Here is a 57,671-nt window from a genome sequence, read left to right on the forward strand (position 1 = left end):
TGGTGATGCTGGCTCGCAAGCTTGCTCGAGTGGTATTCGCCCTGCTTAAAGGACAGAGCGAATACCAATCAAAAGTGAGTTGAGGGTTTCCCTCAACCATAGAATCTCCCACAGGGAGTCATTGAGCCACTGTGGGAGCGAGCCTGCTCGCGAAAGCGGTAGAGCAATCACGACAATTCTTCAGCCTTACATCTGCGACGCCATCCCCTCCACATTCATCGCCGCCTGCCGCAAGGCCTCGGAGCGGGTCGGGTGTGGATGGCAGGTCAGGGCGATGTCTTCGGCGGATGCGCTGAACTCCATGGCCACGCAATACTCGCCGATCATTTCACTGACGCTCGGCCCCACAAGGTGCACACCGAGGATTTCATCGGTGCGCTCATCGGCCAGGACCTTGGCGAAGCCTTCGGTTTCGTGATTGATCTTCGCCCGGCTGTTGGCGGTGAAGGGGAATTTGCCGACCTTGTACGCCCGGCCTTCGGCCTTCAGTTGTTCTTCGGTCCTGCCGACGCTGGCCAGTTCGGGTTTGGTGTAGATCACGTTGGGAATCAGCTCGTAATTGACCTCGCCAGCCTTGCCGACGATCTGCTCGACGCAGGCCATGGCTTCGTCTTCGGCCTTGTGTGCGAGCATCGGTCCGGAGGTCACGTCGCCGATCACCCAAACCCCGGCGGCTTCGGTGCGATGCCCCTTGTTGGCGAGCATGCCGCGTTTGTCCGTGGCGAGGCCGACATTTTCCAATCCCAGACCCTGTGTATAAGGTCGGCGCCCGATGGCCACCAGTACGTAATCGGCTTCAATCGTTTCGGCGGTGCCACCTGCGGCGGGTTCGACGCTGAGCTGGACGCCGCTGTCTGACGTTGTTGCGCGGGTGACTTTGGAACTCAACTTGAAGCTGATGCCTTGCTTGCTCAACGAGCGCTGCAGGGTTTTGCCTGCCTCGCCATCCACACCGGGGCAGATCCGGTCGAGGAATTCGACGACGGTCACCTGCGCGCCCAGACGCCGCCACACCGAGCCCAGCTCCAGGCCGATCACGCCGGCGCCGATCACCACTAGATGCTTGGGCACTTGCGCCAGTGAAAGCGCGCCGGTGGAATCGAGGATGCGCTTGTTGTCGATATCCACGCCGGGCAGGGGAGTGGGCTCGGAACCGGTGGCGATGATGATGTCCTTGGCACTGAGTTCGGTCTTGCCGCCCGCGTTATCCGTCACCGTGACTTTGCCCGGCCCGTCGATGTGGCCCCAGCCCTTGATCCAGTCGACCTTGTTTTTGCGAAAGAGAAACTCGATGCCCTTGGTCAATCCGGTCACGCTTTCATCTTTCTGTTTCATCATCTGGGCGAGATTAAGGGTGGGTTTGACCTCAATGCCCAGGTTGGCAAATTCCGCGCCCATGGCCGCGTCATAAAGTTCGGAGGCGTGCAGCAACGCCTTGGACGGCATGCAGCCGACGTTCAGGCAGGTGCCACCGAGGGTGGCGCGTCCTTCAACGCAAGCCGCTTTCAAACCCAGTTGGCCAGCGCGGATCGCTGCGTTGTAACCGCCGGGGCCACCGCCCAGTATCACGACGTCATAAGTACTCATGGATCGACTCCTGGATTGAAAGGGGATCGGGAGGGTAAAAGTAGCCCTGAATAAAAAATTACGAACGTAATATGTGCGTTATGGCGCCTTTCGGTCAAGGCTTCAGGCAAGGGACAGGTTACGCATCTTTAGATAACGCAATTGAGTACGGAAATTTCACTCTTTTCGTTATATCGTAACGAATTGCGATGTGAGTAAAGTTGAGTACTGGGGTGATATGCAAGTCGATCTCGATGTGGAGGAAGCGCAGGTAGCGGAGCTATCGCGCTTTCAGCAGGCAGTTTTTCAAGGGCGGCGACTGCGGCAACTCGCTATCGGCCTCGGCGTGCTGGCGGCTATGGGGTTGGTGGTGGGGTTCCTTGTCGGGCTATTTGCCTCGCAATCTCTTTGGCCGGCGCTGTTGTTCAATCAAAGCGCTGCGTTGCTGGTGTTGGTTGCCGGTTTGCAATCGGCCTGGTGGGTGACGCAATGGCGGGCGCGGGCGTTGAATCCCGTGGTGCCGGTGGTCGAATCTGAAGAAGTCGAATCCCCGGTGGGCTGGTACGAACGACTGCTGGATCGCATAGGCCAGCGCTGGCTGCACATCCTCAAACAGATCGGTGCGCCAACGCTATGGCTCGGCGGTTGGGCATTGTTGGTGCTGCTTTGCGTCAAACAGGTCTGGAACCTTGGCTTGCCACCTGCCGCGCTGGGGTTGTCGGCCACTGTCGGCGCGGCCCTGGCGTTGTTGCTGGCGTTCGGTTTGCTGGTGCTGGAACGTCAACTGACTCAGGAAACCCCGGCTCAGTGGCCTGAAGCCGGAGCGTTGGCGCAGCTGACTCGGGTGGCAATCATCAGCCTGGTGCTGGGTGCACTGTGCCTGTTGCTCGGCAATGAAACCTCGGTGTGGCCGGTGCGTCTGGCGGTGCTGATCGGACTGCTGCCGGGACTGGTCGCGGTGGAGTTGCTGTTGCGCGCGGTGCTGTCGTTGTTCAGTCCCCGCCGTGAACAACTTGAACCTTCGTTGCTTGCGCGCAGTTTTGTCGCTGACATGCTTCGCTGGCCACCGCAGCCGTTACTGGCGCTGCAGCACGAACTGCACAACCGCTTCGGCATCGACCTGCGGCAAATCTGGGCTTTTACTTACATGCGCCGGGCGTTCTTACCGGTGCTGGCCGTTGTTGTTATCGTCGGTTGGTCACTCACCGGCATTCACGAAATTCCGCTGCAAGGGCGGGGCATTTACGAGCGTTTCGGCAAACCGGTGGCGGTGTTCGGCCCTGGTTTGCATGCCGGCTTGCCCTGGCCGCTGGGCCGGGTGCTGAGTGTCGAAAACGGCGTGGTTCACGAGTTGGCCACCAGCATTGGAGAAACATCGGCACCGATACAGGCCGCCCCCGCTGAGGGTCCGGCGCCGCTCACGGCGAATCGGTTGTGGGATGCGAGCCATGTGAACGACAAATCCCAGGTGATCGCCAGCAGCCGTGCCGACAAGCAGAGCTTTCAGATCGTCAACATGGACGTGCGTTTCGTCTACCGCATCGGCCTGAGCGATCAGGCGGCACTGGCGGCGACCTACAACAGCGCCGATGTGCCGACACTGATCCGCAGTACGGCCAGCAGGATTCTGGTCCACGACTTCGCTTCCCGGACCTTGGACGGATTGCTCGGAGAAGACCGGGTAGGGCTTGCCGAAGAGATCGGTCGCGCGGTGCAGGCGGACCTGGACAAACTCGACAGCGGTGTGGAAATCCTTGCCACGGTAGTCGAAGCGATTCACCCACCGGCCGGGGCCGCCAATGCTTATCACAGCGTGCAAGCGGCGCAGATCGGTGCGCAGGCACTAATCGCCCGAGAACGCGGAGCGGCTGCCGAAGCCACCCACCAGGCGCAACTGCAGGCCAGCATCGCCCGTGATCAAGCGACGGCCAGCGCTCGTGAAATCAACGCGAGTGCGCAAGCAGCCGACCTCAAATTCAGTGCTGAGCAAAAAGCTTACGCCAGCGCCGGCCAGGCCTTTGTGCTGGAGCAGTACCTCAGTCAACTGTCCCAAGGCCTGGCCAATGCCAGGTTGCTGGTACTCGATCATCGTCTGGGTGGCAGCAACAATGCGCCGACCATCGACCTGCGTACATTCACATTACCGGCTGATCCCGCGCCGTCACGTAAAACCGCTCAGCCAGGAGCTGCCAATTGAGCCAGTCTCACACTCACGATCACGATGACCACGCCGGCCACGATCATGGCCATGGCGGGCATCACCACCACGGTCACCATCATCACCATCATGGCGACCCACAGGAAGCCGGTCCGTTTCCATGGCGGCGCATGGGCTGGGCGGCGTTGTTGGTGGCGTTCGCGGTTGCAGCGGCGAGCCTGGTGCAGGTGAGATCGGGGGAGGCCACGGTGATCACGCGCTTCGGCAATCCGTCGCGGGTGTTGCTTGAACCGGGTCTTGGCTGGCGCTGGCCGGCGCCGTTCGAAGCGGCCATCCCGGTTGATCTGCGGCTGCGTACCACCTCCAGCGGTCTGCAGGACGTGGGTACGCGCGATGGCTTGCGAATCATTGTCCAGGCTTACGTAGCCTGGCAGGTGCAGGGCGACCCGGACAATGTGCAGCGCTTCATGCGCGCCGTACAAAATCAGCCGGATGAAGCGGCGCGGCAGATTCGCACCTTTGTCGGCTCGGCGCTGGAAACCACCGCCAGCAGTTTCGATCTGGCCAACCTGGTGAACACGGACGCCAGTCAGGTCCACATCACCGATTTCGAGGCGCAGTTGCGCCAGCAAATTGATCAGCAGTTGCTCGCCACGTATGGCGTGCGGGTGTTGCAGGTCGGTATCGAACGTCTGACCTTGCCATCGGTCACCCTCACCGCGACGGTCGACCGTATGCGTGCCGAGCGTGAAACCATCGCCACCGAACGTACCGCCATCGGCAAGCGTGAAGCGGCGCAAATTCGCTCTGCTGCCGAACGTGATGCGCGGATTGTGCAGGCCGATGCCACGGTGAAGGCCGCAGACATCGAAGCGCAATCGCGCGTTGAAGCCGCACAAATTTACGGTCGTGCCTACGCCGGTTCGCCGCAGTTGTACAACCTGCTGCGCTCACTCGACACCCTGGGTACGGTGGTGACGCCAGGAACAAAACTGATTTTGCGCACCGATGCTGCGCCATTCCGGGTGTTGGTTGACGGTCCGCCAAGCCTCGATAACAAGTCCGGGTCGCAACCATGAGCGTGGTTCCACGTGGAACAAATGAATTGAGCAGTCCCTGGATTCAGGCCGGGCGACTGGCATTTCTCGCGTTGTATGCGGTGACGGTGTTGGCCGCTTTGGCGTGGGCGTTTTCCAATGTGCGGCAGATTGATCCGCAAAATCGCGCGGTGGTTCTGCATTTCGGTGCGCTGGATCGCATCCAGAATGCCGGGTTGCTATTGGCTTGGCCGCGGCCGTTTGAGCAGGTGATTTTGTTGCCCGCAGCCGATCGGGTGATCGAGCGTCGGGTGGAAAATCTGCTGCGCAGTGATGCGGCTTTACAAGCCGATCGCGCCGCCAGTTTCGCCACGCCCATCAGCGATGCACTGGCAGGCTCCGGTTACCTGTTGACCGGAGATGCCGGGGTGGTGCAACTCGATGTGCGGGTCTTCTATAAGGTGACGGATCCCTATGCTTTCGTGCTGCAAGGTGAACATGTGCTGCCGGCACTGGATCGTCTGGTCACTCGCAGCGCGTTGGCGCTGACGGCGGCGCGTGATCTGGACACCATTCTGGTGGCGCGACCGGAGTTGATCGGTGCCGATAACAAGGCTGCCGAGAGACGCGAGCGCTTGCGCGGCGATTTGGTGCAGGCCATCAATCAACGCCTCACCGAACTAACGGCGATTAGTCAGGGACTCGGGATCGAAGTGGCGCGGGTCGATGTGCAATCGAGTTTGCCCGGGCCTGCAGTGAACGCTTTCAATGCGGTGTTGACGGCCGGCCAGCAAGCCGACAAAGCCGTGGCCAATGCGCGCACTGAAGCCGAGAAACTGACTCAGGCCGCCAACGAACAAGCCGACCGCACACTGCAAGTCGCTCACGCACAGGCGAGTGAACGGTTGGCCAAAGCCTCTGCCGACACCGCCACGGTAATGAGCCTGGCAAAGGCGCAACAGCAAGGCACCGACCCGCAGATGTTGCTGCGGATTTACCGCGAACGGATGCCGAAAATTCTCGGGCAGGCGGGTTCGGTGACCACGGTTGATCCGAAAGATGATTCCCGCCTGATCATTCAGGGAGCTGCACAATGACTGCGCAAACCGCCGCTGCACCGAGCATGTTGTCCTCGGCCGAACAACGCAGCGCCGCTCGCCAATTGACCTTGGCGATGCTTGCCCTCGGCTTGCTCATACTCGGTTTGGTCTGGCGCTGGTTGTCGCCCGAGCAGACCGGTGTCAGCCAATTGCTGCTGGGTTTTGCTTCCGTGCTGGTGGCCGTACCGGTCATGCGCTCGGCCTGGTACAGCCTGCGTTATCCGAGCCTGCACGGCATCACCGATCAGCTGATCGCATTGGCCATGCTCGGTGCCTGGGCGACCGGCGATCTGCTGACGGCGGCCTTGCTGCCGATCATCATGATCTTCGGCCATGTCCTGGAAGAGCGCAGCGTGATTGGTTCGCAGGAAGCCATTCATGCTCTCGGCAAACTGACGCGCAGCCATGCGCGAAAAATTCAGGCCGACGGCTCTATCGTTGAAGTCGACAACGGCACGCTCAAGGCTGGTGACCGGGTGGAAGTGCGCGCTGGCGATCGGGTGCCGGCGGATGGCCGGGTGCTCTCCGGTCAAGCGAGTCTCGACACCGCGTCCATTACCGGTGAGTCAGTGCCGGTTGAGGCAGGCGTCGGCATGCCGGTGTTCGGTGGGGCGATCAACCTCGATGGCCTGTTACGGATCGAAGTGACCCGCACCGGCCATGAGTCGACACTCGGCAAAGTCATCGCACTGATGCAAAACGCCGAGCGTTCGAAACCGCCGATCACGCGTCTATTGGAGCGTTACGCCGGCAGCTACATGGTGCTGGTGTTGTTGCTGGCCGCAGTGACCTGGTTCATCACCAACGATGCCCAGGCCATGCTCGCGGTACTGGTGGCGGCCTGTCCGTGTGCTCTGGTGTTGTCGGCGCCTGCTACTGCAATTGCCGGCGTAGCCGTGGCGGCACGGCATGGGATTCTGATTCGCAGCTCGGCGTTTCTTGAAGAGCTGGCAGACCTGACCTCGCTGGTGGTCGACAAGACCGGCACCCTGACCTTCGGCACCTTGCGCCTGCAATCCATCGACAGCCCGCTGGAGGATCGCACCCATGTGCTGAAACTCGCCGCCAGCCTCGGTTCCGCCAGCAGTCACCCGGTCAGCCGGGCGCTGGCCGGGCTGGTGACACAGGAGCATTTTTTGCTGCTCACGGATATTCATGAACGTCAGGGCCTGGGTGTGGTGGCTATGACGGAGCAAGGTGAGGCGGCGCTCGGGCGACCGGAGCTGTTCGCCCAGTTGAAGATTCCCACCTCAACCGTTCCCGACCACGACGGCCCGATTGCCGGACTGGCGCTCAACGGGGAATTCCTCGCCTGGCTGCTACTGGCCGACAGCGTGAAACCCGAAGCCAGGTTTGCCCTGAGCGAGTTGCGTGACCTTGGCTTGGGACGACAGCTGTTGCTCACCGGCGATCGCAAAAGCGTTGCGCATACGCTGGCGCGGGATGTGGGTATCAGTGATGTCGAAGCGCAGGCGTTGCCTGAGGACAAACTCAACCGTGTGTTGAAAGAAATTGGTAACGGTTTTCGGCCTATGGTGGTGGGGGACGGCATCAATGATTCGTTGGCCCTCAAGGCTGGCGTGGTCGGAGTGGCCATGGGGGCTGGCGGCGCGGATATCGCCCTGGCGTCGGCCGATATCGTGTTGATCGGCAGTGACTTGCGTCGTCTGGGGACCTGCGTGCGCTTGAGTCGCCAGTGCCGGCAAACCTTGCAGATCAACGTGATCATCGGTCTGGGTTGGACGCTGGCCATCGTTGCCTTCGCCGCTTTCGGCTGGCTCGGTGCGGCGGGGGCAATGATCGCGGCGTTGCTGCATAACTTCAGCACATTGCTGGTGTTGAGTAATGCCGGGCGTTTGCTGCGGTTTCAGGAGCCGTTGCTCAAGCTCAAGGACGAAGTTTGAGAGCGTCGAGATTCACAGAACTGCGCGCCGAATTTGTAGTCATTTAGGGTAAGAGCGATCATTTCTGTGAATTCACGACGAATTTTCGGGTGCAGCAGCTCCATAGAAGTCCGCTATGAAATCGATAGGCAGCTATTTTTCCAGGATGGTCTAACCTCTCAGCAGACGTCTGAAACAAGGGGGATTTTCCATGCTCGCGCAACTTCCACCGGCCTTACAGAATCTGCAGTTACCGCTACGCCTGCGACTCTGGGATGGCCATGAATTCAATCTGGGGCCGACGCCCAGCGTCACCATTGTGGTCAAGGACCCACAGATGGTTACCCAGTTCACCCATCCAAGCCTCAGCTCGCTCGGAGCAGCGTTTGTCGAGGGCAAGCTGGAGCTCGAAGGCTCAATCAGTGATGTGATTCGCGTGTGTGATGAATTGAGCCAGGCATTACTGACTGAGGATGGAAGCGGGGAAACGATCCGCACCGCCCATGACAAGGAAACCGACGCCAAGGCCATTTCCTACCACTACGATCTTTCCAACGCTTTTTATCAGCTGTGGCTCGACAGCGACATGGCTTATTCCTGTGCTTATTTCGAGACCGGCAGCGAGACGCTGGAGCAGGCCCAGCAGGCCAAGTTCCGTTATTTGTGTCGCAAGCTGCGCCTGCAACCGGGCGAGTATTTGCTGGATGTCGGCTGCGGTTGGGGCGGCCTGGCACGGTATGCGGCCCGTGAATTCGGCGCGAAAGTATTCGGTATTACCCTCAGTAAAGAGCAACTGGCTTTAGCCCGTGAACGCGTGAAGGAAGAAGGTCTGGAGGACATGATCGAGCTGCAGTTGCTCGACTACCGCGACCTGCCGCAGGACGGGCGCTTCGACAAAGTGGTCAGCGTCGGCATGTTCGAACACGTCGGCCACGCGAACTTGGCCGAGTACTGCAACACCCTGTTCGGCGCGGTGAAGGAGGGCGGCCTGGTGATGAACCACGGGATCACCGCCAAACACACCGATGGCCGTCCGGTGGGACGAGGTGCCGGTGAGTTCATCGAGAAGTATGTGTTCCCCAACGGCGAGCTGCCGCACCTGTCGATGATTTCAGCCGAGATCAGCGAAGCAGGGCTTGAGATTGTCGATGTCGAAAGCCTGCGCCTGCACTACGCACGTACCCTGGATCATTGGAGCGAACGCCTGGAAGACAACCTCGAGGCCGCTGCGAAACTGGTGCCGGAACAAGCGTTGCGGATCTGGCGCCTGTACCTGGCGGGCTGCGCCTATGCGTTCGCCAGGGGCTGGATCAATCTGCATCAGATCCTTGCAGTGAAAGCGCACCCCGATGGCAGCCATGAACTGCCATGGACCCGGGACGATATCTACAACCCCTAAAGAATCGGCGAAATAAGCCGGGCGATCCGCATGCCGACCTGTTGCAGGCGTGCGGTCTCCCGGCCTTCTTCTTTGGCAATTTCGTGGGCCTGGGCGAAGTCATCGTTGAGCATCTGCTCCACCTTGGCGGCAAACGCGCTGTCGACCGTCAGTAGCATTACTTCGAAGTTCAAGCGGAACGAACGGTTGTCCATGTTGGCACTGCCAATGGCGCTGATTTCGCTGTCGATCAACACCACTTTCTGATGCAGGAAACCGGGTTCGTAGCGGAACACCCGCACGCCCGCACGCACCGCTTCGAAGGCAAACAGACTCGAGGCCGCGTAGACGATACGGTGATCGGGCCGTGACGGCAGCAGAATCCGTACATCCACCCCGCGCAGCACCGCCAGGCGCAATGCGGAAAACACGGCTTCGTCGGGGATGAAATACGGGCTGGTGATCCACACCCGTTCGGTCGCTGCGTGAATGGCTTCGACGAAGAACAGTGAACAGGTCTCGTAGGGGTCTGCGGGGCCACTGGCGAGCATTTGGCACAGGACGCCGTCGTCCGGGTAGGCCTGTGGCAGGATCAGCGGCGGCAACGAACGGGCCGCCCAGAACCAGTCTTCGGCAAAGGATTCCTGCATGCAGGCCACTACCGGTCCTCGTACCTGCACATGGGTGTCGCGCCAAGGCGCCAAGGGCGGTTTCTCACCCATGTATTCATCGCCGACGTTGTGTCCGCCGACGAAACCGAGGATGCCGTCGACCACCACGATTTTGCGGTGGTTGCGAAAGTTGACCTGGAAGCGGTTCAGCCAGCCGCTGCGGGTCGCGAATGCCTTGACCTCGACGCCACCATCGCGCAACGCCTGCACGTAACGGTGGGGCAGGGAGTGGCTGCCGATTCGGTCATAGAGCAGATAGACCGCCACGCCTTCGGCCGCTTTCTCCAGCAGCAGGTTATGCAGGCGCTGGCCGAGGCGGTCGTCATGAATGATGAAGAACTGGATCAGCACCGCTTCTTTGGCCTGGCGGATGGCGTTGAAAATCGCATCGAAGGTGGCCCGGCCATTGATCAGCAATTTCACTTCGTTGTTTGCCAGGCACGGCATGCGACCCAACTTCGGCATCGCCCTGAGCGACGCATAAGCATCGGACGCGCGAGCGGTGAGCGCTTCTTCTACCCACGGCCGCCAATTGAGTTCGGAGACGGCTTTGCGCATTTCTTCGTTGGCCTGGCGCCGGGCCTTGATGTAACCGTCGAAGGTACTGCGGCCGAACACCAGATAGGGGATGAGCGTCAGGTAGGGCATGAAGACCAGTGACAAGGCCCAGGCGATCGACCCTTGGGCGGTTCGAACGGTCAACACGGCGTGGATCGCTGCGATCGTGCCCAGGGAGTGCAGCAACGCGATGGTGTAGCCGAAAATATGGGGTCCAAAATAATCCATGGGGGGCAGCCTTGCTCCTGAAGATTCAATGCTTAACAGACCATGTTCCGGGCAGAATGTCGCTATTTAATTGGCCCATGAACCGAAGCCCGTGGCTGACGTCTAACGGCCACCATTGATCAGGAGTTACATGATGAACGTTCGTTTGCTGGGTTTGGCCATTACGCTGGGATTGGCGCTTCCTGTGGCCGCTCAGGCGCAGATGCTGCAGCCAGGTTTGTGGGAATTGACCACCAGCAACATGAAGGTCGATGACCAGAACCTGCCGGATCTGCAACTGATCCTCGGGCAGATACAAAGTCAGATGACCCCTGAACAGCGCGCGCAGCTGGAAAAACAGGGCATCACCATGGGCGGCAAGGGGATTCGCGCGTGCCTGACGCCGGAGCAGGTCAAGACCGACGATATCCCGCTGACGGACCCGCAATCGGGCTGCAAGCAGGAAATCACCGACCGTACCGGTAACCAGTGGAAGTTCCGCTTCAGTTGCCCGAAAGCGCAGGGTGCGGGTGTTGCGACTTTCCTCAGTGACCGTGAGTTCACCACCAAGGTCAACGGCACGTTCAATGCTACCGGCATTCAACAGAAGGGCAGCCTGGAAAGTCGCGCCGTGTGGTTGGGACAGGATTGCGGCACAGTCAAGCCAAGAGCTTAAAAGCTTCGCGAGCAAGCTTGGCTCCTACAGAACCGCGTTGATCTGTAGGAGCGGAGCTTGCCCGCGAAGGCCTCGGTTCAGCCCCCCGCAATCCCGGGCGGAGCCAGCCACTCACACACCGTCTCAACCGCCATCCTGCCAAAGTCCTGCCCATCGCGACTGCGAACACTGACAAACCCACCGGCCCTTTCCTTCTCCCCGACTACTACCAAATACGGCACTGTCTGGCTGTGATGACGAATCTTGTGGCGGACTTTCTCGTGACGCAGATCCGCAAGGGCACGCACGCCACTGCGGCGAAGGCGCTCTGTGACCGCGTGTGCATAGCTCGTCTGGCGCTCATCCATGCTGACGACCACCACATGGGGCGGCAAGCGCCACTGCTGCAGTTCCTGGTGGCTGGACCAGCAGGTACCGTAGATGCGTTGCTGCAAGGTCCCGTTGATATGATCAAGGGCAAATGCCTGTAGTACCTTGGTGGTAGGGACGTGCGGGCCAGTTGTCAGATATTCGGTGTCACCGAGGCGGTACAGCGACAGTTGCTCGTGAGGTATCGATGGAGAGGGCGCCGGACGTCGGCGGATCGAATGGTTGGTCGCCGCCAGTGATTGCATGCGCGCTTCGATGAGCGGCAGGTCCGTTGTCGTCAAAGGGCGCTCGACAGCAAACTCGCAATAGAACCCGTCACCCAGCACTGAGCCCGTTCGCAATTGCGCATGGGCATGCAGCTGCCTGACGGCCATCGCCAGCATCAGCGAACAGGATCGGCGGAGGATTTCCAGTCCGTCGGGCTCCTGCGCCGTCACGATGCTGACCCGGGCATCTGCCCTGATCATGAACTCGCAATCCACCAACACGCCATCCACCCGACCCGCTACCGCTGCGTTGGCCAGCCCGGGGCCAATACTCGCGGCAACCTCATGTACGGACAGCGGTTGGTCGTACTCACGCAATGAACCATCGGGCAGGGTGATCTGGATCATGGTTATTGTTCTCGGATGCTTCGATCACACGCGCTAGCGCATCAACATTAGCGGCAAACGATTGCTTTTGTCATGTAGACGTTTGTCGAGCCACGTCTACGAACACTCCGGACACGGATCATGGCTTGCTCAGCGCGTCGTACAGCGTGTTGAAGTTGTATTCGAACAACCCGGTAAACGTACTGGCCGGGCCGCTCGCTGCGAGCGCATCGGAGAACAGGGTGCCGCCGATCCGGGCGCCGCTTTCGTCGGCAATCTGCTTGAGCAGGCGCGCGTCCTTGATGTTTTCCATGAACACCGCTTTGACCTTGGCCTGACGAATCTGGGTAATCAGCGCAGCAACCTCGGCGGCCGAAGGTTCGCGCTCGGTGGATAAACCCTGGGGCGCCATGAAGTCGATCCCGTAGGCCTGTCCCAGATAACCGAAGGCATCATGGGACGTCACGATCTTGCGGTTGCCCGGCGGCAGCGAACCGAGCTTGGCCCTGGCTTGCGCAAGCAGGGCGTAGATTTGCTTCAGGTAAGCCTGGCTGTTGCGCTGATAGTCGTCCTTGTTCGCCGGGTCGGCGGCAATCAATGCCTTGGTGATGTTGCTGATGTACAGCTCGGCGTTCGCCAGGTTGTGCCAGGCATGCGGGTCGGGAACAGTCTCGCCGTCTTCATCCAGGGAGCGCGGGATCACGCCTTGGCTCGCGCTGATCACCGATGCCTTGGTCTCGGTACTGATCACCAGGCGATCGAGCCATGGCTCGAATCCCAAACCGTTTTTGATGATGAGCTTCGCTTTGAGCAGCGCCTGGCCGTCGTCCGGGGTTGGCTCATAAGTGTGGGCATCGGCGTCGGGGCCGACCATGTTGGTGATTTGGATGTGATTGCCGCCGACCTGCTGCGTCATGTCGGCGAGGATGCTGAAACTGGTGACCACCTGAAGTTTCTCTGCGGCAGACAGCGACATCGACAGCATCAAACTGAACAGCACGAGTAAAGCGCGCATAGGGTAATACCTCATTGGGATGTGAGCAAAGGCGGGCGGCGAAGTAAACCGTGCACAGGTCCGAACACGACGGACAGCAGATACCAACCGCCCGCCACCAGGACGATGGCCGGACCGCTGGGCAGCGAGTAATGGAAGGACAGCAACAACCCGAGCCAAACCGAGAGACTGCCGAGCAGCGCGGCAATGGCCATCAACACCGGCAAGCGCCGACTCCAGAACCGTGAAGCCGCGGCAGGCAGCATCATCAGGCCGACCACCATCAACGCGCCGATGGCCTGGAAACCGATCACTAGATTCAGCACCACCAGCGTCAGGAATACGCCATGGGCCAGGGGGCCGAGGCGGCTGACGGAATGCAGGAACAGCGGGTCGAGGGTATCCAGCAGCAGGGGACGGTAGATCACCAGCATGGCGATCAGACTCACCCCGCAGACCCAGAGCATGCCGTTCAGGGTCGGAGCGTCGACTGCCAATGCCGAGCCGAATAGCAAGTGCAGCAAGTCCAGGCGTTTACCGGCGATACCTAGAATCATCACACCGCCGGCCAAGGAAATCGGGTAGATCGCCGCGAGGCTGGCGTCCTCTCGCAAACCCGTACGACGGGTGATCCAGGCGGCGAGTCCGGCCATACCGAGGCCGGCACCGAGGCCGCCTAGGGTCAATGCGGGAAGGCTCAAACCGGCGAACCAGAAACCCAATGCGGCCCCGGGCAGGATGCCGTGTGCCACCGCGTCACCGATCAGGCTCATCCGTCGCAGGATCAGAAATACGCCCAGGGGCGCTGTGCTGCAGGCCAGGACAAGACCGCCGAGCAGCGCGCGGCGCATGAACACGAATTCGTTGAAGGGTTGCCAAAGATGAGCGGCGACAAGCATCAGGCCACCTGTGCTTGAGGTTGTTGGCGAATGAGATCGGTGCTCGACCCGAAGACGCATCCGCTGCTTTTGATCAGCAGTGTGTGTGGGATGTGATGGCGAACGGCGGCCAGGTCATGACACACAACCATGAGGGTTCGATCTGCGGCATGCCACCTGTGGAGGTGTTTCCACAAGAGTGCCTGACCGAGTTCGTCCAGAGCGGCATGGGGTTCGTCGAGCAGCAGCAATGGCGCATCAGTGAGGCTCAAGCGAGCGAGCAACGCACGCTGTAACTCGCCCCCCGAAAGGGCCATCAAGGGGCGCCGTTCGAGGCCGCTCAGGCACCAATCGTCGAGTACCGATTCGAGACGATCACGACGCCACGCAGGCGATTGCTTACTGCCCCAGAAACCGGCGGCGACCAGTTCCTGAAGGTTGATGGGGAATTGGCGATCCAGATGTTGCTGCTGCGGCAGAAACGAGAGAGAGCCTTTACGTGGAACATCCAGCAAGACCTTGCCCGCGAGCGGTTTTTGCAGACCGGCGATGACTTTCAACAGGCTGCTTTTGCCGCAGCCATTGGCACCGATCACGGCGGTCATGCTTCCCTTTGACAGCTCGATATCGAGAGGCGGCGTCAGCGGTTGCCCCGGCGCGCCCCAACGCAAAGCCTGAAAACGGATCATGCCGCCTCCCAGTTCCAAAGACTTTCGGCAACGGCGTCATGGGCGTGGAGGCTCTCGGCGTGAACAACTCGAATGTGAAAACCGTTGATACCGGGTGAGCGTTTCAGGGCCAGGTTCAAGCGTCGAGCGGCGTCTTCGCAGAACATCAGGTTCTGACCGTTGGCCAGTGCGAAGGCTTGTTCGTCAGCGCGCTTCACGGCGGTTTGCACGGCTGTACCGAGCGAGGCTTCGGCGTCATTGATCAACGCGGTCAGCGGCAGATCATCGAGATAGTCGTCCAGGCGCAGGCACAACTGCGCTGTGCTGCGTTGACTATGCGGTGTTGCAACGATGCCCTTGGGAGAGCCGAGCCAAGCCAGCACATCGGCATGGTGCAGAGCCTTGTTGGCGAAGTCATCGACGAATTGTTGTTGGATCAGTTGTCGGGAAAGCGCTGCTGAACAGGGGCACGTCGAGGAATAAGGCACCTGGATTTTTAGTTCCACGTGGAACATCGCGTTTTTCAAACGTGCCTGGATGCTGACGGGATAGGATTTCCACCCGGCCAAAGGGCTGATCAGCGCCGGCCTTTTCAACAGTAAATCCGTGTGAATATTCAGGTAAGCATTGTTCGACAGACCTTCATGACTGGTGAGGAAACTCAACAGGACTCGCCGAAGCAGATCGGGTGAAAGGGGTTCGTGCTCAAGCCTTTCCAACGCCAGATAAAGCCGCGACATATGAATGCCACGCGCCTCACCGTTGTCGAGGCTCACACCGGCATCAACCGTTGCAGCCACACGTTCGTTTTCAATCAGAACAGGAAGAGCAATGCCACACATACCCACCCACTCCAGTGGCAGGGTTTGGCGTGAGGCCTGCGCGGCGATATCCGGCAGAGTCAGCGCATTCATCAGCAGGTCCATCGTGAGGGGGTTGATTTGGTGTGTTACTGTATAACAATATAGTTATAACATAACACTAATCAAGCCCGGCAATTTGACCGGGTAACCCTGTGAGGACTATCTGATGGCCAATCGTCTCCCCGTTACCGTCCTGTCGGGCTTTTTAGGGGCGGGAAAAAGTACACTTCTTAATTACGTACTACGTAATCGTAATAATCTGCGGGTTGCTGTAATCGTCAACGATATGAGTGAAATCAACATTGACGGCAGTGAAGTCCAGCGCGATGTCAGCCTCAATCGCGCAGAAGAAAAACTCGTGGAAATGAGCAACGGCTGCATTTGCTGCACCCTGCGCGAGGATCTGCTGGAGGAGGTAAGCAAACTCGCACGGGACGGTCGCTTCGATTATCTGTTGATCGAATCCACGGGTATCTCCGAACCGCTGCCGGTTGCGGAGACGTTCACTTTCCGTGACGAAAACGGCCAAAGCCTCACCGACATCGCGCGACTCGACACCATGGTCACTGTGGTCGACGGCATGAATTTCCTGCTCGATTATCAGGCTGCCGAAAGCCTTGCTTCCCGTGGCGAAACCCTGGGTGAGGAGGATGAACGCGCGATTACCGATCTGTTGATCGAGCAGATCGAATTCGCCGACGTCATTCTGATCAGCAAGACCGACCTGATCAGCAGCCGCGAACGCCTGGAGCTGATGGCGATCCTCGAACGACTCAACGCACAGGCGGAAATCATCCCGATGGTCATGGGCGAAGTGCCGCAGGAAAAAATCCTCAATACGGGACGCTTCAACTTTGAGAAAGCCGCGCAGGCACCGGGCTGGCTGCGGGAACTGCGCGGTGAACATGTACCGGAAACCGAGGAGTACGGTATCGCCTCTCACGCTTATCGTGCGCGCCGTCCCTTTCATCCACAGCGTTTTTTCAACTTCATCGACCGGCCGTGGCCCAATGGCAAGTTACTGCGTTCCAAGGGCTTTTTCTGGTTGGCGAGCAAACCCATGGACGCCGGCAGCTGGTCCCAGGCGGGTGGGTTGATGCGCCATGGTTATGCCGGGCGCTGGTGGCGTTCCGTGCCGAAGAATCAGTGGCCGCAGGACGCCGAAAGCACCGCGGCCATCATGAAAAACTGGTCCGCTGCCACCGGTGATTGCAGGCAGGAACTGGTGTTCATCGGCCAGGACATTGATTTCGCACAGCTCACTGCCGAGCTCAATGATTGCTTGCTGACCGACGATGAAATGGCGATGGGTGAAGAGGGTTGGCAGAAGTTGCCGGATCCGTTTGGTCCGTGGTTTGAAGAGGTCGCCTGACCAACGACTGAGTTCAAGGCTTGAGCCAGGTTCCCTGGCTCCGGGTTTCACAATACGGCTTCAGATACGCCGCGTCCGTGGTAACGCCGTAATAGTGAATATCCTGCCGGTAAGGCATATTGGCGACTTGGGCGTTGCTGCATACGCCGAACGCCCCGCTGGGGCACAGGTCGACGTACTGCACCTCGACTTTCTGCCCGGCCAGGTTTGGCTGGCAGAATCCGTCGGCAAAGAGTTTTTCCGGGATATTGCGGTTTTGCTGGCAGACTTTAACGTCGAGCCGTTCCGCCTGGCTGTGGACTACGCAGGCCTGGGCCAGCGCCTCGCCGCTGGTAAGCGACAGCAGTAGCGACCATCCCATCCACCGCATCCTTACCTCCTCAGAACCTTCGATCATGTTGCAGAACATTCCCACCCACGTCATCGCCGGACCCTTGGGGGCCGGCAAGACCAGCCTGATCAGGCACCTGCTGGCGCAACGCCCGGACGGTGAGCGCTGGGCGGTATTGATCAACGAATTCGGCCAGATCGGCCTCGACGCTGCGCTGCTGACTCGCGATGCCGATGGTATCTCACTGGGTGAAGTGGCCGGGGGCTGTTTGTGTTGCGTCAACGGCGCGCCGTTTCAGATCGGGCTCGGCCGGCTGCTGCGCAAGGCGCGGCCGGATCGCCTGTTTATCGAGCCATCTGGCCTGGGCCATCCGGCGCAGTTGCTCAGTCAGCTGAGTGAAACGCCGTGGCGAGGTGTACTAAGTGTACTGCCTTGTGTACTGGTTTTGGACGCTCAGGCGCTCACGGACGGCAAGGCACTGCCGCAGGCGCAACAGGAAGCGCTGAACAGTGCCGGACTGCTGCTGATGAATAAATCGGAAAATCTCGATGAGGCTGATCGCCAGCGCCTCGCCAATCAGTTACCGGTTCGACCGTTGTACTGGACGCAACAAGGAATGCTGCCATTGAGCGAACTGCCCGGCCTGGAGGCTCGGGCCGTGGCGGGTGTGGATAACTTTGTTGTGCCCAAGGGACTGGCGCAAGTTCCTGCGATCTGGACTGATCCGGCATTTCCGATTTGCTTGAGTCAGGAACAGGAGGGCGGCTGGAGCGTTGGCTGGCGTTGGCACCCGAGCCAGATATTCGATTTGGCACTTGTCGAGCAGTGGCTTGAAAGCCTTGCCTGGCGAAGGGCGAAGCTGGTTATCCACAGTGGCCAAGGCTGGGTGTCGGCGAATGCAGTGGATAACTCGATACTGGAATGGCAGCCGAGTGAATGGCGGCAGGATTCGCGGGTTGAATTGATTTTCAGTGAGTCGCAGGAGGTTGATTTGCTGCAGAGAGGTTTGGCGGAATGCAGGGTTCAATAGAACTAGCGGGTTTCTGTATTGCGGCTAATGGCCCATTCGCGAGCAGGCTCGCTCCCACATTTGGGAATGTGCTCCCCTGTGGGAGCGAGCCTGCTCGCGAACTGACGACATCAATCATCAAGGCCGCCACTTGTTATGTTCCTGCCGCCAATGGCTCAGTTCGATCACCTGGGCACTGGGCTTGACCACGTCGGCGACGGGCGGGGTGTCGTCGAACGGCATCGGGTAGGGCGCCAGTTCAATCTGCGCACTGTGGGGGCCGAACTGGGTGATGGTGCCGTTATGACGGGTTTCGCCGGTCACGGTGAATTCGAAGTTATACACACGGGCCAGGCGCCGCCGGCCACTGGCATCCTTGATGAACGCGATTTTTTTCAGCGCCACATTACCATCCAGCAATTCGATCCCGACGTTGCTGCAATGCTGCTTGACCCGCTCCAGTGCACGTTCGCGCAAACCGTGGTTGTGCCACAGCCAGGCGCCCGCGGTGGCGAGCAGCATCAGCACGAAAATATTTCCAAGGGTCAGCATCAACAGGGCGCTCCAACAAGATAGTGTCAGCTTAACTGCGTCGCCGGTCTGTCGTACAGGCTGCGTTTAGTCGCATACTGCGCTGCTCGAATTTCAATCGTTTTACGGAAACTCACCGCATGAAACGTACGCCCCATCTGCTCGCTATCCAGTCCCACGTGGTGTTCGGTCACGCCGGCAACAGTGCCGCGGTTTTCCCGATGCAGCGGGTCGGGGTGAATGTCTGGCCGCTCAACACCGTGCAGTTCTCCAACCATACCCAGTACGGCCAATGGGCCGGCGATGTGCTGGCTCCGCACCAGATCCCCGATCTGGTAGAAGGTATCGCGGCGATTGGCGAGTTGGGCAATTGCGATGCGGTGTTATCGGGTTATCTCGGCAGCGCGGCTCAGGGCCGGGCCATACTTACGGGGGTCGCGCGAATCAAATCGATGAATCCCAAGGCGCTCTACCTGTGCGACCCGGTGATGGGCCATCCGGAAAAAGGCTGCAGTGTACCGGCGGAAGTCAGCGATTTCCTGCTGGAGGAGGCCACCGCCGTGGCCGACTTCATGTGCCCGAATCAACTGGAACTCGACAGCTTCTCGGGGCGCAAGCCGCAGTCGCTGTTCGACTGCCTGGCGATGGCGCGGGCGCTGCTGGCGCGTGGGCCGAAAGCGGTGCTGGTCAAGCATCTGGATTATCCGGGTAAAACACCGGGCGTCTTCGAAATGCTGCTGGTGACGGCCGAGGGCAGCTGGCACCTGCAACGTCCGCTACTGGCATTTCCGCGTCAGCCGGTGGGCGTTGGTGACCTGACCTCTGGATTGTTTCTGGCGCGCGTCCTGCTGGGCGACAGCCTGTTGGCCGCTTTCGAATTCGCTGCGTCGGCGGTACATGAGGTGCTGTTGGAAACCCAGGCCTGCGCCAGCTACGAGCTGGAGCTGGTGCGGGCGCAGGACCGGATCGCCCATCCTCGGGTGCGGTTCGAAGCGACGCCGATCAGCCTCTGATCGGCGTTGATCCCATTCGCGAGCAGGCTCGCGAAGACTATCTAAAGTGCGCCATCAATCGACCTGATGCGCCTCAGGCATCACCCTTGATTTCCTGATACCGCTTTTCCAGTTCCTGACGAATCTGACGACGCTGCTGGGCCTGGATGTAGCGGCGCTTGTCTTCGCTGTTTTCCGGTTGCAGAGGCGGTACCGGCGCGGGTTTGCGCTGGTCATCCACCGCGACCATGGTGAAGAAGCAGCTATTGGTATGGCGCACCGAGCGCTCGCGGATGTTCTCGGTCACCACCTTGATGCCTACCTCCATCGAGGTGTTCCCGGTGTAGTTGACCGAAGCAAGGAAGGTCACCAGTTCGCCGACATGGATCGGCTCACGAAATATCACCTGGTCCACCGACAGGGTCACCACATACCGGCCGGCATAGCGGCTGGCGCAGGCATAAGCGACTTCGTCGAGGTACTTGAGCAGGGTACCGCCGTGAACATTGCCAGAGAAGTTGGCCATGTCGGGGGTCATCAATACCGTCATCGACAGTTGGGCGTTTCCGGGTTCCATAGCGTTCTCACGGATCAAGGCAGGGTTTGAGGGATGCACCTCTGCGGGTGCCTGCATGGTATTTTCGAACCAACAGTTATCGGGACGCCGGACGGTAAGCCGCCGTCACGCCGGATCGTTCTGTTTCCATATATTGCACCGCATTTCTGCCGGAAGTCGCGGTGTTACCCTGCAAAAGCCCACCCCCAAAAGGCAAATTCCTACACCAAAAACGAATTTTTACTCTGCTCAATCGGACATTTCCCGCGTCTGCGATTGAACGTTGTCCAACCAAGGAGCCCCACACCATGCATGCCATCAGTTTTATCCAGGATCTGGCAGTGATCATGTTGGTCGCAGGTGTGGTGACCGTACTGTTCCACCGCTTCAAGCAGCCGGTGGTGTTGGGCTACATCGTTGCCGGCTTCATCATTGGTCCGCACACGCCGCCGTTCAGCCTGATCCACGACGAAGGCACCATCAAGACCCTGGCGGAACTCGGGGTGATTTTCCTGATGTTTTGCCTGGGCCTGGAATTCAGCTTGCGCAAGCTGTTCAAGGTCGGCGCCACGGCGTTTATCGCGGCATTCCTGGAAATCGTGCTGATGATCTGGATCGGCTACGAGATCGGTCGCTGGTTCGACTGGAACACCATGGATTCGCTGTTCCTCGGCGCGATCCTGGCCATTTCCTCGACCACTATCATCGTTAAGGCGCTCAACGACCTGAAGATGAAAAACGAGCGCTTTGCGCAGCTGATTTTCGGTGTGCTGATCGTTGAAGACATCCTGGGCATCGGCATCATCGCCTTGCTGTCGAGCATCGCGGTCAGCGGAACGGTCAGCTCGGGCGAGGTATTTTCCACCGTTGGAAAACTCTCGCTGTTCATGATCGTCGCGCTGGTGATCGGCATCTTGCTGGTTCCGCGAATACTGGCCTATGTGGCCAAATTCGAAAGCAACGAAATGCTGCTGATCACAGTGCTGGGCCTGTGTTTCGGCTTCTGCCTGCTGGTGGTCAAACTCGAATACAGCATGGTACTCGGCGCATTCCTGATTGGCGCGATCATGGCCGAATCCCGGCAGTTGCTGAAAATCGAGCGCCTGATCGAACCGGTTCGCGACTTGTTCAGTGCGATTTTCTTCGTGGCGATCGGGTTGATGCTAGACCCGATGATTTTGCTGCAGTATGCCTGGCCAATCGCAGTGATCACGTTGGCGGTTGTACTCGGCAAGATGTTGTCCTGCGGTCTGGGTGCCTTTATCGCCGGCAATGATGGACGCACCTCACTGCGCGTTGGGATGGGGCTTTCGCAGATTGGCGAATTTTCCTTCATCATCGCCTCGCTGGGCATGACCCTGCAGGTCACCAGTAACTTCCTTTATCCGGTGGCCGTGGCGGTTTCGGTGCTTACAACATTGATGACGCCCTATTTGATCCGCGCAGCCGACCCATTGTCGATCAAGCTGGCTGCGGTGATGCCGCAACGGCTGGCTCGAGTTTTGGGGATGTATGGCGAATGGTTGCGCAGCATTCAGCCGCAGGGCGAGGGTGCGTTGCTGGCCTCGATGATTCGGCGGATCTTGCTGCAGGTGGGGGTCAATCTGGCGTTGGTGATTGCGATCTTCTTCGCGGGCGCTTACTTCGCAGAACGCATGTCTACTTACCTGCAAGACTGGATCAGCGACCCAAGCTGGCAGAAAGCGTTGATCTGGGGTGGGGCGCTGCTGCTTTCGCTGCCCTTCCTGATTGCCGCGTATCGCAAGCTCAAGGCGCTGTCGATGTTGCTGGCGGAAATGGGGGTGAAGCCAGAAATGGCCGGACGCCACACGCAGCGAGTGCGCCGGGTGATCGCCGAAGTGATCCCGATCCTTTCGCTGTTGGTGATTTTCCTGCTATTGGCAGCCTTGTCGGCCAGTATTCTGCCGACCAACAAGTTGCTGGTGCTGATCGCCGTGGTAGCGGCCGCGGTGGCTGCGCTGCTGTGGCGCTGGTTCATCCGCGTTCACACGCGCATGCAAGTGGCCTTGCTGGAAACCCTGGACAACCACAAGGATTCGCCAGGGCACTGACCCGGTGGGGCGTCAGCTGACTCAGCTTTCCAGCCAGACGTCCCGCGCCCAGTGCCACACCGACTCCCAGGTTTCTTCGGCGATCAGCTCTTCGTCGCCTAGCCACAACACCACGGTGCCGTCTTCTTCGACACAGTAGTAGTTGTCGCCATCCTGGCAGATTGGAATCAGACTGCGATCGACGCCAGCATCCCAAGCGTTGGCAGCTACGTCCGGCAGGTAGGTGTGGGATTGCGGGTCGGTGACGGTGACCGGCTCCAGGCTGCCGTAGACCACGTCGCTGACGGTCAGCAAAAACTCTCTGAAGACAAATGGAATGTCGATGAACAGTTGTTCTTCGATTTCGACCAGCAGATCTTCGTCGGGCAACTCCAAGGGGACCGGTACCGGTTCGTTGGCTTCACGCAGTTGTTCGATGATTTCTTCCACGTCCGGGATCCTCTTGCTTGAATGGCGCGGTTTATATGGGGCGGTTTATACAGTAGCTCGCTATAGATGCAATCGCGAAATAGAAAAACCCCGGCAAGCCGGGGTTTTTATTACAGCGTATCAAGCGCGGAGGGTGATCAGCCGTTCTGGCGGATCCCTGCCACCAGCCAAGGCTGGTTTTCGCCCTGGGCGCGTTCCATGTTCCAGCTTTCGCTGAACACTTCACCCTGGTCGAAACGCGAGGTTTTCGACACGCCGCTGAAGGTCAGGGTGGCGATGGTCTTGTCGGCGCGATCATCCACACCGTCCAGTTGCACATTGAGGTTATCAATGTAGGTGGATTGGAAACCGTCACCCAGATCGGCACGTTCGCGCTTGAGGAACTCCAGCATCTGCGGGGTCACGAACTCGGCGATCTTGTCCATTTCGTTTGCGTCCCAGTGCTGTTGCAGGGACTGGAAGTGGTTGCGAGCCGCTTCAATGAAATTCCTTTCATTGAACCAGGCCGGTGCATTGATTACCGGACGTGCGGCAACCGGTGCAGCCGAGCCGCCGAAGATCGAACCGCCAGCAGGCTTCTGTTCGAACGCTTCACGCTGCATCGGCGCGTGACCAGCCGGAGCGAATTGCTCCTGCTGCTTGCGGCGACGGGCGGCGATGAAACGGAAGACCAGGAACGCGATGACCGCCATGATCAGGATGTCGAGGATCTGCATGCCCTGGAAGCCGTCGCCCATGAACATGGACGCCAACAGGCCACCGGCGGCGATGCCGGCCAGAGGGCCGAGCCAGCGCGAAGCACCGCCGGCCTTGGCAGCAGCGCCAGCGGCACCGGCAGCACCGGCGGTCGCCGCAGCGCCGCCCATGCCAGGAGAAGAAGGAGCCATTTGGCTGGTCTGGTGAGTCGGCGCAGCGCCTGCGCTTTTGCCACCACCGAAGCGCTTGGCGGCATTGACGTCGAGACTCATCGTCAGGCCGATGCACAACGCCATGGCGATGCTAAGAAAACGTTTCATAAAGGGAATTCCCATTTGTGGAAGGCACGCGCGCCATGTTGCACAGCTGGAGTGTTACTGGCTAGCGGCAGAGTGTTTCGGGCTTTTGCCTGACAGGTTCGGTTCAGCTTCAGTCAGCGCAATAAGGCTTGTTAACTTTGGTCTGTAGGATGAGTGGATAAGTTTTGTAGGACAGATGCCTAACGTCGTAGCGCCAACATCACAACCCCTGCCGTGATCAGTCCGATTCCGCCCAATTGGCGCAGGTCGAGTTTTTCACCCAGCAGGATCACGCCGAGTACGGCCACCAGAACCACACTGAGTTTGTCCACTGGAGCGACCAGGGACGCAGGACCGACTTTCAATGCGCGGAAGTAGCAAATCCACGAGGCACCGGTAGCCAGGCCAGACAACAGCAGGAACAGGTAACTTTTGGAAGATATCGATCCTAATGCTTGATATTGGCCCGTGGCGTACAAAATCAAGGCCAGACTGACCAGGACCACTACCGTTCGCAGTAGCGTGGCGAAGTCAGCGTTGACGTTTTCGACACCGATCTTCGCGAAAATGGCGGTCAACGCCGCAAAGACAGCCGATAACGAGGCCCAGAATGTCCAGGAAGAAAAGAAGCCTGAGCCCATGACTTTTTCCTTTCAGTTCAGCCAACGCATAACCCTGTGGGAGCGGGCTTGCTCGCGAAAGCGTCAGGTTAGTCGACATTGATGGTGCCTGATCCACCGCATTTGCGAGCAAGCCCGCTCCCACATTGGTCCTTAAGCGATCTTTAGATCGCTTCCAGCTTGGCATACCCCAGCATCAACCACTTGCTGCCTTCGCTGAAGTTCACCTGAACCCGCGCCTGTGCGCCGGCGCCTTCGAAGTTCAGGATCACGCCGTCACCGAACACCGAATGCCGTACCGCCTGGCCGAGACTGAAACCGGTCTGCGGGATTTCGCTGCCGCCGAACAGGCTACTGGTACTTTGCTGCTGGCCACCGCCGAACGGACGGCTGACGCTGTTGGAAAGCCGCACTTCCTGGATCAGGCCTTTTGGCACTTCACGTACGAAACGCGAGACCTTGTTGTAGGTTTCGCTACCATACAGACGTCGGGTTTCAGCATAGGTCATCACCAGGTTATGCATGGCGCGGGTCACACCGACATAAGCCAGACGACGTTCTTCTTCAAGGCGACCGGGTTCTTCCAGGCTCATCTTGTGCGGGAAAAGGCCTTCTTCCATGCCCACCAGGAACACGTAGGGGAATTCCAGGCCCTTGGCGCTGTGCAGGGTCATCAGCTGAATGCTGTCTTCGTGCTCGTCGGCCTGGGTGTCCCCGGCCTCCAGCGATGCGTGACCAAGGAACGCGGCCAGTGGCGTCAGATCCTCGTCTTCTTCACTGTTTTCGAAGTTGCGCGCGGCGCTGACCAGTTCCTCAAGGTTTTCTACTCGAGCCTGGCCTTTCTCGCCTTTTTCCGCTTCGTGGTAAGCGATAAGCCCCGACTGCTCGATGACGGTCTGGGTCATCAGGTGCAGCGGCATGTCCATGCACTTGGCAGCGAGGTTTTCGATCAGCTCGATAAACGCGCCCAGTGCGCTGGCGGCACGACCGGTAAGGCCCTTGTTGGCCACCAGTTGGCGCATCGCTTCCCACATCGACACATCGCTGTGGCGTGCATGGTCGCGAATCGCTTCGACGGTTTTCTCACCGATGCCACGGGCCGGTACGTTGATCACCCGTTCCAGCGCGGCATCGTTGCCTCGGCCTTCCAGCAAGCGCAGGTAAGCCATGGCATTCTTGATTTCAGCCCGTTCGAAGAAGCGCTGTCCGCCATAGATGCGATACGGAATTCGCTCACGTAACAAGGCTTCTTCCAAAACGCGCGATTGGGCGTTGGATCGGTACAGAATCGCGATATCGCTACGGGCCAGGCCGGTTTTCAGCGCGCTTTCGATGGTTTCGACAACGTAGCGGGCTTCGTCATGTTCGTTGAATGCGGCGTACAGGTTGATCGCTTCGCCTTCGCCGCCATCGGTCCACAGCTCCTTACCCAGGCGCCCGGTGTTGTTGGCGATCAGGGCGTTGGCGGCCTTCAGAATGCCGGCGGTAGAGCGATAGTTCTGCTCCAGTCGAATGGTCACGGCGTCGGGAAAGTCTTCGGAATACTGGTAGATGTTCTCGATTTTTGCCCCACGCCAGCCGTAAATCGACTGATCGTCGTCACCGACCACCATCAGGCTGTCGCCACCCTTGGCCAGCAGGCGTAACCAGGCGTACTGCACGGCGTTGGTATCCTGGAACTCGTCCACCAGAATGTGCCGGAAACGCTTCTGATAATGCGCCAGCAGCCCCGGATGGTCGCGCCACAGGTCGAGGGCACGCAGCAGCAGTTCGGAGAAGTCGATAACGCCGGCGCGCAGGCACGCGGCCTCATAGGCCTCGTAGATGCTGCGCATGGTCGCCAGGAACAGATCGCCGCTGGCTTGAATGTGCTGCGGGCGCAGACCTTCGTCTTTCTGCCCGTTGATGAACCATTGGGCCTGGCGGGCCGGCCAGCGTTGCTCATCCAGACCGAGCTCGCGGATTACCCGCTTGACCAGCCGCTGCTGGTCGTCGCTGTCGAGAATCTGGAAGGTCTGGCTCAGCCCGGCTTCCTGCCAATGCGCCCGCAACAAGCGGTGCGCCAAGCCGTGGAAGGTGCCGACCCACATGCCGGCCGGGTTGATGCCCATCAGCTGTTCGATGCGTTGGCGCATCTCGGCAGCTGCCTTGTTGGTGAACGTCACCGACAGGATGGAGTGGGGAGACGCGTTTTCGACCTGGATCAACCAAGCGATACGGTGCACCAGCACTCGGGTTTTACCGGAACCAGCACCGGCCAGGACCAACTGACGACCCACGGGGGCCGCTACGGCCTGGCGTTGGGCATCGTTGAGGGAGTTCAGCAGAAGGGAGAGATCATCGCGCATCGGGGCATTCTAGGGGGCGGCGACACACCGGGCAAACCCCGCTTTGCTTTAGCCGATAAAAGATTCGCGCGGGACGACCGGTCAGTCATCGGCTATAAGCGTTGGCCGCTCTACTCTGGCGGCTTCGAGGTCGAGTCGGGCGGCCGGTGCTTTTGTCTGTTTTTTGATCTGTAGCAGTTTGGTCCGGGCACTGCCTTGTGTATGCTCCGTCGATGTTTCGGGCTCATGCTCATCATTATAAGAACAAGAACATTGCCTATGACCCTCAGCTCCGATCTGTCGGGCCCCTCCGTGGAGCCCCGGGTTATCCGAAAGCAATACGCCATGGAAATGGCGGTCGAACGCACGCGTCTGCTGTATCAGGGCTCTTTGCTGCCCACTCTGTTCATGTTGACCAATGGTCTGGTCTGCGCCGGTTTGCTCTGGAGCCCGCAGCGCTACTTCCTGGTCACGGTCTGGCTGGTGTGGTTGCTGTCGTTGGTGGCGTTGCGGGTAATTCAGGTGGCCGCCTTCGATTCGGCTATTCCCAACCGCCAGGCCCATCCGATCTGGCGACGCATGTTTTTACTGGGTTCGGGGCTCACCGGCCTGACGCTGGCCGGCGCGGGTATCGCTCTGGTTCCCGCTGACAATTTCATCCAGCAAGCCTGGGTTTTCGGCCTGATCGGCGCGGCGGCCCTTTCAGCCAGCGTTGCCTACGCCGTCAGCCTGCCGGCTTTTCTGTCGTTCACCTTGCCCTGTTTATTGCCGGCCATCGCCTACATGTTTTGGGGGCAGGAGCAGGGCTGGGGCTGGTTTGGTCTGATTTTGCTCGGTGCATTGAGCGTGGTCGCCTGGCAGGTCAATCGGCTGATCGATAGCGGCCTGTTGCGACGTTTCCAGAATCAGGCGCTGATCGAGCATTTGCAGCAAGCGCAAAACTGCAGCGATCAGCTCAATAAAGAGCTGGCCAAGGAAATCGACCAGCGTCGGCGTGCCGAAGACGAATTGCGTGAAATCCAGGCCGGTCTGGAAACTCGCGTGGCTCAGCGCAGCCTGGAACTGGACGCCGCCAACCAGGCATTGAGCAAGAGTGAAGCGCGTCTGGCGCTGGCATTGAAGGCCAGTGAGCTGGGACTGTGGGACTGGAACCTGCAAACCGATGAAGTCCATCACACGCACATTCAGGAATTGTTCGGCCTGGAGCCGGAATACGTGACGGCGATGTTGCGCCACCTCAAGCCCCGTCTGCATCCCGAGGATCTTCCGGCACTGAGAAAGGCGTTGGTCGAGCATTTGAAGGGCCGAACCGAGGATTATCAGATCGAATACCGCGTGCGCCATGGCGACGGTCACTGGGTCTGGATCGAGGATCGCGGGCGGGCGGTCGAGCGGGCCGAAAACGGCCGGGTGATCCGCATGGTGGGCACTCGCCGTGACATCAGCGTCAGCAAGGCACTTGAAGAGCAGCAGCAATTGGCGGCGACGGTGTTCGAGGCAGCCAGCGAAGGCATCATGATCTTCGACCCCAACTACGCCCTGATCGCGGTCAATCAGGCTTTCAGTCGTGTAACCGGTTATGAGATCGAGGACATGCTCGGGCGCAATGCCGTCGAGTTGCCATGCAGCCGCGACGCTCGCCGTCATTACGCAGCGATTCATCAGGCACTGGAGCAGCACGGCAGCTGGCAGGGCGAACTGGTGGAAGCCCGCAAGAACGGCGAGATGTACCCACAATGGCTGCAATTGAATACTGTGCGCAATACTCGGGGAAAAGTTAGCCATATTGTCGGCTTCTTCGCAGATCTCTCCGCTCGCCGAGAATCCGAAGAGCGGATGCGCTACCTGACCCATTACGACGAACTCACCGGCCTGGCCAACCGTTCGATGTTCCGCGAACGGCTCAGCGAGGCGCATCAGCGTGTGCGTCAGGGCGGTTATCGCAGCCTGGCGTTACTGCACATCAACCTGGACCGCTTCAAGCAACTCAACGACAGTTTGGGTCATGAGGTCGCCGACCAGTTGTTGCAGAAAATGGCCCGACGACTGGTCAATGCGCTGCCTGAGGCGGACACCATCGCGCGTTTGTCCGGCGATGAGTTTGCCGTGCTGTTCAACTCCTATGGCAACCTGTCGAGCCTGGCGCGGGTGGCCACACGTTTGGCGAACAAGTTGCGTTTGCCGGTGACGGTCGAGGGGCATGAACTGGTGCTCAGCGCGTCAATGGGCATCAGTCTGTTGCCGGATAATGCTCGGGAAATTTCCGCGTTGGTCAGCCAGTCGAACATGGCCATGCAACATGCCAAGCATTTGGGTGGCAACAACTTCCAGTTCTACACTGACAGCTTGCAAGCCAGCACGCTGGAGCGCTTGCAGCTGGAAAACCAACTGCGTAAAGCGGTTGAAGAGAAGCAGTTGAAGGTTTTTTACCAGCCGAAACTGTGCCTCGCCACGGGCAAACTGAATGCCGCCGAGGCGTTGGTGCGTTGGGATCACCCGACCATGGGCCGCGTGCCACCGGGAGATTTCATCGGCCTGGCCGAAGAAACCGGCTTGATCGGCCCTATTGGCGAATTCGTGTTGCGCCAGGCTTGCTGGCAGGCCTGCGAGTGGCAGCGACAGGGGCTTGAGCCGATTCGGGTATCCGTCAATTTGTCGGTCCATCAGTTGCGCCAGGGTAAACTGGTCAGCCTGGTGCGACAGGTGCTGGAGGAGACCGGGCTGGCGCCGCACTACCTTGAGCTGGAACTCACGGAAAGTCAGTTGCTCGACAGCGTCGAGCACATCATCGCAACCTTCCAGCAGTTGCGTGATCTGGGCGTAAAGCTGGCGATCGACGATTTCGGCACTGGCTATTCATCCCTGAGCTACCTCAAGCGCATTCCAGTGGATTACGTGAAGATCGATCAAGCGTTCATTCGTGGCCTGGGGGAGGGCACAGAGGATGCAGCGATCACCCGGGCAATCATTGCCATGGCCCATGGCTTGTCGTTGAAAGTCGTGGCTGAAGGCGTGGAGCGACGGGAACAGCTTGAATTCCTCAAGGGCGAACACTGCGATGAGGTGCAAGGGTATCTCATCAGTCGGCCGATAGAGGCGGATGGGCTGGCAGCGCTACTACGTGAACAAGGCATGGATTGAAGGGGCAAGTCCCGTCGACCCCTTGCGAAGGTCGACGGGCAGCTTGATTTTGGTATTTCTTAGTGGGTAATCAGAACTTTGTCGATACGGTGCAGCAACTCGCCTTTATAGAAGATGCTAACGCTGGGGACATTGGTGTCGCCCATTACTTTGTATTCGACAAACTTGTCGCTTTCAACTTGCAAGGATGGCTCGTCGGATGTTTCCAGTTTCAGCTCCAGCCGCACATTGAATGACTTGTCCTGCAGTTTCATGTATTCCAGTTTGGGTGTGACACCGCTGTGGGGTACGGTTACGGTGCCATAGACGCGGAAAGACGGGTTGCCCGGCATCCGGTCGATTTGTGCGGTCCAGTTTTTGGTTTTAATACTCATGTTTAATAATTCCTTTAATTAACTAAGGTGGCTTCCTGCCGGATTAATATATCTATCTGAAATGGAGAATTGGAGATGTTTGTGGTTCTGGTTTGTAAGGCTGTATGTTTTTGTGAATGTCAATGTAATAACTATGGGTAGTACTTTGATCGGCGAATATTTATTGGTTGTCATGGTCAGGTCGCGCATGGATGACCTGCTTGAACACCGAAACTGAGTGCTACATGAGGCGCGAGTACCTGAAATCGAGGGATCTGGTTACGCATTGAGCAGGCAAAATGCCGATTCATGTAGTATAACTACAAGCGTGCTACATCCCCGGCACCTGCCAATAACAAAGAGTCCAGCCCTTTGAATCTGCTGCAACACATCGCCCAGTCTCGCCACCTGTTACGCAAGTCGGAGCTCAAGGTCGCCGATCACGTGCTGCTTGACCCCGCGGCCGTGATGCACAGCTCCATGGCCGACCTGGCCCATAGCGTCGGTATCAGCGAGCCGACCATCGTGCGTTTTTGCCGCGCCATCGGTTGCTCCGGGTTTCAGGACCTGAAGTTGAAGCTGGCCCAAAGCCTGGCGGCAGGCGCGAGTTTCGGGCAGTTCGCGATCCATGAAGATGACTCGGTCGCCGACTACAGCCTGAAAATCTTCGACACCACCCTGCATACCCTGATGGAGGTTCGCGAGAAGCTCGATCCGGTAGAGTTGCAGCGAGCGGTGACGCTGATGTCCCAGGCCCAGCGCGTGGAGTTCTATGGCTTTGGCGCCTCGGGTGCGGTAGCGGCAGATGCGCAGCACAAGTTTTTCCGTTTGCTGCTGACAGCGGCAGCGTATTCCGACCCGCACATGCAAGCGATGTCGGCGGTGACCCTGAAACCGACCGATGTGGCGATCTGCATTTCCCAGTCCGGGCGTTCCAAGGACCTGCTGATCACCGCCAACCTGGTGCGCGAAAGCGGTGCTTCGTTGATCACCCTGTGCCCAAGCCAGACGCCGTTGGCCGAGCTGTCGACCGTCAACCTGGCAATCGACGTGCATGAGGACACCGAAATTTACACACCGCTGACCTCGCGGATCGCTCACCTGGTGGTGATCGACGTGCTGGCAATGGGCGTGGCCATGGCGCGCGGGCCGAGCCTGGTCAACCACCTCAAGAGCGTCAAGCGCAGCCTGCGCAGCTTGCGGTTGTCGCCCAAGTCAGTGAAAGCGCTGGACGATTGATCATCTGAAAAGGCGGAGGGTCGTTCCGACCTTCATTCGCGAGCAGGCTTGCCCCTACAGTGGTTTTTCGGTGCTGCACGGAATCTGTTCACACCACTAAACCTGCTCGCGAAGGCGTCATTGAATTCACCACAACATTCATCAGGCTGTAACGCCCAGGCCGCCAAACCGTCATCCCCCGCGCCTATCTTGAAGCTCCCGTACTCGCCTTGGGAGACTCGAAATGGCCCAGCCCTACGAAGAACGCAACAGCGCCGTCAAAACCCGTCGTCAGCAGGAAGATCAGCGCCGCATGGAGTTTCGCCGCGCCATCGAAGATCGCTGCGAACGCCGTCAGCTTCTTGCCGAGATCGGCGATTTTCCGGAAGAGTTCGAACTCAATTACTGGCAGGCGGCCTCGACAGCTTCCCGTCGAAACGCTCAACCAGGCCGCTGATCTGCACCCGCTCACTTCGCACAAACGCAAGGAATGCGTGAGCCACCGGTGACAACCGTTTGGCCTTGGCTTGCACCAGGCACCAACTGCGGTACAGCGGCAGTTCTTCGACCGGCAACTCGATCAACCCGCCGGTCACCAGTTCCAGGTTCAGGGCGTGGCGCGTCAACAGTGCCACGCCCAGGCCTGCCAACACACATTCACGCTGGGCTTCGGCTGAGGACACTTCCTGTGTCTGGTTGAAGTGCACACGCTTCTCCTTGAAATACTCTTCGCACGCAAGGCGTGTGCCGGAGCCGGGTTCGCGCAGCAGCAGTGTGTAAGGTTCAAGATCCTGCAGGCGCAACGGCCCCATGTGGCACAGCGGATGATCGGGCGGCGCGACAGCAACGATCGGGTTGTTGAGGAACGGCATGAACTCCAGCCCCATGTCTTGCGGCACCATGGACATGATCACCAGATCATCGCGGTTATCGGAGAGGCGTCGAATCACTTGACCGCGGTTGACTACTGTCAGTTGCAGGTTCACCTCCGGATGTTGACGCTTGAACGCGGCAAACAGGTGGGGGACGAAGTACTTGGCGCTGGATTCCACCGCCAATTTCAGCTGCCCCTGCAATGAGCCCTGCATGTCGGAGAGCTGCATGTCGAGGTTTTCCAGGCGCCCGAAAATGTCCCGGCTGGCGCGTTGCAGTGCTTCAGCCGCTTCCGTCATGTAGAGTTTTTTGCCGACGTAATCGAACAAAGGTTGGCCAATCAGCTCCTCCAGTTGACGAATCTGTAAGCTGACGGCCGGTTGTGTGAGCGACATTTCGTCGGCTGCGCGGCTGTAGGACCTCAGATCACAGACTTCGTTGAAGATCTGCAATTGACGCAATGTCATACGCATCAGGGACTTACGCATTTTTATGTGTTCTCGCCGCAGGCTGATGCTTCAACTATAAGTCTTTACTTATGCATGACCCAATTATTATTCATTTTTGTTAATCCCTTGTGAGCGCTAGTGTGGTCCTGCGACCAAATTGAAACATTTGGTCACGCGTCGACCTGGTCTAGCAGGTCGTGGGTACCACCGGCTCAAGGGAATTTCCAAGTGATAACAAAGATCCTGATCGCCAACCGTGGTGAGATTGCCGTACGAATCGTGCGTGCCTGCGCCGAAATGGGCATCCGCTCGGTCGCGATCTATTCCGACGCCGACCGCCATGCCCTGCATGTGAAGCGTGCGGACGAGGCCCACAGTATTGGTGCCGAGCCCCTGGCGGGTTACCTGAACCCGCGCAAGCTGGTGAACCTGGCCGTGGAGACCGGTTGCGATGCGTTGCATCCTGGCTACGGTTTCCTTTCGGAAAACGCCGAATTGGCGGACATCTGCGCCGAGCGCGGTATCAAGTTCATCGGTCCATCGGCTGAAGTCATTCGCCGTATGGGCGACAAGACCGAAGCCCGCCGCAGCATGATCAAGGCCGGTGTGCCGGTCACTCCGGGCACCGAAGGCAACGTCTCGGGGATCGAAGAAGCCCTGAGCGAAGGCGATCGCATCGGTTATCCGGTGATGCTCAAGGCCACGTCCGGTGGTGGCGGCCGCGGTATCCGTCGCTGCAACAGCCGCGAAGAGCTCGAACAGGCTTTCCCGCGGGTCATCTCCGAAGCCACCAAGGCCTTCGGTTCTGCGGAAGTGTTCCTGGAAAAATGCATCGTCAATCCGAAACATATCGAAGCGCAGATCCTCGGCGACAGCTTTGGCAACGTGGTGCATCTGTTCGAGCGTGATTGCTCGATCCAGCGCCGCAACCAGAAGCTGATCGAGATTGCCCCGAGCCCGCAGCTGACCCCTGAGCAGCGCGCCTACATCGGCGACCTGTCGGTACGTGCCGCCAAAGCCGTGGGTTACGAGAACGCCGGTACCGTGGAGTTCCTGCTCGCCGAGGGCGAGGTGTACTTCATGGAGATGAACACCCGGGTGCAGGTGGAACACACCATCACCGAAGAAATCACCGGTATCGACATTGTCCGCGAGCAGATCCGCATTGCTTCCGGCCTGCCGCTTTCGGTGAAGCAGGAAGACATCCACCACCGTGGTTTCGCCCTGCAATTCCGGATCAACGCCGAAGACCCGAAAAACAACTTCCTGCCGAGCTTCGGCAAGATCACTCGTTACTACGCACCCGGCGGTCCCGGCGTACGTACCGATACGGCGATCTACACCGGTTACACCATTCCGCCGTTCTACGATTCCATGTGCCTGAAACTGGTGGTGTGGGCGCTGACCTGGGAAGAGGCGATGGACCGTGGTTTGCGCGCCCTCGACGACATGCGTCTGCAAGGGGTCAAGACCACCGCCGCCTACTATCAGGAAATCCTGCGCAATCCGGAATTCCGTAGCGGCCAGTTCAACACCAGCTTCGTTGAAAGCCACCCTGAACTGACCAACTACTCGATCAAGCGCAAACCCGAAGAGCTGGCCCTGGCCATCGCCGCCGCCATCGCCGCCCACGCAGGCCTGTGAGGAATAAAACAATGTCCAAGAAGATTCACGTAACCGACACCATCCTGCGCGACGCCCACCAATCGCTGCTCGCGACCCGCATGCGCACCGAAGACATGCTGCCGATCTGCGACAAGCTCGACAAAGTCGGCTACTGGTCGCTGGAATGCTGGGGCGGCGCCACGTTCGACGCCTGCGTGCGCTTCCTGAAGGAAGACCCGTGGGAGCGTCTGCGCCAGCTGCGCGCGGCATTGCCTAACACCCGTCTGCAAATGCTCTTGCGCGGCCAGAACCTGCTGGGCTACCGCCACTACAGCGACGACGTGGTCAAGGCTTTCGTCGCCAAGGCAGCGGTCAACGGCATCGACGTGTTCCGCATCTTCGACGCCATGAACGACGTGCGTAACCTGCGCGTGGCCATCGAAGCGGTGAAAGCGGCGGGCAAGCATGCCCAGGGCACCATCGCCTACACCACCAGCCCGGTGCACACCATTGATGCGTTCGTGGCACAAGCCAAGCAAATGGAAGCCATGGGTTGTGACTCGGTGGCGATCAAGGACATGGCCGGTTTGCTGACCCCATACGCCACCGGCGAACTGGTCAGGGCGTTGAAAGCCGAGCAGTCGCTGCCTGTGTTCATCCACTCCCATGACACGGCCGGCCTGGCCACGATGTGCCAGCTCAAGGCCATCGAAAACGGTGCCGACCACATCGACACCGCGATCTCCAGCTTCGCCTCCGGCACCAGCCACCCGGGTACCGAGTCGATGGTCGCCGCCCTTAAAGGCAGCGAGTACGACACCGGTCTGAACCTGGAGCTGCTGCAGGAAATCGGCCTGTATTTCTACGCCGTGCGCAAGAAGTATCACCAGTTCGAAAGCGAATTCACCGCAGTCGATACCCGCGTACAGGTCAATCAGGTTCCGGGTGGCATGATCTCCAACCTGGCCAACCAGCTCAAAGAGCAGGGCGCCCTTAATCGCATGAGCGAAGTGTTGGCAGAGATCCCGCGTGTTCGCGAAGACCTCGGCTTTCCGCCGCTGGTGACCCCGACCTCGCAGATTGTCGGCACCCAGGCGTTCTTCAACGTGCTGGCCGGCGAGCGCTACAAGACCATCACCAACGAAGTGAAGCTGTATCTGCAAGGCGGTTACGGCAAGGCGCCAGGCGCCGTGAACGAGAAACTGCGTCGCCAGGCCATTGGCAGCGAAGAGGTGATCGACGTTCGCCCGGCCGACCTGCTCAAGCCGGAAATGGCCAAGCTGCGTGCCGATATCGGTGCCTTGGCCAAGTCTGAAGAAGACGTGCTGACCTTTGCCATGTTCCCGGACATCGGCCGCAAGTTCCTCGAAGAGCGTGCCGCCGGCACCCTGACACCGGAAGTGTTGTTGCCGATTCCTGAAGCCGGCGGTGTTGCCTCGGCCGGCGGTGAAGGCGTGCCGACCGAATTCGTCATCGACGTTCACGGTGAAACCTATCGCGTTGACATCACCGGTGTCGGCGTCAAGGCTGAAGGCAAGCGTCACTTCTACCTGTCCATCGATGGCATGCCGGAAGAAGTTGTGTTCGAACCGCTCAACGAATTCGTCAGCGGTGGCAGCAGCAAGCGCAAACAAGCCACTGCACCGGGCCACGTCAGCACCACCATGCCGGGCAACATCGTCGATGTGCTGGTCAAGGAAGGCGACACCGTCAAGGCGGGCCAAGCGGTGCTGATCACCGAAGCGATGAAGATGGAAACCGAAGTCCAGGCTGCCATCGCCGGTAAAGTCACCGCCATTCACGTGGCCAAGGGCGACCGGGTGAACCCGGGCGAAATCCTGATCGAGATCGAAGGCTGAGTTAACAGCCTCGATACAACGCTTTAAACCTCGGGGGGGCATGTGCTCCCCTTTTTTTGCACTGAAGAAACACCGGATCAATGTGGGAGCGGGCTTGCCCGCGAAGGCGTACAGTCCAGATGCAGATAATCAGCCGCGGCACTCGGCAAGCGTTTTCAGTTGCCCAGAATCCGTCTGGTTTTCATCGCTCAACCACTGCTCGAACCCCGCCGCAATCGCCGGCCATTCCGAGTCCAGAATCGAATACCACGCCGTATCCCGGTTTTGCCCCTTGACCACCATGTGCTGGCGAAACACCCCTTCAAAACTGAAACCCAGACGCTCGGCTGCGTATTTGGAACGGACGTTGCCGTTGTTGCACTTCCACTCCAGGCGCCGGTAGCCGAGGGTGAAGGATTCCTTGGCTAGCAGGTAAATCGCCTCGGTGCTTTTCGGCGAGCGCTGCATGGGGGCGCCGAAGGTGACGTGGCCGATTTCGATGCGGCCCTGGGCCGGGACGATGGACATCAGGCTGAGGATGCCTTGCACGTCGCCGCTGGCGCGGTCGATCACGCTGAAGAAATACGGGTCGCTGTGGGCGGCGTGGTTGTTCAGCCAATCATTGAAAGCGCTGCGCTCGGGGAAGGGGCCGTAAGGCAAATAGTCCCAAAGCTTCGGATCAGCACCCGGACCTTGCAGGGCTTTGAACAAGGCATCGCCATGGCGCGCCGGGTCGAGTTTTTCCAGGCGGATGAAACGCCCCTCGATGGTTTGAACTGTTGGCGCCGGGACGCCTTTCCAGTCCGCGAGTGAAGTCGACATGCTGTTCTCCTTGAACCTTAAATGGCTTTGCGAAACTGGATGAAACCGGGGCGTTCGGCGATGCGCTCGTAGAGCTGGATCGCGGTGGCGTTGGTTTCGTGAGTCAGCCAGTGCACTTTGCAGCAACCGTCGGCCTTGGCGGTAGCGTAGACGTGTTCGATCAGCAGGCGACCGACGCCGGTGCCGCGGGTTTGCGGTTCTACCAACAGGTCTTGCAGGTAGCAGGAGTTTTCGATGCTCCAGTTCGAACGATGGTAGATGAAATGCACCATGCCCACCGCTTTGCCGTCAGCCCGGGCGAGGGCGGCGTGGGTCGGTTCGCTCGGGTCGAGCAGGCGCTGCCAGGTGCTTTGGGTGACTGCTTCGGGCAGTTCGGTGTTGTAGAAGCGCAGGTAGGCTTGCCACAGCGGCAGCCAGGCGGCGTGGTCGTCGGCGCTGACCGGGCGAATCTCGATCTGAGTCATGTTCATTCCTTAACGCATCAAGTGGGCGAGGGCCTGATCGTGCACGTCAGGGCTGGCGGCCAACCCTTCGCGCACACCGGCGATGTCTGCGGTGCTACGGTTCTGACTGAGCTTGCGCTTGCCCTCCAGGCGTTCGATCGGCACGGCGAAACCGACGATGGCCTTGAGCATGCCGTCGATGTAATCGGCGGGCGCATCGGCGACTTTCCAGGGCTGGGCACGGCCGCTCTCATGGCGATCGGTCAGGGTGCTGACGATGTCGAGCAGCCGTCCGCCATCGCTGAATGTTTCGGCGCGGCCATAGGCGTGTACGGCGACGTAGTTCCAGGTCGGGACGACTTTGCCGTGTTCGGCCTTGCTTGGATAAAAGCCCGGGCTGACGTAGGCATCGGCACCGGAAAAAATCAGCAGGGCTTCGGCGCCGTCGCGCAGGTCTTTCCATTGCGGATTGGCCTTGGCCAGATGCCCGTACAGCGTACCGTTCGGGCCCTGTTCACGATGGAGTAGCACGGGCACGTGACTGGCCTGCAAACCGTGTTCGCCGTGGGTCACCAATATGGCGAGGCGGGTGGCCAGGATCAGTTCGTGCAGTTGGGACAACTCATCGATGGCAAAAGCGCGGGGCGTGTACATGGTGAAATTTTCCTTGGCGAATGCCTGCATCCTAGGCACGCTATTGGTCTGTTGTAAGAGCCATTAATGACCAATTTCATAGGTCCATTAACATGAATAGCGAGCCGCTGTCCCTGTCGTTCAACCCGGCCGGCATCGACCTCGATCGCCGCCAGGGCCTGAGCCGTCAGCTCTATCAGGCATTGCGTTTACGCGTACTCGACGGTCGACTGGCCAGCGGCACGCGATTGCCGGCCAGTAGGGATCTGGCCGCAGCGCTGTCGATTTCGCGCAACAGCGTGGTGCGTGCCTACGATCAGCTGTATGCCGAAGGCTTTATCGAGGGGCGGGTCGGTGACGGGACTTATGTCGCACAGTTGCCGCAAAGCACGATGCCCGGGAAAAAACTATCCACAAAAGTATCCACAGGGTTGTCAACAGGCTTACCCACAGCCTTATCCACAAAATGGCTGGATTTGCCTGTGGTTTCATCCAGTAAAGTTATCCACAGCGGTGCTTTGCGACGTGTTGAAAAGAACCATTTACCAGTGCCACCGAGCGGTCCGCCTCGCGCATTTCGCGTAGGTGTTCCAGCGTTCGATCTGTTTCCTTTTGAGGTGTGGGCCAAGCTGAACGCGGCTTTCTGGCGCAAACCGGATTTACAACAGCTATGTTATGGCGACCCGGCCGGCGATGCGCGTTTACGGGGCATGATTGCGGCCTACTTGCGCAGTTCCCGCGGCATGCAGTGCACAGCTGAGCAAATTGTGATCACCAGTGGCGCGCAACAGGGAATCAGCCTTTGTGCACAGTTGCTGGTGGAGCCCGGCGATGGGGTGGCCATTGAAAATCCGGGGTATCGAGCCGCCGGTCATGCCTTCGCCGTGGCCGGGGCGCGTCTGTACGGAGTGGCGGTGGACAGCGAGGGCATCGATTGCGCTGAATTGTCAGTGCTGAGCGACTGTCGTCTGGCCTATGTCACACCTTCGCACCAGTACCCGACCGGTGTGGTCATGAGCCTGGCGCGACGTCTGGAGTTACTGGCCTGGGCTGAACGCACCCAAGGCTGGATCGTCGAGGACGACTACGATGGCGAGTATCGCTACAGCGGCGCGCCATTGGCACCCTTGGCGGCGCTTGATCGACAGGGGCGGGTTTTGTACGTCGGGACCTTTGGCAAGGTTGCTTTTCCGGCATTACGCCTGGGTTACCTGGTGTTGCCGCCGGGGTTGGTGGAAGCGTTTTCGCAACGTCGGGCGGTGGATGTCCGGCACTCGGAAGTCAGCACGCAAGCGGTGATGGCCGAGTTCATGGCTGCAGGGCATTTTCAGCGGCACATCCGCCGCATGCGTCGGGCTGCTCTGAGTCGTCGCAATACCCTTCTGGCGAATTGGCTAAAAGATATCCCCGGCGTGGGCAGTCTGCCCAGTGTGGCAGCCGGGCTGCATATGACGGTTTCGGTCGAGAGCGTGGCTCGCGAACGTGAGTTGGTGGCGCAAGCCGAGACGGTGGGGGTTGAGATCAATGCGTTGAGCAGCTATTGGCTACCGGATTCGATCCGGCCAGCAGATGAGCGTGCCGGTCTGGTGTTGGGGTTCGCGGCTGTGCCGGAAGCCGACATTCAGGCGGCATTGGTGCGGTTGCGTTCGGCGTGGGCTCACTAAAGCGTAACTCCTGAGGGGGCGAGCCTGCTCGCGAAGACGGTATTCCAACCACAGCGGATCTGGCGGATGTACCGACCCTTTCGCGAGCAGGCTCGCTCCCACAAGGGGTGATCGTCAGTGCAACAGTGCTTGTTATCAAGTCCCTGATTTGATCTTGGTCCAGGCCCGGGTGCGTGCGCGTTCGGCATCGCGCGGCAGCGGTTGCAAGGTGTAGAGCGTACTCATCGCCGTTTCGGTGGGGTACAGGTTCGGGTTGTTGCGGATCGCCGGGTCGACCAGCTCGGTGGCGTCCTTGTTCGGGTTCGGGTAGCCGACAAAGTCGCTGACCGGCGCGATCACTTGGGGTTGCAGCAAGTAATTGATGAAGGTGTAGGCGTCCTCTGGGTTCTTCGCGCCCTTCGGAATGGCCAGCATGTCGAACCAGATCGGTGCGCCTTCCTTGGGCAGACGCATGTCGACGGTCACGCCGTTTTTGGCTTCCTTGGCGCGGTTGGCGGCCTGGGAGAAGCTGCCGGAATAGCCGACCGCGACGCAGATGTCGCCATTAGCGATATCGGCCATGTACTTGGACGAGTGGAAGTAGGTGACGTACGGGCGGATCTTCATCAACAGCGCTTCAGCCTTGTCGTAGTCCGCAGGCTTTTTGCTGTTGGGGTCCAGGCCCAGATGTTGCAGCGCCAGGGGCAGGATCTCCGATGGCGAATCGAGCAGGGCGACACCGCATTGCTTGAGCTTGCTGATGTTTTCTTCCTTGAAGATCAGGTCCCAGCTATCCACCGGTGCACTGTCACCCAGCGCCGCCTTGACCTTGTCCGGATTGAAGCCGATCAGGATGGTGCCGTACATGTAGGGCACGGCGAATTTGTTGCCCGGATCGTTGGCTTCGATCAGCTTCATCAGCTTGGGATCGAGATGATTCCAGTTCGGCAATTTGCTGCGGTCCAGCGGCTGGAACACACCGGCTTCAATCTGTTTGGCGAGGAACACGTTGGACGGCACCACCACGTCATAGCCGGAGTTGCCGGTCAGCAGCTTGGCTTCGAGGGCTTCGTTGGTATCGAAGATGTCGTAGACCAGTTTGGTCTGGGTGTTCTGCGCCTTGAAATCTTCCAGGGCCTTGGGGGTGATGTAGTCGAACCAGTTGTAAACGCGCAACGTTCGCTCTTCGGCATGGGCGGCGCCACTGAGCAGCGCGGCGCCTATCACCGTGGAGCAGAGCGCTGGCGCGATAAAACGCTTGAGTCTGTTCATTGTTGTTATTTCCCCTGGGCGCTTTCAAAACCTTCGAGAACGTTCACGGCATTGATGCCGATTTCTTCAACGGCGTAGCCGCCTTCCATCACGAACAATGTTGGCTTGCCGAGACCGGCAATGCGCTTGCCCATGGCCAGATAGTCCGGGCTGTCGAGTTTGAATTGTGAGATCGGATCATCCTTGAAGGTGTCGACGCCCAGGGACACGACGATGATATCGGCGCCGTAGTTTTCGATCTCCTTGCAGGCCTGTTCCAGTGCTGCGCTCCACACATCCCAGCCCGAACCTGCCGCCAGCGGATAGTTGAAGTTGAAGCCTTCACCTTCGCCTTCGCCCAGCTCGTCTTCATAGCCAAGGAAGAAGGGGAATTCGGCTTCCGGGTGACCGTGGATCGAGGTGAACAAGACGTCATTGCGCTCGTAGAAAATCGATTGGGTGCCGTTGCCGTGGTGGTAGTCGACATCGAGGATCGCGACTTTTTTGTGGCCCTGATCGAGGAATGCCTGGGCGGCGATGGCGGCGTTGTTGAGGTAGCAATAACCCCCCATCAAATCGCCGGCGGCGTGGTGTCCCGGTGGACGGCACAGGGCAAAGGCACTGCGGGCGCCGCGCTGGATTTCCGCTTGTGCGGTCAGCGCTACTTGCGCCGCGCTGTATGCCGCTTGCCAGGTGCCGGCGGTGATCGGGGCGCCGCCGTCGAAACTGTAGTAACCGAGTTCGCCGTGCAGGCTGGTGGGCTTGATGCGGCGCAAGGTACGCGCCGGCCAGGTGTAAGGCAGCAAGTCGCCGTCGGTTTTGAATTCGGTCCAACGAGCCCAGGCGCCTTTGAAGAAATCGAGGTAGTCGCGGCTGTGGACGCGCGCGATCGGATCGAGGCCGAAATCCTTCGGTCCTTCTACAGGGCCGAGGTTCTGGTTTTGCACCCGTGCCAGCACGTGGTCGGCACGCGACGGCATCTCGAAGCAGGGTTTGAGTTGCCCGTCGATCAATTCACAACGGCCGTGGTGCAGGTGGTGATCATCCGAGTAGATCGTCAGCATTTCTTGTTCTCCGCAGGCTGATTCGGTTGAACACAGTCTTGCGGGGCCGGCCGTTTTGGAAAACGGCAGGAAAGGCCAAAAGGGGATCGATATGGCCAAAATACTTGACCGAAATTCGCCCCCTGATGATGCGATGGTGCACCGACCTTGGGCGTGGAATGCGTGTCCTGTGGGAGGTTAGTGCGGCCGGAACTGGCTCGGCGCCACGCCGCTCCAGCGCACAAACGCATGACGGAAACTCGCGGTTTCGCTGAAACCCAGTGCTTCGGCAATCCGGTAGATCGGCAGTTGATCCTCGCAAAGCATTTGCTTGGCCTGTTCGAAGCGAAGTTCGTCGAGCAACTCCTGATAGCTGCACCCCATGTCCTTGAGATGTCGGCGCAAGGTCCGCGCGGAACAGTTCATCTGTTCGGCCAGCCCTTCAAGCCCCGGTGCCGCGTTCAATTGCGCACTGAGCAGCTGGCGAATCCGCCCCAGCCATGCCTGGCGCCCTGTGAACTCGGTGTTCTGCTTGCGGCAGCGTTCAGCCATGGCCTGATGGGTGATGACATCCGCCAGGGGCAAGGGCTGGTCCAGCCACTGTTGGTCGAAGGCAAAGGCGTTGTCCCGCGCACCGAAGTGCAGCGGGCAATCAAAGTGCTCGGCGTAAGTCGTCTCATAATCGGGTGCGGCATGTTCGAAGCGTGCGGCCAACAGCGGCAGCGGGTGACCGAGAAGGTCGTCGCAGATGACTTTCAGCGAGACCAGGCAGAACTCGGCATTGAACACCGCCAGCGCCGGGTTCTCCCGGTAATCGGCGGCGACGAACCAGACGCGCTCGCCGTCGTCTTCCAGACTCAGTTCGAACAGTGTTCCCAGCAGTGCCGGATAACGCATCGCCAAACGTAATGCGTCACCGAAGGTGGCACTGGTGAGCAATGCGTAACCGAGCATGCCGTAGGACGAAACGTGCATGCGCCGCCCCAGCTCCAGGCCGATGTCGCGTTTGAGGGCAACGGCATTGGCGCAGACCTGCATCTCCTGGTTGGTCGTGATGCGCGTGTCGGCCCGGCTGAGGTCTGCCGCGCTGATGCCACTGCCGGCAAGCAGCGCTTCGCTCGACAGGCCCTCGGCCTTGAAGGTGCTGAGGATCAGGGAGACGGCGTTGAGGGTGGTGAGGTGGGAGTGGAGCATGTAAGCATCCGGTTACTAAATATACGTAACGAAAGGCAAGTTTTGTGCCGGATTGAAATAGCACAGTATTAAAGGTGTGGCTGCTCGCCATTTAAATTTATAGATAGTTAGTGAGTTTGCCCACTGTCATTAATATCAGTTTAGATGGGTGGAATTAGTATTTCGTCGGATTTTTTTAGAGTGGTTTAATAATAATTAATTTGCGGATTTAAATTTGACCCTGCGTTAACTGTGAGCTAGTTTTTCGATCGTTACAGATCATGCTGTTCATTAATTTTAAAAGGTGAACGAAATGGATATGAAGGAGATTCAAGCCTGGCTGGACAATAAACCCGCGGATGCTCCAAAAGAAAGTGGAGAGGCTACGGTAGACGTAGATGGCGTGAGTAAAACCTATCCGGCGCAATATTTAGATTTGAACAGTGGTGGTATTTTAATGTTCTTCGGTTATCCAGGTGGACACCCGGTAACAGAGGGAGTCTTCATAAGAGTTCACGAGGACGATCTCGGAAAGGATATTGTTTTACCACACCCCTATGCGTTGGTTAATTGCATTCACAACTCTCAATCATATGGTCCGGAAAACGGAACACTAACGGTCAGATTTAATGAGTCCCCGGTCACCGGGGAATTTGATATTAAGGTACGAAATGGAGCACCGGTCTCCGAGCTAAAGAACGGAAAATTCGGTATTTCTCCGGTGAAGACTTAAATCCAGCCGTTCAGGCGGGATGGGCGATTCCAGGAGTCGGCTTGCTGGCGAAGCTCATGCACCGCGTTGACTTGATCCCCGGTAAGTCGGCTCCTACGGAGTTTTGAGTGTTCGCATTCTCGGTTACGTGTTGCCGTGACTCAGCGCCCTTACGGTGGCAAGGGCGTTGGATGTCGCCGGATGTTCATAACCTCTGTTTTCTTAGCCCGCGTTGAAAAACAGCGCCTGAGCCTGTTCAAGGCCAATCATGCTGCGGTAGTAGGCCAGTTGTTGTGCAGCATTGAGTCCTTTGGGGGTATCTGCGCTCAGCCCCAGACTTTGCTCCTTCGGGGTTTTCAAACGACCGTAGAGAAAGACCCTGGCAGGCACCCACGAAGTGGAATACAGGAAATGTGCGTACCAGAGAGCCTCCCCGCTTTTCTGATCACGAATCGTGTACTGATCCAGATATCGAGTCGTGCCCCCTTTGAGGCGACGTCGATTAATGGTTTTCGCAATCCTTATCTCCTGTTTGCCTTTCAGCCACTCAATGCCCGAGAGGGTGGGCGGTTGTTCCTTGATCAGCTTCAACATATTGAGGGTGGCTTGCTGGTAGAGGTTCTGCGAAGCGGCCTTGAGCGCTTTATTGACTTGTGCGGCCGGGGTGGTACTGCTCTCGGTGGCATTGTTGTCGGTCAACGCTTGCTCGATGCTGCTGCTGACCTGTTCCAGCTTCAGGGCATGTTGGTGAAACAGGTACTCAATGCCGAAAGGTGAGCGCCCCGGTTGTTTCGTTAGTTCGGCCATGCGTGCATTGAAAGCAGGGAGTCCTTCGAGCAGCGCCTGGCCTTGGTCGACACTGTTCACCAGATCCGGCGTTACTTCTGCGGTCGAGGCAACATCCACGTGTCTAACCCAGACATCCGAGTCTTTGCGATGGAAGGTTGCTATGACCTTGTCGGTGAGCGGTGAAGTGATGTCGACCAGATCAGTTTCCAACCCTTGGGAGGTAAGACGCGGCTCACCGATGAGTACCCCGTTGTAACGTGTGCGGATGAATTTTCTTTTTGGCCTTGGCGGTTGCACAGGGAGGGAGGGGCGAGCGCGTATCGCATCTCTTTCTTCGAGTACCACGACCAGCTTGTGCGCGGCGCGGTCCTTGAATCCATTGAGCTGTTGGCGCAGGCGTGTGACCGGTGCTTCAAGGACATCCTCGGCGTTCACAGTGTTGAAATCCATCAAGCGTTCGTCGATGACATTGAATTGTTCGATCAGGTTGTTGAGGGTATCGATTCGTTCGTCGAGGCGATTGACACTGTGTTCTTCCAATGTGTCCCGCAAGACTTGAACGGCCATGTCGGCGTTATCGACGATCTTGTCCAGGCTGGACCACGCGTCTGCCATCGTAGCCACGGTATGTTCGGGCAGGCACAGGTTGCGCGCGATTGTTATCTGGAGTGCCTTGAGATCATCGACGGTATACGAAGGCAGAAGTTGTTTGGTCTGCCGGATCAAATGCATCCCTTCCTTTTCAAAGCGCCTGAGTTCCACGGCCGCCGATTCGATAGTCCCCAGACGGGTGATCATGTCCTGACTCATTTCACTCATTTGCCGAGCGTCTTCGAAATGACGATCCTGTGGGCTCTCAGCCTGACGCTCGATTTGCTTCAAAACAGTTCGTACTTTGGGGGTGAAGGTGGTGAGGGTTTCCCGGATACCGGCATGGATGAGTTCCAGTTGAGCTTTCAGGTAGCGAAGCGACTTCTGCTGAAAGTCCGCAGTGGGCGAGAAGATCTGCAGTGATTTGAGATCATTCAGGGCTGTTGCGTATTCCGCTCGCTGGGACTCCAGCTTTTGCAGATACCGTTGGCGCATGGCTTGAGCGGTCTGGGTAGTGGCGCGGGTCATCGCCTGATGGGCCTGTTGCAACTCCGTTTGCATGGCTGCTTTACGGCTTTCGAAGACTGTCAGCTTTACACGCCTTTCGTTGGCTTCGATGGTGGCTTGAGCGCGGGCCAACCTGGACAAACTTGGCCATCCGCCACCACGCAGGCGCAGGCGTGTATCGACAAACCATTCACCCCGCGCGTTGTTGATCAGGGCCGGACCCCATCGCGAGGGTTGGCTGGCGTCGATGATGGCGACGTTGCCGCTGTCATCCACCGAGACTTCGAACCATCGCTGTCCCACGGGGGCGTACCATTTCCGGTTGAGTCCATAGAGATGCTTGTGGGCTCCTTCCTCGGTGTGGGCGGTGCCAAGTCCCTCGGGCCGGTTAATTTTTAAGCGGTCCAGTACCGTCCTCAAGCTGCCGGGCGTTCGATTCACCGCGCCACTGATATTCAAGGTTTGCTGGAAGCTGGATACCTCATGGGTGGTGGTACCGACCAGTTGTTTGACACTGACCTTCACTGTTTCGGGTGTCTTGTCGATGGTCGGTTCAATCACCGGCTCATCGTTCGCCAGGCGTTTGCCCGATGGGCCCTGGGTCGCGATATGCAGCGCGATCGCCATACCCAGATTGAGCAATACATCGGCGAAGGCGGCCCATTGCGCCTGTTTGTCGTCCCGCTCGTGTGCGTCATGCAACGCTTGCAACTGGTCCAGGACTTGCCAGATCCAGGCGCCGATGCCCACGGTGCGTCCCAAAAAAGGCAGGACGGTGTTGAACACTAACCAGCCAGCCCGTTTGAAACTGGCCCAACGGCTTTCGGCGTTCGATACCGATTGGCGATTGGCGAGTTCAACCAATGCATCCGTGTTGGCCTTGAACAGGGCTGCGAACAGATCACCCTCCAGGGCTTTTTGTCCCAGGGCGATTGGCCCGGTCATGGTCGTGAGCGCTGTGCTATCAACCAGAAACTTGATAGCCGCCCATGGCGATGGCAGGGAACCCGGAAAAACGTAAGCGGCGTAGTCGCTACGCACATCGTCCGGTAACCACGCCAGCACAGACTCCCGCAGACTGGCGGATTGCTGTATGGCATACACCAAATTGGAGGGGGAAGGGTATTGGGTCAATGGCTGGTCGAGCATGGGCCGATACAACAGGCATGGGCCGGCGGTCGGGTCCTGGGGGCCAATCACAAACATGTTGGCGACCACATCCTGGGAGTCGTCTTCTCGGCGTTTCGGAACGAAAGCCAATGGACGAATTACGATGGCCTGACCTTCGACCATCCGATCAGCGACCACGGGCTCCATCGCGGCGGCGACATAACGGTACCCGCGTGCGTCGATCCCGGCCTGCTCGCGGATCTTGCATTGCAAGGCCAGCAACGGTAACTGGATTCGCAAATGCTGGGCATACAACGCTTGTCGACGCATCGACTCTTTCGGGTCATCAAGCAACTTGTTCCTGATCAAGGCCGGGTAGGTGCTGCCGATGTCCGCTTTGCTGACGAGCCCTTCCACATACCCCACGGTCATCCATTCGGGGAGCGTTTTACCGTCGGTGGTGTGAAGGGACTTGTCACCTGACGGGAGGGCAATGAGGTTCTGCAAGGCGAGATCGGCAGCGCTGAAAATGGAAATGTCGAACTTGCCCGGAACGACAAATGTTCCCCAAACGACAAGGCTGCGGACGCGAATCTCCACGGCGGCCAGGTCCGGCTGTACGACACCCGGATGGTCTTTGTCCATTTCGGCTTTCATGGCATCAATGGCGTACTGCTCGATAGGCGGGATGCCATCCAGATAGGACTGGCCTGCGTTCTGGCTGTGCAGCACCGCCAGGTCCTTCAAGTGTCGGGAATAGTTGTTCAGGTCCGGGAGGGAAGCCGATCCGAGCCAGTCAGGCAGTGCGTCTTTAAACCATTCCAGCCCTGGGCCTGCGGTTTTGCTGGCGGCACTGGATTCTGGAGCGAGGAGCGGTTTGTGCGGATGGGTGTGCCTGAGACTGGCGAAATCAAGAGCGCCGATAATATCGATTTGGACCGATATCAATGCGCAAGCCTGATAGTCGAAGACGTTGCTGCCGGGCTCCACCAACCGCCACTGAATTTGCTGGTGAGGTACTGATTTGACGTGATCGGGCAGCGATGCACCCAGCGCCTCCAGGGTGTCGAATTTTTCATAACCCTTGAGCAGCGAATGAGTGAGGATGACCGTGCGATTCTGCTGTTTGCCGATCAGCACCACGATCGACGCCTCGTTCCAATGGATCGTCTCCTCGTCGGTTATCAGGTCGATAGCAACCAGGTAGGCTTTGCATTGATACGGACCGGCAACCTCACTTGTTGCCAGTTCCGGCGTGCGGAACAAGGTGCGTGCCATGTTGCAGTCATCGTTACTCCATCCGTTGACGCGATCGACATTCCATACATTGCGCAATATGTTCGAAAGTTCGTGCCAGCGGGGGCCGGAGGTGCCTTCGGCCTTGTTCCAGAACTCCAACTGTTGTTCCTGAAAGGCCTTGAGCATCACAGGCGCCAGCAGATTGATCATTTTCGCGATTTCATCGATTCGCACCGGCAGATGAATCGCCGGTTCGGCAATCGGCTGCTGGGTCAGGAAATGCTCGCCCTCGATGTACAGGGCCGGAACCGCATGCACCGTCAGATTGGCAAGAATTTCAGTCAGCGCCTGGTAGCGGATGGGGCCGGCAACGATTTCATCGTCGAAGATCTCCCATGAGGGCGTACCGACCATGGTGATACTCGGATCGAGATCCAGCGCTGGATACAGTGTTCGCAAAGACTGGCGCAGCACCACCGCTGCAACATCTGTCAGGTCGGGGCCGATGCTGAGTTGAGTGATCAGTGCGTCGATGACGTTCTGGTGGGAGGGGGTTTGTGGTGTGGTCGTTGAATCGGCTGTACTCATTGTGCATCCCTGCATTTCAAAGTCATGGAAGTTGCCCGAGGACAAGCCTCGGGTTTTTCCATGCTAGGGAGCCATCAGCCAGGGAGGGTGGTAATTAATTACCCCTCAATATTTGTAGCGTCAGCTCAGTTCACCGCACAAATCCAGCTCGACCAGGCGGCGCACTTCGGCGCTATCGAGGCTGGCACCTGACAGCGCATGCAACTTGCCGAATGCAGCCTCACGGGTCATGCCACCGCCGGAAAGCACACCGGCGCCGCGCAACCGGCTGCCAGCCTCATACACATCCAGCTCGACGCCGCCCTCGTGGCATTGAGTCACGGCAACCACAACCACGCCCTTGTCCCGCGCCCGTTCCAGGCTGGCGAGAAATTCGGGGTTGTCGCTCGGCCCGGTACCGCTGCCGTAGCACTCCAGCACCAGACCTTGAATGCCGCTATCAAGCAGGCCATCCAGGATCTTGGCACTGATGCCGGGAAACAACGGCAGCACCGCGATATTCGCCAGTTGTCTACGCTGGTTGTAGTTCAACGCTGCGGGCAGTGAAGTGGCCTTCACGCCACCGCCCTGACGCTCCAGGCGCTTGAACGGATGTCGACCGAAACTGCGCACCTTCGCGCAGCGGGTCGGGTCCAGCAGTTCGCCGTGGAAATACAAATGCACACCCGGGGCCAGACCTTGGCCAAGGGCAACCAACGCACCGCCGAGGTTTTCCCAGGCATCGCTGTCAGTGACGCCGGCCGGCAGCATCGAGCCGGTGAAGCAGACACGGGCGTGCATGCCCAGCAGTTGAAAGCTCATGGCTGCTGCGCTGTAGGCCAGGGTGTCGGTGCCGTGCAGGATCAGCACGCTGTCACAGCCCTGAACGTCCACGGCGTCGACCACCGCTTCACGCAGTTGCTGCCAGTACGATGGGGTCATGTTGGCGCTGTCGATCAGCGGCGACATCTCGCGAAAGCGCCACTGCGGCACCACCCGTTCAGGCTGGCTGTGCAGGTAGTCGCGCATCCGCGCTTCGAAACCGGATGCCGGGGCCAGGCCATTGGCGCTGGCTTGCATGCCGATGGTGCCGCCGGTGTAGAGCACCATGACGTTTTGCGCGGCGGGGTAAGTCGAGGAATTCATGGAGGCTCTCCGAAAACGATGACTTCCCTTGTGGGAGCAAGCCTGCTCGCGAATGCGGTGTATCAGCCGGCATCATTGCAGTCTGACACTCCCTCTTCGCGAGCAGGCTCGCTCCCACGTGGGATTTTGCGCACTTTAACCGATCAGCGTTGCGCCGCGGGTACACCTTGCGGCTGAGCTTCAGCCTTGGTGGCTGCCGGTGGGTTGGCCGGCCAGGCTTTGAGATCCAGGTCCAGATCCGGGAACTTGCTCGAATCGAAGACGGGCGTTTCGATGCCGGCAGCGCGTTGATCATCGTAGTCACGCAGGATTCGCATACCAACCTTGAACAGCAGGAACAACGCGATCAGATTCACGAACGCGAGCAGGGTCATGGTGATGTCGGCAAAGGCGAAAACGGTGCCGAGGTTTTCGATGGCGCCCCAGAAAATCAGCAGCAGTACCAGCGCGCGGTAGCCGATCAGCGCCTTGCGGTTTTCACCGATCAAAAAGCGCAGGTTGCTCTCGCCCAGGTAGTAGTTATAGAGGATCGACGTGAACACGAACAACGCCAGAGCCACGGAGATGAAACTTCGGCCCCAGTCACCGACCACGGCGGCCAGGGAGTTCTGGGTCAGGGCAATGCCGTCGCCTTCGAAACCGGGGGTGTAGAAGCCCGAAAGCAGAATCAGCAGCGCGGTGCAGGTGCAGATCACGAAAGTGTCCAGGAATACGCTGAATGCCTGGACCACGCCTTGCGCCACCGGGTGTTCGACTGACGCGACAGCGGCGACGTTCGGCGCACTGCCCAGGCCCGCTTCGTTGGCAAACACGCCACGCTTCACGCCCATGATAATCGCGCTGCCGATCAACCCGCCGAAGGCCTGGTCGAGACCGAAGGCGCTTTTGACGATGGTCATCAACATGCCCGGCACCTGATCGAACTGCAGCACGATCACGTAGAGGGTCACGCCGATGTACACCAGGGTTTTCACCGGCACCAGCAGGTCGGCGACCTTGGCGATACGTTTGATCCCGCCGATGAACACCAGGCCCAGCAGCACCGCCAGAGCGATACCGGTGTAAGTCGTGTCGAGGCCGAAGGCATTGTTCAGCGAGTGGGTCACGGCATGGGATTGCAGGCCGTTGAAGGCGAAACCGAAGGTGATCAACAGCAGGAACGCCATGATCATCCCCAGCCAGCGTTTTTGCAGGCCGTGCTGGATGTAGTAGGACGGGCCGCCACGGAACTGACCTTCGGAATCGCAGCGCTTGTAGAGCTGGCCGAGGGAACATTCGAAGAAGCTGCTGGACATGCCGACCAGCGCGGTCACCCACATCCAGAACACCGCACCGGGCCCGCCAAGGGTCACGGCGATGCCGACACCGGCGATGTTGCCTGCGCCGACGCGGCCGGCGAGGCTGAGCATCAGGGCCTGGAACGAACTGAGTTGACCGGCGCTGCTGCGCAGGCTGTCGCGGAACACCGCGAACATGTGGAAGAAGTGGCGCAGTTGAACGAAACGCGAGCGGATCGTGAAGTAGCTACCGAGCCCGACAATGAGCACGATCAGTACTTTCCCTGAGAGGAAGTCGTTAATGACTTCGAGCATGGATTATTCCTCGCTGTTTTTTGTGTAGGCAAATGCTGGCCGGGCAGACACATCGTGTTACACCCGTTGGCGCGCGGCACAACAGGCGGGTCGATGTTCGTCCCGGTTTCATATCGCGGGTTTGTTATTAGTTCGGGTTTCGCATGGGTTGTGGCCTCGCTACCGACGACCGCTCACGCGAAGAGGGGCGGCACTATACCGATGCTTGTCTGTGGGAGCGAGCCTGCTCGCGAAATCGGTGTAAATGACAGCATCGATGTTGGAGGTGATGGTCTCTTCGTCGGAACGCCGCCCGGAGCCGGCTCGCTCCCACAGGGTCTGTGTTTACCTATAAAAAGTTAAAAAAAAAGGGCCTGGAGAGTGATCTCCAAGCCCTCAAAAGGTGAGAGGTGTCTAGTCCCTCGACCTGGTGAGCGGTGCTACAAATATCGCGCAGGATCAGGCTTTAAGCGGAACCAGGCGCGGAGCAATCATGTTTTCCGGGCGCAGGATGTCGGCGAGCATGGCGTCGTCGAGCAAACCTTCTTCGCGCACCAGTTCCAGCACGCCGCGGCCGCTTTCAAGGGCGATACGGGCGATGCGGGTGGCGTTTTCATAGCCGATGTACGGGTTCAGCGCGGTGACCAGACCGATCGAGTGCTCGACCAGTTCACGGCAGCGCTCTTCGTTGGCGGTGATGCCGGTGATGCAGTGCTCGCGCAGCATGTCCATGGCGCGTTGCAGCAGGCGGATCGAATCGAGGATCTTGAAGGCGATCAGCGGCTCCATCACGTTCAGTTGTAGTTGGCCGCCTTCGGCCGCCATGGTCAGGGCCAGGTCGTTGCCGATGACCTGGAACGCAACCTGGTTCACGGCTTCCGGGATCACCGGGTTGACCTTGCCTGGCATGATCGAGCTGCCTGGCTGACGCGCCGGCAGGTTGATTTCGTTGATGCCGGTACGTGGGCCGCTGGACAGCAGGCGCAGGTCGTTGCAGATCTTCGACAGCTTGACCGCGGTACGCTTGAGCATGCCGGAGAACAGCACGAAGGCGCCCATGTCGGAGGTGGCTTCGATCAGGTCGGCGGCTGGAACCAGTGGTTGACCGCTGATCAGGGCCAGACGCTGGACGGCCAGGTGCTGGTAACGAGGGTCGGCGTTGATGCCGGTGCCAATCGCCGTACCGCCCAGGTTCACTTCGGTCAGCAATTCCGGAGCCAGCGTCTTCAGACGGGCCAGGTCTTCGCCCAAGGTCGTGGCGAAAGCGCGGAACTCCTGGCCGAGGGTCATCGGCACGGCGTCTTGCAGTTGGGTACGACCCATTTTCAGAACGTGTGCGAATTCTTCACCTTTGGCGGCGAACGACTGGATCAGGCTGTCGAGGCTGGCCAGCAGCGCGTCGTGACCCAGCAGCAGACCCAGACGGATCGCGGTCGGGTAGGCGTCGTTGGTCGACTGCGCCATGTTCACGTCGTTGTTCGGGTGCAGGTATTGGTACTCGCCCTTCTGGTGACCCATGGCCTCCAGCGCGATGTTGGCGATGACTTCGTTGGCATTCATGTTGGTCGAAGTGCCAGCGCCGCCTTGAATCATGTCCACCACGAACTCTTCGTGGAAATCACCGCGGATCAGACGGGCACAGGCTTCGCTGATGGCAGCGTGCTTGGCTTCGCTCAGGTGACCCAGCTCGCGGTTGGCGTCAGCGGCGGCTTGTTTGACCATCGCCAGGCCGACTACCAGCTTCGGGTAATGCGAAATCGGAACGCCGGAGAGACGGAAGTTATTCACCGCTCGCAGGGTCTGGATGCCGTAATACGCTTGAGCCGGTACTTCGAGTACGCCAAGCAGGTCTTTTTCTGTGCGGAATGATGCAGCGGAGGACATGATAGAAATCATCTCGATATGGACCCGGTCTGTGCCGGAACACTGCAAATGCTAGGCTTGTGGAGAATTTTGGGCCAATGCTGTTAAACACTGCCCTATGCATATTCGGCATAATGCCTATGTGACGCCGCGTTCGCGGCGAGCGTGTGACCTAAATTGGTGCGTGTCCGGGAGGGCGTGATGAATCTGGAAAGTAAATGGCTGGAGGACTTCAGTGCCCTGGCCGCCACCCGCAGCTTCTCCCAGGCGGCGGAACGGCGCTTCGTGACCCAGCCGGCCTTCAGTCGGCGGATCCGCAGCCTCGAAGCCGCGCTGGGGCTGACGCTGGTCAACCGCTCGCGCACACCCGTCGAGCTGACGGCTGCGGGGCAGTTGTTTCTGGTCACCGCGCGAACCGTAGTCGAACAGCTGGGCGAAGTGCTGCGTCATCTTCATCATCTGGAAGGCGGGCAGGGCGAAGTGATGCAAGTCGCCGCTGCGCACTCGTTGGCGCTGGGCTTCTTTCCGCGCTGGATCGCGCAATTGCGAAACGAAGGCCTGAATATCGCCACCCGGTTGGTGGCGACCAACGTCGGCGACGCGGTGCATGCGCTGCGTGAAGGGGGGTGCGACCTGATGCTGGCGTTCTACGACCCGGATGCGGCGATGCAGATGGACCCGGAAATCTTCCCGTCACTGCACCTTGGCCAGACCGAAATGCTGCCGGTGTGCGCGGCGGACGCCAACGGCAAACCGCTATTCGATCTGGAAGGCGAGGCCAGCGTGCCGTTGCTGGCCTATAGCGCTGGCGCGTTTCTCGGGCGCTCGGTCAATGTGCTGCTGCGCCAACGGGCGCTGCGCTTCACCACCATCTACGAAACCGCCATGGCTGATAGCCTCAAGAGCATGGCCCTGGAAGGCCTCGGCATTGCCTGGGTGCCGCAGCTCAGCGTGCGCGCCGAACTGACTCGCGGTGAACTGGTGGTATGCGGCGGTCCGCAATGGCATGTGCCGCTGGAGATTCGTCTGTACCGGTGCGCGTTGGTGCGTAAAGCCAACGTGCGGTTATTGTGGCGCAAGCTTGAGGGTGGGGCTGCGCATGGCACGACCGGTTCCTGAAGTGAATAATTTATCCTGTGGGAGCTGGCTTGCCAGCGATAGCGGTCGGCCAGTCATCATCAATGTTGGCTGTGCCGACGCCATCGCAGGCAAGCCAGCTCCCACAAGGATTTACGGTTAGCCGGTGCTGACCTTCGGGTCAATAAAACCGGTGCTTTGCGCCGTATGACAGATGGTCGCGACGGGGGCTGTTTATCTGCCGTATTGCGGTATACTGCGCGGCCTTCGGCCGGTTACGACCGGCCATAATTCGTACATTCAAGCCACGCACATTGCGTGGCTTGTTGTTTTTTGACGCGCCTGCGGGCGCCCAGAGAGAAGAGGCACGACGATGAGTGCACTGGTTGGCGTGATCATGGGCTCCAAGTCCGATTGGTCCACCCTTAGCCACACCGCCGATATGCTGGAAAAGCTCGGCATCCCTTACGAGGTGAAAGTGGTTTCTGCCCACCGCACCCCGGACCTGCTGTTCCAGTACGCTGAAGAGGCCGAGGCGCGTGGCATCGAGGTGATCATCGCCGGTGCCGGTGGCGCGGCCCACTTGCCGGGCATGTGTGCGGCCAAGACCCACCTGCCGGTACTGGGCGTGCCGGTACAGTCGGCGATGCTCTCGGGCGTCGATTCGCTGCTCTCCATCGTGCAGATGCCGGCCGGCATTCCGGTCGCCACCCTGGCCATCGGTAAGGCCGGCGCGATCAACGCAGCGCTGCTGTCGGCGAGTATCCTTGGCGCCAAGCACCCGCAGTTCCACAAGGTGCTGAAAACCTTCCGTGCTGAACAGACAGACAGCGTCCTGGAAAATCCAGACCCACGCATCGCCTGAGGTTGTTGACGATGAAGATCGGTGTAATCGGTGGCGGCCAGTTGGGTCGCATGTTGGCGCTGGCGGGCACTCCGCTGGGCATGAACTTCGCTTTCCTGGACCCGGCGCCAGACGCTTGCGCCGCTGCACTGGGCGAACACCTGCGTGCCGATTACGGCGATCAGGATCACCTGCGTCAGCTGGCCGATGAAGTCGATCTGGTGACTTTCGAATTCGAGAGCGTTCCGGCGGAAACCGTAGCGTTCCTCTCGCAATTCGTTCCGGTCTACCCGAGCGCCGAAGCCCTGCGTATCGCCCGCGATCGCTGGTTCGAAAAGAGCATGTTCAAGGACCTGGGGATTCCGACCCCGGCGTTCGCCGACATTCAGTCCCAGGCTGACCTGGACGCCGCCGTGGCTTCCATCGGTCTGCCGGCCGTACTCAAGACCCGTACCCTGGGTTACGACGGCAAGGGCCAGAAAGTACTGCGCACCGCTGAAGACGTGGTTGGCACGTTCGCCGAGCTGGGCAGCGTGGCGTGCCTGCTGGAAGGCTTCGTGCCGTTCACCGGCGAAGTCTCGCTGATCGCCGTGCGCGCTCGCGATGGTGAAACGAAGTTCTACCCGCTGGTGCACAACACCCACGATAGCGGCATTCTCAAGCTGTCCGTGGCCAGTACCGACCATCCGCTGCAAGCCCTGGCCGAAGACTACTCCAGTCGCGTACTCAAGCAGCTGGACTATGTCGGCGTAATGGCATTCGAGTTCTTCGAAGTCGACGGTGGCCTCAAGGCCAACGAAATCGCCCCGCGAGTACACAACTCCGGGCACTGGACCACCGAAGGCACCGAGTGCAGCCAGTTCGAAAACCACCTGCGGGCGGTGGCTGGTCTGCCGCTGGGTTCGACCGCCAAGGTCGGCGAAAGCGCAATGGTCAACTTCATCGGCAAAGTGCCGGAGACCGAGAAAGTCCTGGCCATCGCCGATTGCCATCTGCACCACTACGGCAAGGCGTTCAAAATCGGTCGCAAGGTCGGTCACGCCAACCTGCGTTGTGCAGACCGCGAGACGCTGGCCGCGCAGATCCTCAAGGTCGAAGCGCTCATCGCCGAGTAAAACAGTTTCATGTGGCAGCGGCGGAACCATTGCGTAACCGCCGTTCTCTCATGGCAGGATGCCAAAGTCTGACTAGGCTATAACCAACCAAATCAGAGGGAAATGCCATGGGAATTATCGGAGCCATCTTTATCGGCTTGATTGTCGGCCTGCTGGCGCGGTTCCTGAAACCGGGCGATGACAACATGGGCTGGATCATGACCATCCTGCTCGGTATCGGCGGTTCGTTGGCGGCCACTTACGGCGGCCAGGCCCTGGGCATTTACCAGGCCGGTCAAGGTGCCGGTTTCATCGGTGCGCTGGTCGGCGCCGTGGTATTGCTGGTGATCTACGGCCTGATCAAAAAGAACTGATTCACGCGACAAGGCCCTCTCTGACAATCGTGCGGGGAGGGCTAGAATGCTCGGCGTTTTACGTCCTTTCCTTTACCGAGCACTTCCATGCGCCGTCTTTTGTTGACTCTTCTTTTCCTGGGCACGGGCCTTGCCCACGCCGGTGAATTGCCGGAAACCGATTGGCTCGAACTGATGCCCAAGTCGGACCAGAAAGCCCTCGAGGCTATGCCCGAAATCGACCACAGCTCCCCCGAAGCCAATGGCACCTTTACTGAAAAGGGCGGCATGAAGCAGAGCAAAGGCCTGCCGGCGGTGATGTATTCGACCAAAACCGTGCCATCGATGAACGACAAGAACATTCGCCTGGGCGGTTATCCGGTGCCGCTGGAAACCGATGCAAAGGGGCACAGCACGTTGTTCTTCCTCGTGCCTTATCCAGGCGCCTGCATCCACGTGCCGCCGCCACCGCCCAATCAACTGGTGCTGGTGCGTTATCCCAAGGGCTTGAAGCTCAATGATATCTACACGCCGTTGTGGGTCACGGGGACGCTGAAGATCGAGAAGGTCAGCAACGACCTGGCGGACGCGGCCTATGCGCTGGATGCGGCGAAGGTGCGGGTGGTGCAGGAATCAGACCTGTAGACATTCAAACTGTGGGAGCGAGCTTGCTCCCACATTGGTTTTTGGTGCTGCTTATAGAGATTTGCTGGCGATGCTCACGCCCAGGGTATGGCTGGCTCCCGGCGCCAGCGCCACCACATCCGCCATCACATTCGCTGTCTCGATGCACAGCATGCGCTGCCAGCCATCGTCAGCCATGTCGCTGAATGCCACGGCGCGGTCGATCCATGGGTTCCAGATCACCGCTGAGCGCGAACCGGTACTGG

The 57,671-nt window shown here is 59.2% G+C and carries 49 protein-coding genes (1 of these 49 running past the window's edge); 22 read left to right on the top strand and 27 right to left on the bottom strand.

All coding sequences use genetic code 11. The annotated features are described in order from the left end of the window. Positions 1-186: 186 nt before the first annotated feature. Positions 187-1,587 carry a dihydrolipoyl dehydrogenase gene (gene lpdA, locus FFS64_RS18285; RefSeq protein ID WP_137806562.1) on the bottom strand — a complete coding sequence of 467 codons (1,401 nt, stop codon included), beginning with the start codon at positions 1,585-1,587 and terminating at the stop codon, positions 187-189. 217 nt (positions 1,588-1,804) lie between these two features. Between lpdA and hflK (FFS64_RS18290) the strand changes: the two genes are divergently transcribed. The 5 genes from hflK (FFS64_RS18290) to cfaB all read left to right on the top strand — a co-directional run bounded on the left by hflK (FFS64_RS18290) (position 1,805) and on the right by cfaB (position 9,143). Further along, a complete protein-coding gene (hflK, locus tag FFS64_RS18290; RefSeq protein ID WP_137806642.1) occupies positions 1,805-3,763 on the top strand; it encodes a protease modulator HflK in 1,959 nt (652 codons plus the stop codon). Continuing rightward, positions 3,760-4,803, top strand: coding sequence for a protease modulator HflC (gene hflC / locus FFS64_RS18295; RefSeq protein ID WP_137806563.1), 1,044 nt, complete (start codon positions 3,760-3,762; stop codon positions 4,801-4,803). Before hflK (FFS64_RS18290) ends, hflC begins: the two co-directional genes overlap by 4 nt. Next, a complete protein-coding gene (hflK, locus tag FFS64_RS18300; protein ID WP_137806564.1) occupies positions 4,800-5,858 on the top strand; it encodes a protease modulator HflK in 1,059 nt (352 codons plus the stop codon). Before hflC ends, hflK (FFS64_RS18300) begins: the two co-directional genes overlap by 4 nt. Next, positions 5,855-7,765 carry a cation-translocating P-type ATPase gene (locus tag FFS64_RS18305; protein WP_137806565.1) on the top strand — a complete coding sequence of 637 codons (1,911 nt, stop codon included), beginning with the start codon at positions 5,855-5,857 and terminating at the stop codon, positions 7,763-7,765. Before hflK (FFS64_RS18300) ends, FFS64_RS18305 begins: the two co-directional genes overlap by 4 nt. Positions 7,766-7,955: 190 nt before the next feature. Then, on the top strand, positions 7,956-9,143 hold the full coding sequence (gene cfaB / locus FFS64_RS18310) for a C17 cyclopropane fatty acid synthase CfaB (RefSeq protein ID WP_137806566.1): 1,188 nt from the start codon (positions 7,956-7,958) through the stop codon (positions 9,141-9,143). Here the strand turns inward: cfaB and cls are convergent. Then, entirely contained in the window at positions 9,140-10,579 is a 1,440-nt protein-coding gene (gene cls / locus FFS64_RS18315) for a cardiolipin synthase (RefSeq protein ID WP_137806567.1), read from the bottom strand. The two genes, cfaB and cls, sit on opposite strands and share 4 nt — an antisense overlap. 133 nt (positions 10,580-10,712) lie before the next feature. Between cls and FFS64_RS18320 the strand changes: the two genes are divergently transcribed. Next, positions 10,713-11,234, top strand: a complete 522-nt coding sequence (locus FFS64_RS18320; protein ID WP_137806568.1) for a DUF3617 domain-containing protein — start codon at positions 10,713-10,715, stop codon at positions 11,232-11,234. Positions 11,235-11,311: 77 nt separating this feature from the next. Here FFS64_RS18320 and FFS64_RS18325 read toward each other — a convergent pair whose 3' ends face one another. The 5 genes from FFS64_RS18325 to folE2 form a co-directional block, all read right to left on the bottom strand. Continuing rightward, complete coding sequence (locus FFS64_RS18325; RefSeq protein WP_137806569.1) at positions 11,312-12,217, bottom strand: His/Gly/Thr/Pro-type tRNA ligase C-terminal domain-containing protein; 906 nt, start codon at positions 12,215-12,217, stop codon at positions 11,312-11,314. Positions 12,218-12,335: 118 nt separating this feature from the next. Then, positions 12,336-13,211: a metal ABC transporter substrate-binding protein gene (locus tag FFS64_RS18330; RefSeq protein WP_137806570.1), complete on the bottom strand. Its 876-nt coding sequence runs from the start codon at positions 13,209-13,211 to the stop codon at positions 12,336-12,338. A gap of 11 nt (positions 13,212-13,222) precedes the next feature. Further along, complete coding sequence (locus FFS64_RS18335) at positions 13,223-14,089, bottom strand: metal ABC transporter permease (RefSeq protein WP_137806571.1); 867 nt, start codon at positions 14,087-14,089, stop codon at positions 13,223-13,225. Further along, a complete protein-coding gene (locus FFS64_RS18340; protein WP_137806572.1) occupies positions 14,089-14,757 on the bottom strand; it encodes a metal ABC transporter ATP-binding protein in 669 nt (222 codons plus the stop codon). Before FFS64_RS18340 ends, FFS64_RS18335 begins: the two co-directional genes overlap by 1 nt. Further along, positions 14,754-15,650 carry a GTP cyclohydrolase FolE2 gene (gene folE2, locus FFS64_RS18345; RefSeq protein WP_137806573.1) on the bottom strand — a complete coding sequence of 299 codons (897 nt, stop codon included), beginning with the start codon at positions 15,648-15,650 and terminating at the stop codon, positions 14,754-14,756. The genes FFS64_RS18340 and folE2 overlap by 4 nt, the downstream gene beginning before the upstream one ends. A gap of 115 nt (positions 15,651-15,765) precedes the next feature. Here folE2 and zigA point away from each other — a divergent pair, with 115 nt between their 5' ends. Further along, a complete protein-coding gene (gene zigA, locus FFS64_RS18350) occupies positions 15,766-16,971 on the top strand; it encodes a zinc metallochaperone GTPase ZigA (protein WP_137806574.1) in 1,206 nt (401 codons plus the stop codon). A 13-nt stretch (positions 16,972-16,984) separates the two neighbouring features. Here zigA and FFS64_RS18355 read toward each other — a convergent pair whose 3' ends face one another. Beyond that, positions 16,985-17,341, bottom strand: coding sequence for an NADH:ubiquinone oxidoreductase (locus FFS64_RS18355; protein WP_137806575.1), 357 nt, complete (start codon positions 17,339-17,341; stop codon positions 16,985-16,987). Between the two features lie 25 nt (positions 17,342-17,366). Here FFS64_RS18355 and FFS64_RS18360 point away from each other — a divergent pair, with 25 nt between their 5' ends. Further along, entirely contained in the window at positions 17,367-18,332 is a 966-nt protein-coding gene (locus FFS64_RS18360) for a GTP-binding protein (protein ID WP_137806576.1), read from the top strand. Between the two features lie 117 nt (positions 18,333-18,449). Here the strand turns inward: FFS64_RS18360 and FFS64_RS18365 are convergent, their stop codons facing one another. Then, entirely contained in the window at positions 18,450-18,863 is a 414-nt protein-coding gene (locus FFS64_RS18365; protein ID WP_137806577.1) for a DUF3301 domain-containing protein, read from the bottom strand. A gap of 119 nt (positions 18,864-18,982) precedes the next feature. On the opposite strand from FFS64_RS18365, the gene pdxY reads away from it, so the two are divergent. Next, on the top strand, positions 18,983-19,855 hold the full coding sequence (gene pdxY / locus FFS64_RS18370; RefSeq protein WP_137806578.1) for a pyridoxal kinase PdxY: 873 nt from the start codon (positions 18,983-18,985) through the stop codon (positions 19,853-19,855). 73 nt (positions 19,856-19,928) lie between these two features. Here the strand turns inward: pdxY and FFS64_RS18375 are convergent, their stop codons facing one another. Next, positions 19,929-20,411, bottom strand: coding sequence for an acyl-CoA thioesterase (locus tag FFS64_RS18375; protein ID WP_095194575.1), 483 nt, complete (start codon positions 20,409-20,411; stop codon positions 19,929-19,931). Between the two features lie 287 nt (positions 20,412-20,698). On the opposite strand from FFS64_RS18375, the gene FFS64_RS18380 reads away from it, so the two are divergent. Next, entirely contained in the window at positions 20,699-22,462 is a 1,764-nt protein-coding gene (locus tag FFS64_RS18380; protein ID WP_137806579.1) for a cation:proton antiporter, read from the top strand. Between the two features lie 21 nt (positions 22,463-22,483). On the opposite strand, the gene FFS64_RS18385 is transcribed toward FFS64_RS18380, so the two are convergent. From FFS64_RS18385 to uvrD, 4 genes are all read right to left on the bottom strand, one after another. After that, positions 22,484-22,891, bottom strand: a complete 408-nt coding sequence (locus FFS64_RS18385; RefSeq protein WP_137806580.1) for an SMI1/KNR4 family protein — start codon at positions 22,889-22,891, stop codon at positions 22,484-22,486. 137 nt (positions 22,892-23,028) lie between these two features. Then, positions 23,029-23,907, bottom strand: coding sequence for a Tim44 domain-containing protein (locus FFS64_RS18390; RefSeq protein WP_095194578.1), 879 nt, complete (start codon positions 23,905-23,907; stop codon positions 23,029-23,031). 179 nt (positions 23,908-24,086) lie between these two features. After that, positions 24,087-24,527, bottom strand: a complete 441-nt coding sequence (locus FFS64_RS18395) for an EamA family transporter (protein ID WP_137806581.1) — start codon at positions 24,525-24,527, stop codon at positions 24,087-24,089. 143 nt (positions 24,528-24,670) lie between these two features. Then, on the bottom strand, positions 24,671-26,854 hold the full coding sequence (gene uvrD / locus FFS64_RS18405) for a DNA helicase II (protein ID WP_095194580.1): 2,184 nt from the start codon (positions 26,852-26,854) through the stop codon (positions 24,671-24,673). A 258-nt stretch (positions 26,855-27,112) separates the two neighbouring features. Between uvrD and FFS64_RS18410 the strand changes: the two genes are divergently transcribed. Then, entirely contained in the window at positions 27,113-29,974 is a 2,862-nt protein-coding gene (locus FFS64_RS18410; protein WP_137806583.1) for an EAL domain-containing protein, read from the top strand. 59 nt (positions 29,975-30,033) lie between these two features. Here the strand turns inward: FFS64_RS18410 and FFS64_RS18415 are convergent, their stop codons facing one another. Next, on the bottom strand, positions 30,034-30,348 hold the full coding sequence (locus FFS64_RS18415; RefSeq protein ID WP_137806584.1) for a hypothetical protein: 315 nt from the start codon (positions 30,346-30,348) through the stop codon (positions 30,034-30,036). 351 nt (positions 30,349-30,699) lie between these two features. On the opposite strand from FFS64_RS18415, the gene hexR reads away from it, so the two are divergent. Together hexR and FFS64_RS18425 are read left to right on the top strand one after the other, a co-directional pair. After that, entirely contained in the window at positions 30,700-31,566 is an 867-nt protein-coding gene (hexR, locus tag FFS64_RS18420) for a transcriptional regulator HexR (protein WP_007927594.1), read from the top strand. A 223-nt stretch (positions 31,567-31,789) separates the two neighbouring features. Next, positions 31,790-32,002 (top strand): PA3496 family putative envelope integrity protein, encoded by a 213-nt coding sequence (locus FFS64_RS18425; RefSeq protein ID WP_095194583.1) that lies wholly within the window; start codon positions 31,790-31,792, stop codon positions 32,000-32,002. Here FFS64_RS18425 and FFS64_RS18430 read toward each other — a convergent pair. Then, positions 31,944-32,906 (bottom strand): LysR family transcriptional regulator, encoded by a 963-nt coding sequence (locus tag FFS64_RS18430; RefSeq protein WP_137806585.1) that lies wholly within the window; start codon positions 32,904-32,906, stop codon positions 31,944-31,946. The genes FFS64_RS18425 and FFS64_RS18430 overlap by 59 nt on opposite strands. 189 nt (positions 32,907-33,095) lie before the next feature. On the opposite strand from FFS64_RS18430, the gene FFS64_RS18435 reads away from it, so the two are divergent. Together FFS64_RS18435 and oadA are read left to right on the top strand one after the other, a co-directional pair. Further along, positions 33,096-34,511 carry an acetyl-CoA carboxylase biotin carboxylase subunit gene (locus FFS64_RS18435; protein ID WP_137806586.1) on the top strand — a complete coding sequence of 472 codons (1,416 nt, stop codon included), beginning with the start codon at positions 33,096-33,098 and terminating at the stop codon, positions 34,509-34,511. 11 nt (positions 34,512-34,522) lie between these two features. After that, the gene (gene oadA, locus FFS64_RS18440; RefSeq protein WP_137806587.1) at positions 34,523-36,331 is read left to right on the top strand and encodes a sodium-extruding oxaloacetate decarboxylase subunit alpha; all 1,809 of its coding nucleotides are present in this window, start codon (positions 34,523-34,525) and stop codon (positions 36,329-36,331) included. A 129-nt stretch (positions 36,332-36,460) separates the two neighbouring features. Here the strand turns inward: oadA and FFS64_RS18445 are convergent, their stop codons facing one another. The 3 genes from FFS64_RS18445 to FFS64_RS18455 are packed head-to-tail and all read right to left on the bottom strand — an operon-like array spanning position 36,461 to position 38,229. Further along, positions 36,461-37,132: a GNAT family N-acetyltransferase gene (locus FFS64_RS18445; RefSeq protein WP_137806588.1), complete on the bottom strand. Its 672-nt coding sequence runs from the start codon at positions 37,130-37,132 to the stop codon at positions 36,461-36,463. Between the two features lie 17 nt (positions 37,133-37,149). After that, positions 37,150-37,596, bottom strand: a complete 447-nt coding sequence (locus tag FFS64_RS18450; protein WP_137806589.1) for a GNAT family N-acetyltransferase — start codon at positions 37,594-37,596, stop codon at positions 37,150-37,152. Positions 37,597-37,605: 9 nt separating this feature from the next. Continuing rightward, a complete protein-coding gene (locus tag FFS64_RS18455) occupies positions 37,606-38,229 on the bottom strand; it encodes an FMN-binding negative transcriptional regulator (protein ID WP_137806590.1) in 624 nt (207 codons plus the stop codon). A gap of 92 nt (positions 38,230-38,321) precedes the next feature. On the opposite strand from FFS64_RS18455, the gene FFS64_RS18460 reads away from it, so the two are divergent. Then, the gene (locus FFS64_RS18460) at positions 38,322-39,872 is read left to right on the top strand and encodes a PLP-dependent aminotransferase family protein (protein WP_137806591.1); all 1,551 of its coding nucleotides are present in this window, start codon (positions 38,322-38,324) and stop codon (positions 39,870-39,872) included. Between the two features lie 135 nt (positions 39,873-40,007). On the opposite strand, the gene FFS64_RS18465 is transcribed toward FFS64_RS18460, so the two are convergent. The 3 genes from FFS64_RS18465 to FFS64_RS18475 form a co-directional block, all read right to left on the bottom strand. After that, the gene (locus tag FFS64_RS18465; protein ID WP_137806592.1) at positions 40,008-41,123 is read right to left on the bottom strand and encodes a polyamine ABC transporter substrate-binding protein; all 1,116 of its coding nucleotides are present in this window, start codon (positions 41,121-41,123) and stop codon (positions 40,008-40,010) included. A 5-nt stretch (positions 41,124-41,128) separates the two neighbouring features. Further along, positions 41,129-42,166 (bottom strand): histone deacetylase family protein, encoded by a 1,038-nt coding sequence (locus tag FFS64_RS18470; RefSeq protein WP_137806593.1) that lies wholly within the window; start codon positions 42,164-42,166, stop codon positions 41,129-41,131. Between the two features lie 177 nt (positions 42,167-42,343). After that, a complete protein-coding gene (locus tag FFS64_RS18475; RefSeq protein WP_137806594.1) occupies positions 42,344-43,339 on the bottom strand; it encodes an AraC family transcriptional regulator in 996 nt (331 codons plus the stop codon). Positions 43,340-43,631: 292 nt separating this feature from the next. Between FFS64_RS18475 and FFS64_RS18480 the strand changes: the two genes are divergently transcribed. Next, positions 43,632-44,051, top strand: coding sequence for a hypothetical protein (locus tag FFS64_RS18480; protein ID WP_137806595.1), 420 nt, complete (start codon positions 43,632-43,634; stop codon positions 44,049-44,051). A 201-nt stretch (positions 44,052-44,252) separates the two neighbouring features. On the opposite strand, the gene FFS64_RS18485 is transcribed toward FFS64_RS18480, so the two are convergent. The 4 genes from FFS64_RS18485 to aspA form a co-directional block, all read right to left on the bottom strand. After that, positions 44,253-48,854, bottom strand: coding sequence for a dermonecrotic toxin domain-containing protein (locus tag FFS64_RS18485; RefSeq protein WP_137806596.1), 4,602 nt, complete (start codon positions 48,852-48,854; stop codon positions 44,253-44,255). Between the two features lie 120 nt (positions 48,855-48,974). After that, complete coding sequence (locus FFS64_RS18490; protein ID WP_137806597.1) at positions 48,975-49,979, bottom strand: asparaginase; 1,005 nt, start codon at positions 49,977-49,979, stop codon at positions 48,975-48,977. 143 nt (positions 49,980-50,122) lie between these two features. Then, positions 50,123-51,571, bottom strand: coding sequence for a sodium:alanine symporter family protein (locus FFS64_RS18495; RefSeq protein ID WP_137806598.1), 1,449 nt, complete (start codon positions 51,569-51,571; stop codon positions 50,123-50,125). 438 nt (positions 51,572-52,009) lie between these two features. Beyond that, entirely contained in the window at positions 52,010-53,434 is a 1,425-nt protein-coding gene (gene aspA / locus FFS64_RS18500) for an aspartate ammonia-lyase (RefSeq protein WP_137806599.1), read from the bottom strand. Between the two features lie 180 nt (positions 53,435-53,614). Between aspA and FFS64_RS18505 the strand changes: the two genes are divergently transcribed. The 5 genes from FFS64_RS18505 (at position 53,615) to FFS64_RS18525 (ending at position 57,426) form a co-directional block, all read left to right on the top strand. Continuing rightward, a complete protein-coding gene (locus FFS64_RS18505; RefSeq protein WP_137806600.1) occupies positions 53,615-54,532 on the top strand; it encodes a LysR substrate-binding domain-containing protein in 918 nt (305 codons plus the stop codon). Between the two features lie 331 nt (positions 54,533-54,863). After that, a complete protein-coding gene (purE, locus tag FFS64_RS18510) occupies positions 54,864-55,355 on the top strand; it encodes a 5-(carboxyamino)imidazole ribonucleotide mutase (RefSeq protein ID WP_095194600.1) in 492 nt (163 codons plus the stop codon). A gap of 11 nt (positions 55,356-55,366) precedes the next feature. Next, positions 55,367-56,449 (top strand): 5-(carboxyamino)imidazole ribonucleotide synthase, encoded by a 1,083-nt coding sequence (locus FFS64_RS18515; RefSeq protein ID WP_137806601.1) that lies wholly within the window; start codon positions 55,367-55,369, stop codon positions 56,447-56,449. A 107-nt stretch (positions 56,450-56,556) separates the two neighbouring features. Further along, complete coding sequence (locus FFS64_RS18520; protein ID WP_137806602.1) at positions 56,557-56,802, top strand: GlsB/YeaQ/YmgE family stress response membrane protein; 246 nt, start codon at positions 56,557-56,559, stop codon at positions 56,800-56,802. Positions 56,803-56,889: 87 nt separating this feature from the next. Beyond that, the gene (locus FFS64_RS18525; RefSeq protein ID WP_137806603.1) at positions 56,890-57,426 is read left to right on the top strand and encodes a DUF3299 domain-containing protein; all 537 of its coding nucleotides are present in this window, start codon (positions 56,890-56,892) and stop codon (positions 57,424-57,426) included. Between the two features lie 51 nt (positions 57,427-57,477). On the opposite strand, the gene FFS64_RS18530 is transcribed toward FFS64_RS18525, so the two are convergent. Continuing rightward, positions 57,478-57,671, bottom strand: the end of a protein-coding gene (locus FFS64_RS18530) for a D-hexose-6-phosphate mutarotase (protein ID WP_137806604.1). Its footprint extends 706 nt past the window's final position; 194 of the gene's 900 nt are visible here — the last part of the coding sequence; its start codon lies off the right edge, out of view; its stop codon occupies positions 57,478-57,480.

The sequence above is a fragment of the Pseudomonas sp. G(2018) genome (genome assembly GCF_005502415.1).
In the GTDB taxonomy this organism is placed as follows: Bacteria; Pseudomonadota; Gammaproteobacteria; order Pseudomonadales; family Pseudomonadaceae; genus Aquipseudomonas.

Coding starts and splice junctions, on each gene's coding strand:
- lpdA (WP_137806562.1), bottom strand. CDS start 1,587: ATGAGTACTTATGACGTCGTGATACTGGGCGGTGGCCCCGGCGGTTAC.
- hflK (WP_137806642.1), top strand. CDS start 1,805: ATGCAAGTCGATCTCGATGTGGAGGAAGCGCAGGTAGCGGAGCTATCG.
- hflK (WP_137806564.1), top strand. CDS start 4,800: ATGAGCGTGGTTCCACGTGGAACAAATGAATTGAGCAGTCCCTGGATT.
- FFS64_RS18305 (WP_137806565.1), top strand. CDS start 5,855: ATGACTGCGCAAACCGCCGCTGCACCGAGCATGTTGTCCTCGGCCGAA.
- cfaB (WP_137806566.1), top strand. CDS start 7,956: ATGCTCGCGCAACTTCCACCGGCCTTACAGAATCTGCAGTTACCGCTA.
- cls (WP_137806567.1), bottom strand. CDS start 10,579: ATGGATTATTTTGGACCCCATATTTTCGGCTACACCATCGCGTTGCTG.
- FFS64_RS18320 (WP_137806568.1), top strand. CDS start 10,713: ATGAACGTTCGTTTGCTGGGTTTGGCCATTACGCTGGGATTGGCGCTT.
- FFS64_RS18325 (WP_137806569.1), bottom strand. CDS start 12,217: ATGATCCAGATCACCCTGCCCGATGGTTCATTGCGTGAGTACGACCAA.
- FFS64_RS18330 (WP_137806570.1), bottom strand. CDS start 13,211: ATGCGCGCTTTACTCGTGCTGTTCAGTTTGATGCTGTCGATGTCGCTG.
- FFS64_RS18335 (WP_137806571.1), bottom strand. CDS start 14,089: ATGCTTGTCGCCGCTCATCTTTGGCAACCCTTCAACGAATTCGTGTTC.
- FFS64_RS18340 (WP_137806572.1), bottom strand. CDS start 14,757: ATGATCCGTTTTCAGGCTTTGCGTTGGGGCGCGCCGGGGCAACCGCTG.
- folE2 (WP_137806573.1), bottom strand. CDS start 15,650: ATGAATGCGCTGACTCTGCCGGATATCGCCGCGCAGGCCTCACGCCAA.
- zigA (WP_137806574.1), top strand. CDS start 15,766: ATGGCCAATCGTCTCCCCGTTACCGTCCTGTCGGGCTTTTTAGGGGCG.
- FFS64_RS18355 (WP_137806575.1), bottom strand. CDS start 17,341: ATGCGGTGGATGGGATGGTCGCTACTGCTGTCGCTTACCAGCGGCGAG.
- FFS64_RS18360 (WP_137806576.1), top strand. CDS start 17,367: ATGTTGCAGAACATTCCCACCCACGTCATCGCCGGACCCTTGGGGGCC.
- FFS64_RS18365 (WP_137806577.1), bottom strand. CDS start 18,863: ATGCTGACCCTTGGAAATATTTTCGTGCTGATGCTGCTCGCCACCGCG.
- pdxY (WP_137806578.1), top strand. CDS start 18,983: ATGAAACGTACGCCCCATCTGCTCGCTATCCAGTCCCACGTGGTGTTC.
- FFS64_RS18375 (WP_095194575.1), bottom strand. CDS start 20,411: ATGGAACCCGGAAACGCCCAACTGTCGATGACGGTATTGATGACCCCC.
- FFS64_RS18380 (WP_137806579.1), top strand. CDS start 20,699: ATGCATGCCATCAGTTTTATCCAGGATCTGGCAGTGATCATGTTGGTC.
- FFS64_RS18390 (WP_095194578.1), bottom strand. CDS start 23,907: ATGAAACGTTTTCTTAGCATCGCCATGGCGTTGTGCATCGGCCTGACG.
- FFS64_RS18395 (WP_137806581.1), bottom strand. CDS start 24,527: ATGGGCTCAGGCTTCTTTTCTTCCTGGACATTCTGGGCCTCGTTATCG.
- uvrD (WP_095194580.1), bottom strand. CDS start 26,854: ATGCGCGATGATCTCTCCCTTCTGCTGAACTCCCTCAACGATGCCCAA.
- FFS64_RS18410 (WP_137806583.1), top strand. CDS start 27,113: ATGACCCTCAGCTCCGATCTGTCGGGCCCCTCCGTGGAGCCCCGGGTT.
- FFS64_RS18415 (WP_137806584.1), bottom strand. CDS start 30,348: ATGAGTATTAAAACCAAAAACTGGACCGCACAAATCGACCGGATGCCG.
- FFS64_RS18425 (WP_095194583.1), top strand. CDS start 31,790: ATGGCCCAGCCCTACGAAGAACGCAACAGCGCCGTCAAAACCCGTCGT.
- FFS64_RS18430 (WP_137806585.1), bottom strand. CDS start 32,906: ATGCGTAAGTCCCTGATGCGTATGACATTGCGTCAATTGCAGATCTTC.
- oadA (WP_137806587.1), top strand. CDS start 34,523: ATGTCCAAGAAGATTCACGTAACCGACACCATCCTGCGCGACGCCCAC.
- FFS64_RS18445 (WP_137806588.1), bottom strand. CDS start 37,132: ATGTCGACTTCACTCGCGGACTGGAAAGGCGTCCCGGCGCCAACAGTT.
- FFS64_RS18450 (WP_137806589.1), bottom strand. CDS start 37,596: ATGACTCAGATCGAGATTCGCCCGGTCAGCGCCGACGACCACGCCGCC.
- FFS64_RS18455 (WP_137806590.1), bottom strand. CDS start 38,229: ATGTACACGCCCCGCGCTTTTGCCATCGATGAGTTGTCCCAACTGCAC.
- FFS64_RS18460 (WP_137806591.1), top strand. CDS start 38,322: ATGAATAGCGAGCCGCTGTCCCTGTCGTTCAACCCGGCCGGCATCGAC.
- FFS64_RS18465 (WP_137806592.1), bottom strand. CDS start 41,123: ATGAACAGACTCAAGCGTTTTATCGCGCCAGCGCTCTGCTCCACGGTG.
- FFS64_RS18470 (WP_137806593.1), bottom strand. CDS start 42,166: ATGCTGACGATCTACTCGGATGATCACCACCTGCACCACGGCCGTTGT.
- FFS64_RS18475 (WP_137806594.1), bottom strand. CDS start 43,339: ATGCTCCACTCCCACCTCACCACCCTCAACGCCGTCTCCCTGATCCTC.
- FFS64_RS18480 (WP_137806595.1), top strand. CDS start 43,632: ATGGATATGAAGGAGATTCAAGCCTGGCTGGACAATAAACCCGCGGAT.
- FFS64_RS18485 (WP_137806596.1), bottom strand. CDS start 48,854: ATGAGTACAGCCGATTCAACGACCACACCACAAACCCCCTCCCACCAG.
- FFS64_RS18490 (WP_137806597.1), bottom strand. CDS start 49,979: ATGAATTCCTCGACTTACCCCGCCGCGCAAAACGTCATGGTGCTCTAC.
- FFS64_RS18495 (WP_137806598.1), bottom strand. CDS start 51,571: ATGCTCGAAGTCATTAACGACTTCCTCTCAGGGAAAGTACTGATCGTG.
- aspA (WP_137806599.1), bottom strand. CDS start 53,434: ATGTCCTCCGCTGCATCATTCCGCACAGAAAAAGACCTGCTTGGCGTA.
- FFS64_RS18505 (WP_137806600.1), top strand. CDS start 53,615: ATGAATCTGGAAAGTAAATGGCTGGAGGACTTCAGTGCCCTGGCCGCC.
- purE (WP_095194600.1), top strand. CDS start 54,864: ATGAGTGCACTGGTTGGCGTGATCATGGGCTCCAAGTCCGATTGGTCC.
- FFS64_RS18515 (WP_137806601.1), top strand. CDS start 55,367: ATGAAGATCGGTGTAATCGGTGGCGGCCAGTTGGGTCGCATGTTGGCG.
- FFS64_RS18520 (WP_137806602.1), top strand. CDS start 56,557: ATGGGAATTATCGGAGCCATCTTTATCGGCTTGATTGTCGGCCTGCTG.
- FFS64_RS18525 (WP_137806603.1), top strand. CDS start 56,890: ATGCGCCGTCTTTTGTTGACTCTTCTTTTCCTGGGCACGGGCCTTGCC.